Here is a 51,457-nt window from a genome sequence, read left to right as displayed (position 1 = left end):
GTTCAGGGAAATACGGGCAAATCTCGTCGTCCAGCGCATTCTGGGCGCCGCCGAGGACGACCATGGCGTGGTGCGCATTGCTGTCGTGCGGCAGCGTCTCGCCACAATAGGGCCGGCGCAGGTCGATATCGGCGCCCGCCTCCACAAGCGCTGCGCCGATCTGGCCAAGGCCCTCACTGTCGAAATTCTGGACCACCAGCACCCGCATTGAAAACCTGCTGACATGAAATGATTCGTCGAGCGATATCATGCCGCCGTCATTCCGGCCAAGATGCGTATTCGGGGAGAAAGCTATGCCACTGCAGAACCGCGTAGACCCGTTCGGTGTTCTCCGTGCCGTGCCGGAGCGCGGCCTGTTGATGGGCAATCGCGGTATCATCCATGACCCCGAAACGAAGACGCTGCTGAAGAAGCGCTGGGCACTGCAAGCCTGGATCATCTGCGTCTGTGAATTCCGCGATGTACGGCGCGAGCCGATGGGCCGAAACAGGGACGGTGGCAAGACCGGCTGGACCGAGCTGTTTTTCCTGGACGAGGTCACCGCGCTCTCGGCCGGACATCGGCCTTGCTTCTTCTGCCGGCGCGAGCGGGCGAGCGACTTCGTCCAGCGATTCGGCGTGGCCTACGGCATTGCCGAGCCGCGCGCCCCGCAGGTCGATAAGCGGCTGCATAAGGAGCGGCTGGCGGCAGGTGGGCGGGCACCGGTCGTATCCGCGGAAGAGCTTGCCGGGTTGCCGGACGGCGCCATGATTGCGGAAGGGGGCAACGCCTATGCGATGCGCGGCGGCAAGGCGCTGCGCTGGTCGTTCGCAGGCTATGGCGATCCGGTGAGGTTCGGCGGTTTTGCCGACCGTCCAATCCGCCTGCTCACGCCGGCAACCGCCGTCTCCGTGCTGCGGCAAGGCTACGAACCGGTGTGGCACGCGAGCGCTGAGGCTTGACGCCAAGGTTTGGCTCGCCCATTCCTCGGCGATGCGCGCCAATTACAAGATGCAGCGGCTGTTCGTGCCGAACGACCTCGGACCGGGTATCGAGTTCGAGGCGAGCCCGCAGCAGGGCCATTACCTGATGCATGTGCTGCGGCTCGGCGAAGGCGCCGAAATCCTGTTGTTCAACGGCCGCGACGGCGAATGGTCTGCGGCAATCGCCGCCAAATCGAAGAAGGCGGTACGCCTGAAGGTGCTGGCCTTGCAGCGGCCGCAGCCGCCGCTGCCCGATCTCGTCTACTGCTTTGCGCCATTGAAGCTGGGTCGGCTCGATTATCTGGTGCAGAAGGCGGTCGAGATGGGCGCCGGTGTCCTGCAGCCGGTGATCACCCAGCACACGCAAGTGGCGAAGCCCGGCATCGAACGCCTGCGCGCCAATGTCGTGGAGGCCGCCGAACAATGCGGCATCCTGGCGGTGCCGGACCTGCGCGAAGCGGAAAAATTCGAACGCCTGCTGGCCGACTGGGACAAGGAGCGGCGGTTGATCTTCTGCGACGAGGATGCCTCCACCAACAATCCCCTGCCCGCGCTGCAAGCGGTACCGGAGAAGAAGTTCGGGCTGCTGGTCGGGCCCGAGGGTGGATTTTCCGACGAGGAACGAAGGATGCTGAGGGAGCTGCCTTTCGTAACCGCCATTCCGCTCGGTCCGCGCATCCTGCGCGCCGACACGGCTGCGGTGGCGGCACTGGCGGTGATACAGGCGACAATCGGGGATTGGTGATCAATCCGGTTGACCTGTGGCTCAGGATTTTTCGCTTGATCGCCTACTGACATTTCGTCCATCTAGCGCCGGCGGTCGTCCGACCGCTACAGAGGACTTGTGATGGCGCGCGACACAACCGATTTCCGGCCGATCGAAGGCGTCGACGAGCTTGTCGCGCATCTGGCTGAAGGCAACAAGCCGCGCGACAAATGGCGCATCGGCACCGAACACGAGAAATTCCCGTTCTATGTCGACGGCAACGCGCCGGTGCCCTATGGCGGCGAGCACGGTATCCGCGCCATTCTCGAAGGCATGCAGGAAAAACTCGGCTGGGATCCGATCATGGATGCCGGCCGCATCATCGGCCTGGTCGAGCCGACCGGCCAGGGCGCGATCTCGCTGGAGCCCGGCGGCCAGTTCGAACTGTCCGGCGCGCCGCTGGAGACGATCCACCAGACCTGCCGCGAAGGCAATGCGCATCTGGCGCAGGTGCGCGAGATCGCCGAGCCGATGGGCATCCGCTTCCTCGGCCTCGGCGGCAGTCCGAAATGGTCGCTGGCCGAGACGCCGAAAATGCCGAAATCGCGCTACGAGATCATGACGCGCTACATGCCCAAGGTCGGCACCAAGGGCCTCGACATGATGTACCGCACCTGCACCATCCAGGTGAATCTCGACTTCGAGAGCGAGGCCGACATGCGCCGCAAGATGCAGGTGTCGCTGAAGCTGCAGCCGCTGTCGACGGCGCTGTTCGCCAACTCGCCCTTCACCGAAGGCCGGCCCAACGGATTTCAGAGCTGGCGCGGCGATATCTGGCGCGACACCGACAACCAGCGCTCGGGCCTGCTCGAATTCTGCTTCTCGCCCGATTTCGGCTTCGCCGACTATGTCGAGTGGGCGCTCGACGTGCCGATGTATTTCGTCATCCGCGACGGCCAGTACCACGACATGACACACGTCACCTTCCGCCAGTTCATGGCAGGCGCGGCCCGCAACGAGATACCCGACGGGCTGCCGACGATGGGCGATTGGGCGAACCATCTATCGACGCTGTTCCCCGACGTGCGATTGAAGCGTTTCCTTGAAATGCGCGGCGCCGATGGCGGACCGTGGCGGCGCATCTGCGCGCTGCCGGCCTTCTGGGTCGGGCTGCTCTATGACGCGGCGGCGCTCGACGCGGCCGAGGCGCTGACCTCGAGCTGGAGCTATGAAGAGGTGCTGGCGATGCGCAACGCCGTGCCGGAACAGGGCATTTCGGCGCCGTTCCGCAACACGACACTGCGCGAGATCGCGCGCGACGTGCTCGTCATCTCGCGCATGGGGCTGAAGAACCGCGGCCGCAAGAACCGCGACGGCTACGACGAAACGTCGTTCCTCAGCACGCTGGACGAAGTCGTCGCGCGCGGCACGACAAGCGCCGAAGAGCTGCTGTCCGCCTATCATACGCGCTGGGGCGGCTCGATCGAGCCGGTGTTCATGGAGTATGCGTATTAACCGTTTGCTATCCGCTTGGCCGACGAATTGAAGGCCGCGCCCTATTGGACGCGCAAAGCACGCTCTAACTCACTTTAAGCTACGCATCGGTGCTTTCCGAAATCGATTCCGATTTTCGGGCCGATGCGGTAGGCTCTCCTGCGAGGATCTTCCCGGAGGAGAAAAACAATGCCTTCCTTGTTCGACATTCTGGCGCAGGCTCAGAACGGCAACGGCATGCAGGTCCTGGCCCAACAGTTCGGGCTTTCGCAGCAGCAAACGCTATCGGCGGTCGAGGCCCTGCTGCCGGCCTTTTCACAGGGGCTCAAGCGCAACACGTCCGATCCTTACGGGCTCGGCGCATTCATGACGGCAATGGCCAGTGGCCAGCACGCCAAATATTTCGAGGACGCAAGCCGGGCTTTCTCGCCGCAGGGCGTCGATGAAGGCAACGGCATTCTTGGCCATCTGTTCGGCTCGAAAGAGCTGTCCCGCGCCGTAGCCAGCCAGGCTGCGCAGGCGAGCGGTATCAGCCAGCAGGTTTTGCAGCAGATGCTGCCGGCCGTGGCTTCGATGATGATGGGCGGACTGTTCAAGCAGACCACAAATCAGATGCAGGCAGCAGGCGGATTCGGCGGTGGCAGCAATCCGCTCGGCGAGATTATCGAGCAGATGATGCGGCAGGCCGGCGGCGGCGCGCAAGCGCCACAGCAGCGCCAGGGGCCCGGCCCGATGGACAACCCTCTCGGCAAGGTGCTGCAGGACATGTTCGGCGGCGGCGCGCAGCAGCCGCAAAGCCAGCCGCAGCAGGCGCCCAGTCCCTACGGCGACAATCCGCTCGGCAAGGTGCTGCAGGATATGTTCGGCGGCGGTGCGCAGCAGCCGCAAAGCCAGCCGCAGCAGGCGCCCAGTCCCTATGGTGACAATCCGCTCGGCAAGGTGCTGCAGGATATGTTCGGCGGTGGGGCGCAACAGCCGCAGCAGTCTCAGCCGCAGCCACGTCAGGCGCCGCAGCAGCGCCCGGCGCCACAGCCGCAGGCCAATCCGAGCGGCAGGCCAAGGAATCCGTTCGACGATTTGTTCGGCAAGATGTTCGAGACGGGCGCGCAGCAGCGCGACGATTACCAGAAGAGCGTTGAATCGATCTTCGACCAGTTCAAGCGAGGAATGGATCGGCGGTAACCCGACGAGGCTGCCGAGATCTGATCTTCAGCGTTGACCAAAGAAAATGCCCGGTCCTTGTGAGAACCGGGCAGTGTGCAGGCGGGCCGGCGGGGGGAACCGGCAGGGAGTGGGAGCCTGCAAAATCCTAGCGCCGTGCGCCCTTTAGACGCGCAAAGCACGCGAAAGGGCACGCAACAACGCGATCAGGCCACCTTGCGGGCAATATCTTCTATCGTGTCTGTGCGATCGGCCGCGATGATGCGAAGCCTCTCGGTTGGATCGCGGCCGAACGGCACCTCGATTGCGACGTGGAGATCGGCGCGCGTCAAGCCGATGTCGGCAAGTTCGGCGTCCGACATCTCACCAAGACGATAGAAGGCGCGGCGGTTTTTCCAGGCGCGATAGACGTTGGAGATGGTGTTGACCACGCGCGTCGCAATAGCCGGACGCGACGTCATGCGCGAAGTCTCGGTGGCGAAGTCAAACGTAGCCATGTCAGTCTCCTTCATTAACGGACGAAGACAGGTGATCGGCGCTGGCAACAGCGGCCGTTCCGGTCCCGATTCACTTACAAGATGCATGTCGTCGTCCTAAACCCGGTCACCACTTTTAGGCGACATGCATTGCCTTGATGTGGACAATCGTAAATTTGCCATCGTTCGATTGATTAATCCAACGAATGTTTCTAATCTTTAGCATCAACAGCAGTGATGGATTGGACCGATGAAAGCGCCACTCGATCTCGATCAGTTGCAGACCTTCGTCACGATTGTCGACACCGGCAGCTTTACCCGCGCGGCAGAAGAGGTGCATCGGACTCAGTCGGCGGTGTCCATGCAGATGCGCCGGCTGGAGGAGCGGATCGGCAAGCCGCTGTTCGAAAAGGACGGGCGTACCAACAGGCTGACCGAGGACGGCGACAGGCTGCTCTCCTATGCAAGACGGCTGCTGTTCCTCAATCGGGAAACGCTGGCCGCCTTCGACGACCGGCGGCTCGAAGGCACGATCCGCATCGGCACGCCGGACGACTATGCCGATCGCTTCCTGCCCGAGATCATGGCCCGCTTCGCCCGTTCCAATCCACGTGTCGAGCTGACCGTCATCTGCGAGCCGACGCCGGGGCTGGTCGAGCATATCAAGCGCGGCAATCTCGATCTGGCGCTGGTGACGCATAATGACGCGCACGGCCAGTCGGAAGTGGTGCGGCGCGAACCGCTGCTGTGGGTCACTTCGGCCAACCACGCGACACATGAGCAGGACACATTGCCGATGGCTTTCGGCCGGCCGAACTGCATCTGGCGGCGGGCTGCCGTCGACGTGCTCGACCGGCAGAACCGCGACTACCGCATCCTGTTCACCAGCTTCTCGGCAACCGTCATCACCGCCGCGGTGCTTTCCGGCCTGGCCATCTCGGTGCTGCCGGAATGTGCGCTGCGGCCCGGAATGCGGGTTCTGGGCGACGCCGACGGGTTCGGCGCGCTGCCCGATTGCCGCATCGGCATCATGCGCGGCCAGACGTCGCGGCCGGAGATCGTCGACGCGCTGGCCCGCCACATTTCGGAAAGCCTCGATAATATTTCCGTGCCGCTCGGCGAAGAGACGGGGAGCTTCGACTTCGCAGCACTCGCTTTTTCGAAGATAAAGCGGACCAAGCCGAACCAGATCTTGCCGGGCTGGTGAAAGACCCCGCAATTTGGGTCGGCACCGAGCACGTCTTGACGCGGACGCACAACCGCCCCCCAATCGGCCAATGAGCGACGCAGCATCCGAATCACGCACCAACGCCACCGAATACACGGTGAGCGAGATTTCCGGCGCGCTGAAGCGCACGGTCGAGGACGTCTTCGGCAATGTGCGGGTGCGTGGCGAAATATCAGGCTATCGCGGGCCGCACTCCTCCGGCCATGCCTATTTCTGCCTGAAGGACGACCGCGCACGGCTCGACGCCGTGGTCTGGAAGACCACAATGAGCCGGCTGAAGTTCCGCCCCGAAGAGGGCATGGAGGTGATCGCCACCGGCCGGCTCACCACCTATCCTGGAAAGTCCAACTACCAGATCGTCATCGACAATCTGGAGCCGGCCGGCGCCGGAGCGCTGATGGCGCTGCTGGACGAGCGCAAGCGCCGGCTGCAGGCCGAAGGCCTGTTCGATGCCAGCCGCAAGCGCTTGCTGCCATTCATGCCGCGCGTCATCGGCGTCGTCACCTCGCCGACAGGCTCCGTCATTCGCGACATCATCCACCGGATCAAGGACCGGTTTCCACTGCACGTGCTTGTCTGGCCGGTGCGGGTGCAGGGCGAGACGGCAGGCGCCGAAGTGACAGCCGCCGTCAAGGGCTTCAACGCACTGGCGCAGGATGGCATTATTCCGCACCCCGACCTGTTGATCGTGGCGCGCGGCGGCGGCAGCCTGGAGGACCTTTGGGGGTTCAATGACGAGGGGCTGGCCCGCGCCGTCGCCGCCTCGCGCATTCCGGTGATCTCCGCTGTCGGCCATGAAACAGACTGGACGCTGATCGACCTGGCGGCGGATGTGCGGGCGCCGACACCGACGGGTGCCGCTGAGATCGCCGTGCCGGTCAAAGTCGACCTCGAAGCGACGCTTGCCGGTCTTGGTGCGCGGCTCAAGACCGTGGCATCGCGCAATTTCGAGCGCAAGCGCCAGGCGGTCCGTGCCGCCGCCAGGGCGCTGCCCTCGCCCGACCAGTTGCTGGCGCTGCCGCGCCGGCGTTTCGACGAGGCGACGAGCCGGCTTGGCCGGGCGCTGTCCGTCAGCGTCCAACGCAAGCGAGCACGGCTTCAGGCACAGCGGCTTACGCCGGCTACCCTGTCGCGACGCATGAACGAGGCCCGCACGCTGGCCGGCCGCGACCTCGCCCGCGCGCAAGCGGCGTTCTTCGCCATCGTGCGCGAGCGGCGAACGCAGTTTTCGCGAACCGCGGCGCGGCTGTCGCCGGCGCCGATCGCAAGACGGCAGAAATTGCAGGCAGATGCGCTGGCGGCGCTGTCGCGGCGACAGGACCGGGTGATTTCCGTACGGCTCGACCGCCTGCGCGGGAAACTGACCCAGGCCGACCGGCTGCTGGCGACGCTATCGCACAAGGCGGTGCTGGCGCGGGGCTTCGCCTTGGTGAAAGACGCCGACGGCGCGGTGATCAAGCAAGCTGCGGAAGTGGTGCCGGGTATGGCACTTTCGCTGGAGTTTGCCGACGGGACTGCCGATGCGGTTGCGACCAGCGGTGCCGCACGGCCGAAAACAACTGCTAAGCCGGTCGCCAAAGCCAAGGAGCCTGGCAATCAAGGCTCCCTGTTCTGAGTGCAATGGTTTCTGAGTACCTATGATTTCTGAGCCCGCATGACCGACAATCATCACCAGACGACGCCTTCCGGCAGGCTGCGGGCGCGAGCCTTCGGCATAAGTTTTGACGGGACGCCCGGGCCGTTCAACGCCATCACCGATGTGGCTGGCGTTGCGGTCGGTTATTCGACGCTGATTTCGGGCGAAGGTGCGCTGGTGGTCGGCAAGGGACCGGTGCGCACCGGCGTGACCGCTATCCTGCCGAGACCGCGCGCCGATCTCGCCACGCCGGTCTTTGCCGGCATCTTCAGCCAGAACGGCAATGGCGAATTGACCGGCTCGCACATCATCGAGGAGACAGGTGCGTTCAATTTCCCGATCACCATCACCAACACGCATTCCTGCGGCGTTTCACGCGACGCAACGCTGCGCTGGATGCAGCGCGTGCTGCCGGCCGCGCTCGACAGCGGCTGGGGCCTGCCGGTGGCGGCCGAAACCTATGACGGTTTCCTGAACGACATCAACGGCCACCATCTCAGGTTCGAACATGTTGCCGCGGCGCTCGATGGCGCGACCAGCGGATCGATCGAGGAAGGCAGCGTCGGCGGCGGCACCGGCATGATCGCCTTCGGTTTCAAGGCGGGCTCCGGCACGGCATCGCGCCTCGTCGAATGGCACGGCGGGCGCTACACGGTCGGCGCGTTGGTGCAGGCGAATTTCGGCAAGCGGAGCAATTTCACCATTCGCGGCCTGCGTGCCGGGCCCGATCTCGTAGAACCGGCGATCCGCGAAAGCACGCCGCGGGCCGAGAAAGGTTCGATCATCGGGGTCGTCGCCACCGATGCGCCGCTGCTGCCGCATCAGATGAAGCGGCTGGCGCGCCGGGTGCCGCTCGGCGTCGCCATAACCGGCGGGTTCGGCTATCACAGCTCGGGCGACATTTTCCTGGCCTTCTCGACCGCCAACCGCGAGGCGGCGCTGGCGCCGTCAGGCCGCATCGCCAGCGCCGATTTTATCCCGGATACCGACATCGATCCGTTCTTCGACGCCGTGATCGAAAGTGTGGAGGAAGCGATCCTCAATGCGCTGGTCGCGAATGACGACATGACCGGGCGCGACGGCAATTTCGTGCCGGCGCTGCCGAAGGCATGGCTCAAGGGCAAATTCGGGGCGAGTCAGGGGAAGTAGGACTGTGGCGTGTCATGCGTCGCACAGGACGTGGAAATGGTTGAGCCTGGTAAATAGATGCCTTTCGCCGGGTCGGCATGTCACTCGGCAGGCTTGTCCGAATCGGCAGGCTTGTCCGAATTCTTTTCGTCCTGGTCGGCCTCAGCCGCCTCTTCCAGCTTCGACGCTATAAGCTCCTGAATGTCGCCGACCTCTTCCTGGATATCCTCCAGCGGTATGCCGGCTTCAGCCGCTTTGGCGGCGCATTCCCTGGCGAGGGTCTCGGCCTGCTCCTCGATCCTGTCCAGCGAGGGCTGGCAGTGGACCTTTTCGCCGATCCACCCTTGCAAGAACTCGATCGCGTGTTCGCTCATGCTGCTGTTCCCTGGCGGCTGCGCCGGTTGGTAATCATAAACGCCGGTATCCCCGAAAAGATGCACGATCCCATTCCAACCGAGTCGTCGTCGTCCGGCAAGCCGATCTTGCCCAAGCTCCACAGAGCTGACGTGAATCGAAGGTTCAAGGAGCACATTCTAATTCTTGAGGAGATTCTATTTTCTTGAGGAGACTGGCACCGTTGGCTGGGATCATGTCCCGGATCGCACCATTGTTTCTACTTGCTTTTTTCCGGAATTCCAGTCAATTTGTATGACAATTGGTGTCACAATACGTGGCACGTTTGCGGTGCCATTCGCTGCGCACCCCTAGGGCACGCAGCCAAAGCCGCCGCTATATAGTGACATCCTCAGGCAATGTCGACTCTGCTCGCCATCCTGCTTGTTTCCGCTCCGCCGAGCGCATCTGTATGGCGTATCATCATCATCGGGGCGAGCATACTTCACCGGGAATCGACCGAGCGCATCGAGGTGCTGAGCAGCTAGGCGCGATAGCCTATGCCGGCGATCTTGCCGCGGGTCGCTTCTCGCCAAAGAGTTGCCTGCTGGCGGCCCAGGAAGCTGAGTCCCTCGGCAAGTGAGCTGTTTCAATAATCGAAAAGTTCGGCTTATCCGCCAACCATGAGCTTGACGACTTCGTCATGATTGGTTTCCGAGATCTTGCGCTCGCCAGTCTGAACGCCGCGGCGCAGCACGACGATGCGGTCGGAAACGGCGAAAATATCCTGCAGATTGTGCGAGATGAAGATCACGCCCCGCCCTTGCGCCTTGAGTTGGTGGATGAGCGAAATGACCTTGCGCTGCTCCGGGACGCCAAGAGCTGCGGTCGGTTCGTCCATGATCAGGATCTGCGCGTCCCAATAGACGGCCCGGCCGATGGCGACGGCCTGGCGTTGACCGCCGGAGAAATTGCTGACCGGGGCGTCGAGCCGGCTGACATGGAAATCCAGCCGTCCCATGGTCTGCTTGGCGGCGACGGCCATGGCCTTGCGGTCGAGCACCGGCAAGAAACCGAAGGCCTTGCGCATGGGTTCCCGGCCGAGGAAGATATTGGCGCCGATGGACAAATTGTCGGCGAGAGCGAGATCCTGGTAAATGGTCTCGATGCCTTTTTCGCGCGCCTCCTGCGGCGTCGCGAACGTCACCGGCTGCCCTCTCAGCAGAATTTCACCGCCGGTCGGCTGAAAGACGCCCGATATCGCCTTGATCAGCGTCGTCTTGCCGGCGCCGTTGTCGCCCGCCAGTGCCACCACTTCGCCCGGCCGCACGGCCATGGAGAAATCGTTCAGCGCCTGCACCGCACCGAAATGCTTGGAAAGGTGTCGGACTTCGAGAAGGGGGGTGGTTTGTTCGGAACTATTCATCCTGGCGAGCTCCACTGAACCGGCGCTGCGCCTGGTCGATAAGGACGGAGATAATGATGACGAGGCCGACGGCGATGAACTGCCAGAACGGCTCGACATTGACGAAAACCAGCCCGTATTGAATGACCGCGATCACCAAGGCGCCGGCGACCGTCCCGAAGATGGTGCCGGAGCCACCGAACAGGCTGGCGCCGCCGATCACCACGGCTGCGACGCTGTCGAGCAGCAAGGGTTCGCCGGCCTGGGCGGCGCCCGCGGTGAAGCGCGCTGCATAGAGCGCGCCCCCGAGGCCGGCGCACATCGCCGAAAGCACGTAGAGGCGTAGGATGTGGCCCCTGATGTCGATGCCGGCGCGACGCGCCGCCTGCACATTGGCGCCGATAGCGTAGTTGTGCTGGCCGAACCGGGTCTGGCTCAGGATGTAGTGCATCACGACGACGAAGACGGCGGCGATGATGACGAGATAGGGGACACCGTAGAGCCTGCCGTTGCCAAGCAGCGCGAACCAGGAATTCTGGACCGGCACTGTCGTGCCGCCGGCCAGCAGGAACGCAGCGCCGCGCGCAACGCCGAACATGCCAAGCGTGCCGATGAAGGGTGGAATTCTGAGGCGCGAGATCAGCAAGCCGTTGATTAGGCCAGGCACGCCGGCGACAAGCACGGCCGCCAGAATGCCCAACATCATGGCCAGAGGCACCGGCATGGCGACGCCAGCCATATTCGTGGCGTGGGCCGCGACGACCGCCGCGAGACCCATGATGAAGCCCAAGGAGAGGTCGATGCCTCCCGAAATGATGACGAAGGTCTGCCCGGTCGCCAGCAGCAACGGCGCCACGGCAAATATCGCAATGGACTGCACGTTGAACGGATTGAGCACGAAGGTCGCGCCAAAGGAGAGCCTCGACCAAACCTCGAAACAGATGATCAGGCCGGCGAGGAACAGCCAGGCGCGTCCCTCGGCGATGCGTGCGAGCCAGCTCCTGGCCGGGTCACCGTGATCCGCCTGAGGAGCGACATGCGTTTCGGTTGGTGATGTTGAAGTCATGAATGGTTCCGATCCGCAGCGCGGCCTCTGTCAAACAGGGTCAAATGGACCCGGCGCAGGTCTCCTTCCGGCAGGCCGGAAGGAGACTGGCTGGACTTATTCGGAATAGAGGTACTTCGAGATGTTGGGGTCGGCGATGTTGGCCTTGTCCATGATCGTAAAGCCGGTGCCGATCGCAACCGGGATCGACTGGCCGGTCAGATGGGCATAGGCCGACACGACGCCGAAATAGCCGATCTCCGCGGGATGCTGAGCAATCGCTACGTCGACAAGGCCAGTATTGATATTGTCGACAATGCTGGTCGGCGCGTCGAACGCCACGACCTTGACGGTGCCGGTCTGCCCGGCCTGCTGGACGCCATTGGCCGCGCCGAGCGCCGAGAACAGATTTGCACCGAACACGCCAACGAGATCGGGATTGCGCGCGAACACAGCCTGCAGCTGCGAGGCGGCCTTGTTGGCGTCGTTGTCGTTGAACTGGGTCTCGAGCACGGTGATGCCGGGATGGTTGGCCGCCATCTCCTTCTTGAAACCCTCTTCACGCTGGTCGGTGGTCGAAATGCCAGGTTTGACGTTCGAAACGTAAACCTTGCCCTTGTCGCCTATGGCCTTGGCCAATGCCCGCGCGGCGATCTCGCCGCCCAGAATGTTGTCCGAGGCAATATAGGACAGTGGGAAATCCGCCTCGCCGGCGCCGGTCTGGTAGACGCCGCTGCCAATGAAAGTGTCCACAGTGATCACCGGAATGCCGGCATCATTGGCCTTGCGCAGCGGCTCGACCAATTGCACCTTGTCGGTCGGCGCGATCAGGATCGCGTCGGGCTTCTTGGCGATGACCGCGTCAAGCACGGGGACTTGCGTTACCGGATTGAAATCCGGGGCGCCCTGGAAAACCAGGGTCACACCAAGGGCATCGGCTGCCGCCTGGGCTCCCTTGCGCATGGTGATGTAGAAGCCGTCGGTGGTGAGACCCGGAACGAGCGCAACGGTGAACTTCTTGTCCTGCGCCAAAGCGGGCGTGATCAGCGCCGTTGCGCAGATGGCGAGAGCCGCCAGGGCGGCAACAATCTTCTTCATTAACATCCTCCTCATGTGTGAGCAGATTTGCCGTTGCGATCGACATTGGAATGGCTGTCAATTCGTTCCGGCTATGTGAAGTGCTGGCGGCGAGAGACAGGTTCGCCTGCTTGCTGTTATGGGCAGCTTTCCTCCCGAGCGCCCCCCAGTCGTTAGATCAGCCAGTCGAAACCGACAGGCCCGATGCGCAGTCCCGTTCTTGGCCTCCGCAAGATGCAGGGAACAGCGCCGCTCGACGCGCATGCGTGCCTAGCCGCAAGGTTGTAACACTTTGCTGAAAGAAATTGCAAGTGGGTTTTCCGGGATCGAAACGCTTTCAAACCGGTCACCATCTGTCTGCCCGGCCGGGCCCTCACGCAGACTATTGCCCCAACTCTTTGGCGACACAACTGGTGATTTCGCGGCGGGCTCGCGAGCCGCGTTTGGTGTCACTCAGTTTGGATCGATCAGGTGTGCCGAGGTCACGCATCGGTGTGACCGCAACTATCGGGGCAAGAGGGCCTCGAGGATGGCTTGGGCCGTCTTCGTGTCCGTTACCAGAGCGTTGATCAGCCTGGCGCGGACGGCACCGATGATGGCCGTCGCCTTCTCCGGCGAGGCGGCAACGCCGATCACCAGGGGGACGGCTCGAAGCTGGGCCGGCGACATCGCGATCATCCGGCTCTCCCCTTCCCACGGGATAAGCTTACCTTCGGCGTCGAAATAATGGCGAATGACGTCTCCAGCCGCATGAAACAGGGCCTGTTCGCTCAGCGTGGCCGCGCTCGCCTCAGGCGGATTGATGGCATGGGGGAGGCCGATACCGACGATCGCAACATCGGTCCGGTCCCAAAGCGCGACGCTGTCGCGGATGGTCGCATCGCCGAGGAAGACCTCACGCAATTCGGAGGACGGCAGATAGGGCGCATGGATAAAATGCGGCGTCCCGCCAAATTCTTCGGCGGCGAGCCGGACAAACTCGTTGATCTGAAAATGCGGCGCCTGCTGCTGCATGCCGCCCGTGGCAGCGACGGTCAGAACGCCGGGAATGCGCGGCAGGCCTGCCTGGATCACCTCGCGAATGGCTCGCCCCCAGCCAATGGCGACCACCGAGCCGGCCGTCAGTTCCGCTTGCTTGAGCAAGGCGCCGAGCGGCGCAGCGAGGGCCGTCAGCGCACCGGCTGCCGGCGTTTCGATGACCGCCGCGTCGCGAAGTCCGAGTCCTTCGATCAGTTGCGTGGTGATGCCTTCGGGGGTTGCAAGGTCGAGAACCTCGATCCTCACGATGCCCTCTGCTCTCGCCCGCTGCAGGAGGCGCGATATGGTCGCGGTTGAGACACCAAGCCGCCGCGCGATATCGACCTGCGACATCTCAGCCTCATAGTGCAGTTTGGCGACCGTATGCAGCATCGTCCGCGATGCGGCTGCATCTTGTGCGGGAGGGACAGGCAGTTGCAATTCCTTTCAGCAATGTGTTACAGACCCAGCAACCGATGGGAGTTATCGCGCAAATTCGGCTGACTCGCAACGTGGGCTCGTTTCCACGACGAATTGCGGGCTAAGGCCAAATTTCTCGGTTCGATAGCGCATCAAAGCGGCAAACCTCCTGCCGACGGGCAGGTAAAAACTGAACCTTTCTTGTTCCCCGGATCTGCGCCTGGTGAATGGCGCCAACATCGGACAGAAGACCATGACAAAGATGACGACCGCAGAGTTGCGCGGCTACCAGCAGATATGCGGCCAAGACGGGGCCATCATGGCCATCGCCTGTGACCAGCGCGGCGGCATGCGGACCTTGCTTGCGGCGGACCCTGCAGAACAGGCCAAGATCACCAACGACATGCTCGGCGACACCAAGTCGGACATCACGCGATACCTCGCCAGCCGGGCGTCCTGCGTGCTGCTCGACCCGCTCTGCGCAGTGCCGCGGGTTGTCGATGAAGGGGTGCTGAACCGCGATACGGCTTTGCTCATCGGCCTCGATGCCTCGGGCTTCGACGTCTCGCCCGCCGGCTACCGCCTCTCGCGCCTCGTTCCAGGCATCGGCGCGCGCCGCGTCCGCGAGCTCGGCGGCACCGGCGGTAAGATCATGATCTATCTCAGGGCCGACAGGCCTGAGGCGAATGAGCACAATGTCGCCATTTTGCGCCAATGCATCGCCGACTTCGCGCAAGAGGACCTCCTGCTCGTCGTCGAGTTCCTGACCTATCAGGTCGAAGGGGAAAGCCCTGAAGACTATACAGCCAAGATCCCCTGGCTTGTCGAAGAGGGGACCCGGATTTCGCTGGAATGCGGGGCAAAGGTGCTCAAGCTTCCTTATCCCGGAACGCCGGAAGCCTGCGCCAGGATCAGCAGCATGGCTGGCGAGGTGCCATGGGCGGTCCTCTCCGCCGGCGTCAACCATGCAACCTTCCTGGGCCAGGTCGAGATCGCGATGAGGAACGGCGCGTCAGGCGTCATCGCCGGCCGGTCGCTGTGGAAGGACTGCATCTCGCTTGACCGTGACATTCAGCGGGAAAGGCTTAAGACCATCGCAGTGTCGAGATTGCGCGAGCTTCAGGCGGTGATCGGAAACTACAGGCAGAAAGCCGCTTAGCGCACCACCCCGAACCGAAGGTCAGCGAAAACAAAAATCGTAATCGATTTTCGGAATGGATCATGCGCAAATCAAAATACTACAGCGTCCTTTGCGCACCAGGATGCGCGGCGCTGTAGCTATCCGGCGTTCACACCAGGCACGCACGGGACGTCATGCCTCTAGCCATGATCTCGAAGAGTGGGGACCGGTTTTCGGAGAAGATCATGGTCAAACAGCAAGATAGAGCCCCATTTCGGTTTAGTCGAAATGGAACAGGCTCTAGTTCGATGGCCATAGGAATCGATATCGGCGGCACCAATCTGCGCGCCGCCCGTATTTCCGGCACGGGCGAAATCCTCGACCGAATTTCCGAGAAAAGCGCGCCGGACCCGGAGCTTGTGCTGTCCCGGATTGGCGAAATGGTGCGCCGGCTCGACTTCCCCGAAGTTGCGGCCGTCGGCATCGGCGTCCCCGGACGCGTCGATGCGCAGCTTGGCGCGGTCTTGTCCGGAGGCTATGTCAACCTCGCCTCGATCTCCCTGGCGCAACGACTGGAAAGCCTGGCGGGCAAGCCCGTCGCGATCGACAATGATTGCAACATGGCACTGATTGCGGAAATGGCTCTCGGTGCCGCTAGAGGCCATGAAAGCATCGTCATGTTCACGATCGGGACCGGCATTGGCGGTGCCGTGGTCCAAGACCGGCGGATCGTCCGCGGCAAGGGGACGGCGGGGCAGCTCGGCCACATCGCCGTCGACATGTCAGGCGAAGCGTGCGTCTGCGGCCGGCGCGGCTGCGTTGAAACCACCAGCTCAGGCACGGCGCTTGGCCGTCACATCGCACGGGCAGGCCTCGGTCCGGATGTTTCGGTCGATCAGCTTTTCGCCCGCGATGCGGGCGGCGACGCGCTGGCGCGCGGCATACTGGAAGCCTGGGCCGGGCCGCTGCGTGCGGCAATCGATACGACCGTCGCCATGTTCGCCCCCGACCTGGTGCTGCTCGGCGGCGGACTTGGCCTGGCGGCCCACCGGGCGCTTGCCAGGGCTCCCGCCTTGGCCCCGTGGTACCAATGCCCGGTGGAACCGGCGCAACTGGGCGACGACGCAGGCGTCATCGGCGCCGGTCTGCAAGCGCTCGCGACGAAGGCGGCAGTCGCGCCCGTGTCCTCGCCATCTGCCCGGCTCAACCCCGGCCGGCGTGCCGTGCCCGCCAAGCGCGCCGTGCCCAGCCGGCGCGCCGTGCTCGTCAACGGCATCCCCGCCAGCGGCAAAAGCACGGTCTCGTGCGGTATCGCCGAGCGCATGGGTTGGCCGTTGCTCGCGCTCGATACCATCAAGAACCCGTTCCTCGAAGTGCTCGGCGGCGGTGATCGCGAATTCAACCGGACGCTCGGCCGCGCCAGTTACCAAGCCATCTGGTCGGTCGTCGGCGAGGCTCCGGCGGGCACCATATTTGTCGTCGACGCCTGGTTCGGCTTCCAGCCGCGCCAGGTGCTCGAGGATCACCTGCGAAGGGCCGGCGTCGAGCAGACCGCCGAAATCTGGTGTCATGCTCCCGGCGAGGTTCTTGCCGAGCGCTATCGCGCACGGCTCGACCAGCGTCCCGCCGGCCATCCGGGAGCGGCCTACATCCCCGAACTGATAGAACTGGCCAAGCGCGCCGAGCCGCTGCGGCGCGGACCGCTGTTTGACGTCGACACGACCAAACCGATCGCTTTCGATGCCATCACACAATGGTTGCAGGCGACGATAGCGGCTGACACATAGGCAGCGCGGCCGCCTACCTCCGGATCCACAATCCGAGTGCAGCCGTTGATTGGCTTTTTTTGCTATTATGTTACCCCGGTGCCTGCCCGCCCTGTCTCGACAATCGTTCCCGAAATACCTGTCAGGATGGCTTGCCGCCTTGAGCGGGCGCGCGTTTGTGTAAGCGGATTCGCGCACTGCCAGTGGAACAAGAATTGCTTCACACCGTTCAAGCTAAGCAATCCGTCGCGGCAGCAATGAAGCGCCATAGCGGAGTTTGCTTGGAGGTAATATGAGAAAGCAACTTTCCTCGGCCGCGGCGGGCATCGTTCTTCTCGTTGGGGTCAGCGCCGCCGCCGCTCAGGACGTCATCATTCAACCCGAGCAGGATACTGTGATTCGGGAATACGTGAAAAAGAAACCGATGGCATCCATCAGCCTTCTCGGCGTGGAGCTCAACATCGGCACAGCTCTGCCCGATACAGTCGAGCTTTACGAGGTGCCGGACGTTCAATACCGCTACGTCGTCATCGATGGCCGAACCGTCCTGGTCGACCCATCCACCCGCAAGATTGTGAAGGTCTACGACTGACACGAACTCTTCGGACTGACGCCCGCCGTGCCGAAGTGCGCGGCGGGGAACGAAGGCCAGCGCCGGACGCGCTAACCGCGCGTTTTCGGGTTCGGGTCTAGCGCGCTTTTCGACGGATTAGCGGCCAATTTGGCGGATCGCCGATCCCTTACCAACAGCGATTTCTTTGTTCTTGCCGGCAACTCATCGCCATTAGCGGTCGCTCCGCCATGCTTCGCGGCAATCGCATAGTCGGCTCTGTTCGTTCTATAGTCTTTTTTGTGCACAGTTATCTTCCGATTCAGAAGATTAACGCGGCATAGCGCCCGGCAGTTCCGAAGGTTGCTAATGTGCGAGACAACGCGCTTCGCTCCGGCGGGACGGCCCAGCGGCTTGGTTGCGTGGGGGGACTGGCAGCTAGAGGCCGCTGGGCCTGACCAGCGAGCACTGGGGAGTCGTCGCCTGGCTGGCGAATCCATGCGCTCAAGCTAATGGAATCGAAACATGCAAACGAAGTACGTGGCGGTAATTCCGCTGTGTAGAATGCCCTGCAATGGGTCAGCGCCATTTTCCGACGATGGCTCCGTCGAGGCGTGGCGGCCCCTGCCCCATCCGCCAGCAGGTTGAATTTATTGAGGAAGGTAGTGGTACCGTTGGCTGGGATCGAACCAGCGACCTCCGGATCCACAATCCGGCGCTCTAACCATCTGAGCTACAACGGCACGTTTGCCTGAGCGGGAGCGGGTGGAACGTTCATTCTCCGGGACCCGCTCTGTCGTTCGGCGATGCGTCAATACGGGCTATCGGAGTTTAATTCAAGGCTTTTGGCCGCGCATGGCCCCAAAATCAGAATCGATTTTCGGAAAGGATCTTGCGCGAAATCCAAAGTTCTACAGCGTCCTTTGCGCGTCCAAGAGGACGCGCAGCGCTGTCGGCAAAGAGTGCTCCGGCATCGACATCATATTTCGCCGGGCAAGAAAAAGGCCGGCGGGAGGAGGTGCCGGCCTTTTCCTGTTACGAGCCAGCGGGAGGAGGTGCTGGCTGGTCACCCCGGAGAGCAGAGGGAGGAGGTTCCACCCGCCGGGTATTCGCAGGACCACTATATCTCACATAATCCTGTTCGAAGAAATGCGACCTTTTGTTGCATCTTCGAAATATGCGCAAATATTAGGCGGCCTTGATTTCGCTCATCGCCTTCTCGAAGGCGGTCTTGATCGGCTTGGAGACGTCCTCGGCCGCCTTGGAGGCGACGGACTGGAATTCCTTTGCCTGCTCGACGGTCATCTCGACGCGCTTACGCAGGAACGCGGTCTGCAGTTCAACGACCTCCGACAGCGACTTGGCGCCGATCAGCGCTTCGAAATGCGAAAAGCCGGCTTCGGTATTGGCGCGCAGAGCGGCGATGGTCTTGAGCGACAGGTCGTTGGAAACGGTCTTGGCGGTCTCAAAGGTCGACTCCAGAGCCTTCTGGGTCTCTTCGGCGCCGGTCTTCAGCTTGGCATAGGCCTCTTTCGACTGCTCGACGCCCTTTTCGGCGAAAGCGCGGATCTGGTCGGTGGCTTTGGAAGCGTCGAAGCTAGGGAATTCGACATTTTCAGCGGTCTTGGTCCTGGACATATTCCATCCTTTGCAGCGGCAGCGGCTTCGACAGAAAGCCGTCTCGTTCATGTATGATGGCAATATAAAGGCAAATTTTGTGCATTGCAATATCTTTGTTGCAGCGCACCATACAATTTCACTCCCAACGTTAACCACGAGCCCAGAGATTCCGGCGGTTGCACGCTATGGCTTGTGGACCTTCGCGCCGTCGGCTTTTATTAACAAAGCGTTAACCGCAAACTGCCGCTCTGTGAGGATCCCAAAGCGCATGCCGTCCGAAAACTACTCCTTCCTCGACGTCGCCGTGCTCGAAGCGGTCCGCCAGCGCTTTGCCGCCGGCGACGCGATCGCCCTTCTGTCGGCAGACCTCGAACAGGTGATCTGGGCCAACGGACCAGGGGCAGCGGTGTTCGGCTACCCCGACATCGAGGCCACCATCGGCGCCTCGACAGGCTTGCCGCTGATCGCCAGGCGCCAGATCATGGCGACAAGCGGTTTTCCACAGATCGGCCGCGACCGCGCCATCACGGTGCGGCTGGCAACCGGCCTGACCAGCCGCGCGGTTGGCTTTCTGGCCAGCGCGGTGACAATGCCTGACGGCGAAAAAGCGATCATGCTGGCGGTGCCGGCGGCACAGACCGGCTCGCGCAGCGCCGAGATCGCTGCTCAGGCCATCAGCGGCTTTACCGAAGACGGTCATTTCATCGCCTTCGTCGATGCCAAGGGCAACATCGAGGCCGCTTCCGACGGTTTTTCGGCGCTCGGCATCTTGCCCGAAACGCTGGCAGCGCTTGTGACCGATGTGGCGAACGAGAACGACCGCATCGTCAAACGCCTCGTTCCAGGCGGCACCACTTCTTATCCGGCCGGCCTCGCCCGGCTGACGGACGAGCGGCACCTGCTGGTGGTGATCGACGAGAACCGGCTTGACTCCGAAGCAGGCTCTGCTGGCGAGCGCAGCGCGGGAGGAGAAATCGGTGCGGCGGCGGCCGATGCCGCAGTCCCGCCAAAAGCAGAACAGGACAAACCGCCCGCAACAGTCGCGAAGTTGGATGCGGCAGCACAGACAGTCCCGTCAGCCGGCGAAGACACTTCGGTGTCGGCGGAGCACGACGTTTCCGTTTCGACCGGGCCCGATTCGACGCGACCCGATTCGACCGAGCGGGGTCCGGAAGCGGCCGGCGGAATGCCTCCACAGCATGACCATTGGTATTTCAGCGCCAGCGAGGATGAGGGGCAAAAGCCGGGACCGGATACGTCCGGACATGTCGAGGCGGATGCTTCGGCGGAAAGTTCCGCACAGGATGCCATCGGGGCCGCCTCCCCGACTGAGCGTGCCGTCCCCTCGATCGACCGCGCGGCGCCGCCCCTGCGTTTCGTCTGGCGCACCGACGCCGAAGGCAGGTTCAGTGCGCTGTCGCCGGAATTCGCAGAACTCGTCGGCAAGCCTGCCGCCGATGTGATCGGCCGGTGTTTCAGGGACGTCGCGGCCACCTTCGACCTCGATGCGTCCGGCGAGATCGCCGACCTGCTCGACCGACGCGACACCTGGTCCGGCCGCTCGGTGCTGTGGCCGGTTGCCGGCACCGATTTCAAGATTCCCGTCGACCTGGCGGCGCTGCCTGTCTACGGCCGAAGCCGTGCCTTCGAAGGTTTTCGCGGCTTCGGCGTTGCCCGCACCGGCGATGCAGTGGTCGATCCGGAAGCGATCGGTATGGCGCTTGTCCCTAATGCCGAGGCTCCCGCAGCCGTCGAGCCGGAAGTAGCCGAAACGCCTGACGAAACCGACCCGTTCCAGGGCGAGGTGCCGGCGCTGACCATCGTGCCGAAGCCGGAGCGGCGCTTTGCCGACAAGGTGATCCGGTTGGCTGAGCACAGGCAGCCGGCCAACGACAAAGGCCTGTCGACGCTGGAACGCAGTGCATTCCGTGAGATCGGCGAGCGGCTCAAGAAGGACAATCCCCCGACCGAACAGCCCGATGCTGCAATGTCTGCGGAACCGGCTGCGGCGGAACCGTCCGAAACCGATGTCGAAGACGAGAAGGATGTCGCGAGGCTCGACGGCGAGCAGCCGGAAGCAACCGTGTCCGGCATCTCAGGCTCGCTGCTCGACTACGCCGACCGGGACTATGTCGCCGACAATAGCGACGGTGCGCCGGTTTCGGAGCCGGACAAGGCGGCGCAAGAGTTAGTCGAACCCACAGACACGGGCAGTCGATCGACCGCCGCCGAAGACGACGACAGCATGACGGCTGCCGATTTCCGTGACGCAGAAGACAGCGAGGATTGGGCGCCGTCCGATGACGACGAAACCCGTTCGTCAACCGATCCCATCGGCGATGTCGGCGACGTAGAGCCGGCGCCGATCGAGCGGCCGCGCCTGCAGGTGCCGCCGCTCAAGCTCGAAGGGTTCGTGCCATCGGCTTTTTCGACCGCAGATGGCAGCAAGGCTCCGGACACCTCGATCCTCGGCAAGCTGCCGGTGCCCCTGCTCATCCATTCCGGCGACGATCTCCACTATGCGAATGAGGAATTCCTCAGCCTGACCGGCTATGACACGCTCGACGATCTGGAGGATGCCGGTGGCCTCGGCGCGCTGTTTGCCGATCCTTACGACGACAGCGCCTCCGACGGAACCGATCACGCGCTCCGGTTGAAGACGCATGATGGTCAGGAGTTCCCGATCGAGGCCATTCTGCGTTCGGTTCCGTGGCGTGGCGGCAAGGCGCTGATGCTGGTCGTCCGCCGTTCCGGCGACGACGAGGCAGCAGCCATTCTGCATGGTACCGCCGACGACCAGACGCAGCCGGACACTTCCGAGCTCAAGGCACGCATCGCCGAGATGCGCACCATCATCGACACCGCGACCGACGGCGTCGTGCTGATCAGCCGAGACGGAACGATCCGCTCGATCAGCCGCCCGGCCGAAGCGCTGTTCGGTTTCGACAGCGACGAGGTGACCGGCAAGCCCTTCGTCTCGCTGTTCGCGATCGAAAGCCAGCGCGCCGCGCGAGACTATCTCGACGGATTGTCCGAGCCCGGCGTGGCGAGCGTGCTCAACGACGGCCGCGAGGTGATTGGACGCGAGGCGCAGGGGCGCTTCATTCCGCTGTTCATGACCATCGGCAGCCTGCCCAACGATAGCGGCTTCTGCGCGGTGGTGCGCGACATCACCCAATGGAAGCGGGCCGAAGAGGATCTGACCCAGGCGCGCGCCGTGGCCGAGCGCGCCTCCTCGCAAAAGACCGACTTCCTCGCCCGCATCAGCCACGAGATCCGCACGCCGCTCAATGCCATCATCGGGTTTTCCGAGCTGATGGTCGACGAGAAATTCGGGCCGGTCGCCAATGACCGTTACCGCGACTATCTGCGCGACATCAACCGGTCGGGTAATCATGTGCTCGACCTGGTCAACGATCTGCTCGACATTTCGAAAATCGAGGCCGGCCAGCAGGAGATGGCCTATGAGGCGGTGTCGCTTAACGACACGCTGTCCGAGACGGTGGCGATGATGCAGCCGCAAGCCAACCGCGAACGTGTCATCATCCGCTCCAGCTTCGCCTCTCGGCTGCCGGAAGTGGTGGCCGATCTTCGCAGCGTGCGCCAGATCGCACTGAACATCCTGTCGAATGCCATTCGCTACACGCAGGCCGGCGGCCAGGTGATCGTATCGACAGCTTACGAGATCTCCGGCGACGTCGTCATGCGCGTGCGCGACACCGGTATCGGCATGAGCCAGTCCGAGATCGAGCAGGCGCTCAAGCCGTTCAAGCAGATCAACGCGCTGAAGCGCGGGCGCGGCGACGGCACCGGTCTCGGGCTGCCGCTGACCAAGGCCATGGTCGAGGCGAACCGGGCCCGGTTCACCATCAACTCGACGCCCGGCGAGGGCACCCTGGTCGAAGTCGCTTTCCCGTCAACCCGCGTGCTCGCGGATTAGAACGGCGGACTTTCAGTCGTCCGTGTCGATGCTCTATCTTTTTTGTTTGAGCATCGGATTTCCCAAAACCGGTGCCCACTTTTGGGTCGATGCTCCAAAAGAAAAAAGGCGTCCACAGGACGCCTTGAATGATTGGATTGCTGTCACAACGGGGGCTTGAGCGAATTCAGATCCTCTGGGGATTTAGAGGAACGGGATTTCTCCCTCAAGTTACGCACGATTTTCGATGCCGGCCCTTAACAAAACCTTACCGGCGCCGCGAAAAATTTACCGATGTGTACCACTCATGAATTCTAGGTAAATTCGAGCGAGATATTTCGTTAACCATGCTCGGCCGGGCCTATTAAGTCGCATTGCACCGCCGGCCTGTTTGCTCAGTCGGCTAGTTCCGGCAGGTCGCGGAACAGCTCGAGCGCTTCGGGATTGGCCAGCGCCTCCTTGTTCTTGACAGCGCGGCCATGCACCATGTCGCGCACCGCAAGCTCGGTGATCTTGCCCGATTTGGTGCGTGGAATGTCGGCGACGGCGACGATTTTAGCCGGCACGTGGCGGGGGCTCGCGCCGCTGCGGATTTTCGCGCGGATGCGTTTTTCCAGCTCCGCGTCGAGTTGCGTCCCCTCAGCCAGCCGCACGAACAGCACAACCCGCACGTCGTTGTCGAAATCCTGGCCGATGCACAGTGCTTCCAAGATTTCCGGCATCTGCTCGACCTGGTTGTAGATCTCCGCCGTGCCGATCCGCACCCCGCCCGGGTTGAGCGTCGCGTCGGAGCGGCCATGGATGATCAGGCCGCCATGAGCGGTCCATTCGGCGAAGTCCCCGTGGCACCAGACATTGTCAAAGCGCTCGAAATAGGCCGCGTGGTATTTCTTGCCTTCGGGATCGTTCCAGAAGCCGATCGGCATCGCGGGAAACGCCTTGGTGCAGACGAGCTCACCCTTTTCCTGCCTGAGCGGGTGGCCGTCGTCGTCCCAGACATCGACGGCGAGGCCGAGGCCAGGCCCCTGTATCTCTCCGGTCCATACCGGTTCGGTCGGCACGCCGAGCACGAAGCAGGAGACGATGTCGGTGCCGCCGGAAATCGAGGCGAGATGCACGTCCTTCTTGATGCCGTCATAGACGAAGCGGAAGTCCTCGGGCGACAGAGGCGAACCGGTTGAGGAGATCGTGCGCACGCTCGAAAGATCATGCGTTTTGATCGGTCTGAGGCCGGCCTTGCGGACGGAATCGATGAACTTGGCCGAGGTGCCGAAATAGGTCATCTTCTCGGCGTCGGCGAAGTCGAACAGTACGTTGCCGTCGGGATAGAAGGGCGACCCGTCATAAAGCAGAAGGGTTGCGCCCGACGCCAGGCCGGACACCAGCCAGTTCCACATCATCCAGCCGCAAGTGGTGAAATAAAAGAAGCGGTCGCCGTCGAGCAGGCCGGCGTGGAGCCGTTCTTCCTTGACATGCTGGATCAGCGTTCCGCCGGCCGAATGGACGATGCATTTGGGAATGCCGGTCGTTCCGGAAGAAAACAGGATGTAGAGCGGATGCGCGAACGGCAACCGTTCGAAGGTGACCGGCTTGGCGGCAAAGGATGAGAGCGCCTCGTCCAGCGCAGTCGCCTTCTCGATGGTCGCCGCCAGATCGGTCGACGTGCCGAGATAGTCGACGATCAGGATCTTGTGGACGGTGACGAGCTTTGCCGCAACGGCCGCGATCTTGTCGGCGACCTCGATCGCCTTGCCATTGTACCAGTAGCCGTCGGGCACGATGAAGACGACAGGCTCGATCTGGCCGAACCGGTCCAGCACGCCCTGTTCGCCGAAATCGGGAGAGCAGGACGACCAGACGGCGCCGATCGAGGCTGTCGCCAGCATTGCCGCAACGGTTTCCGGCATGTTGGGCATCATGGCGGCGATACGGTCGCCCTTTTTCACCCCAAGCGACAGGAAGAGCTGCTGCAGCCGCGAGGTCAGCGCATGCAGCTCGTTCCAGGAAAGCCGGCGCTCGACCTTGTCCTCGCCGCGAAAGACGATGGCATCACCGAGCCCGGTTTTCTTCAACAGGTTCTCGGCGAAGTTCAGCTTCGCGTCGGGAAAAAACGCGGCGCCCGGCATTTTTTCGCCATCGACAAGCACGCGCTCGCCGCTACTGGCGCCCTTGTCGCCCACGATCCCGCAAAAGTCCCAGACCAGGCTCCAAAATGCCTCGCGATCGTCGATCGACCAACGATGTAGATCCGCGTAGGAGGAGAAATCCTTGCCGGTTCCGGCCGCGGCGGCCTGCATGAAGGCAGTCATCGGCGCGGCGTCGACCTGGTCTTTCGCAGGTGCCCAGAGCGGTGCGTCGCCAGCCATGATCGTTCCTCCTAAAAGCACGTCACGTTTGAAGAGTTCATGCGACGCGCTTTAGACTTTGTTTTTATGTATGTCGTTATCCCAAGAGGTTGCGCATTTTGGCGACATGCATTCGGATCGCTTATGCATATCGCGGCGCAACAGAGCAAGATTTTGTTCGGCCGAGCGACGCGGATGTGCGCAAATGCCATCGCCGGGCCATAAAGACTTGAAATGCGTCAGCCCTAAGTCGTAGTGACGACTGGGGTTACACCCGTCGGGCGATTTGGTCGGAACGGAAGCATACGGGCGACATGTCATCACCTTTGATCCGGCGCGGAATATGGGCGATCGGCGTTGCCGTGCTCGTCATCGCGCTGGCCGTTGCCGCCCTGCCGCTCGTCGCCTCGACCCGCATCGTGCGCGACCGCATCGCCTGGGAAATGAGTGCGTGGAGCGGTTTCAGGGTCACCATCGACGGCGCCCCGCGGATCGAGGTGTGGCCGAATTTCCGGGCCATCCTGACCGACGTGACGCTTTCGCAATGGACAGAGGGCGACGCGCCGCCTGTGATCGAGGCCGAACGGGTCGAGGTCAATCTCTCGGCCATGGCGGCGTTGCGCGGCGATGTGGTGTTCTCGACGGCGCGGCTGGTCCGGCCGACGATCAGGGTTCAACGCGCAGCACATGGGCTTTTCCTGCCCGCCCTGCCTTCAGGCGGGCGCATCACCCGTTCCATCGACATCGCCCGCGCCGTGGTCAGCGCCAATCCAGCCAAGCCGGACCTGGGCAAGCTGCCGGCTGATCCGTTCGGCACAGTAGAGTTCAGGAACGGCCGCGTGGTGACATCTGTCGATGGTAAGGACGCTGAGATACTGAGCAGCCTGAGCGGACAGGCGAACTGGGCCGCCATGAACAGCAATGCGACGCTGTCGGCGACCGGGATCTGGCGTGGCGAAAGCGTCGCCGTGGATGCCGCATCGTCGAACCCGCTGGTGCTGTTTGGGGGCGGTGCGGCGCCGATGACGCTTTCCTTCAAGGCGGCGCCCGCCAGTTTTTCCTTCGACGGCGTGGCCAGCATGTCCGAGAATGCCTATTTCGACGGCAAGGCGAAATTTGCCGCACCCTCGCTCAGGCGCGTGCTCGAATGGTCGCGGGCCGGCATCGCGCCGGGCGCGGCAATCGGCTCGGTTTCCGTTTCCAGCAAGGTCACGGCGACCTCCGGCCGCATTAAATTCGAAAACACCGAGATCGCTCTGGACGACAATCCGGGAATGGGTGCGCTGGACTTCTCCTTTGGCGAGGCGCGGCCGGTGATCGCCGGTACGCTCGCCTTCGAGACGCTCGACTTGCGGTCGTTTCTCTCCGCCTTCACACCCCTGGCGCCTACGGACGGCGCCGGCCCAGGCGAAGTCGACATAAGCGTCGCCGACCGGATCGATCTCGATCTCAGACTGTCGGCAGCGCAGGCCACCGCAGGCGCCATCCAGCTTGCCGACGTCGCCGCCGCCGCCCAGGTCAAGAACGGTCTTGCCGTCTTCGATATTTCCGATGCATCGGCCTTTGGCGGCAACATCCAGAGCAGTCTTCGGTTCGACCGCAAGCCGGGAGGCACGCAGGTCGAGATCAGGCTGCTCGCCTCCGACATCGATGGTGGGGCTTTTGGCACCGCAGCCGGAATGTCGCGACTGGTGCCGATCGGCACGGGAACCGTATCGGTCATCCTGAAGGGGCCAGGCAGAACCTGGGATTCCATTTTCGAGAACGCCGACGGCTCGGTTTCGGCGAAATTCGGCCAGGGCGCGTTGAGCCGGTTCAATTTGCCGGCGTTTCTCAAACACAACGAACAGGGCGGGTTCTTCGCGCTCGCCGATGTCTCCGACGGAACGCTGCCGATCGACGGGGCCGAACTCAAGGCAAGCATTTCGAACGGTGTGGCGAAAATCGACAAGGCCGAAGCGAATTCGGCGAAGTACAAGATCTGGCTTTCCGGCATCGCCTCCTATGCCGGGCGCGGGCTGGCGCTGTCCGGCGGCATCATTCAGGCGGACCAGCCAGCCACGCAGACAAATAACCAGGGTCCCAACCAGTCTTCGTTCTTCGTCGGCGGAACGTGGAGCACGCCGTTCATTTCGCCGATAAGCCGCGGGGTTTCCGGAGAGTAGCAACGAGGGTATTACCGCCCCCTTTCGTCACCCACGCTGCGCGGCCTGCTCATCCCGCTGGCGCTGCACCTCGCGCCGCTTGTTGGCGAGCGAAGCGATGATGACGCCGACCGCCACGACCGCGATCAGGATGGTGCAGGCGGCGTTGATCTCCGGCGTCACACCGAGGCGAACCTGGCTGTAGATCTTCATCGGCAGCGTGGTGGCGCCGGGCCCTGAGGTGAAGCTGGCGATGACCAGATCGTCGAGCGACAATGTGAACGCCAGCATCCAGCCAGACACGATCGCCGGCATGATGACCGGCAGCGTGATCTGGAAGAATGTCTTCACCGGCGGCGCGCCAAGATCCATCGCGGCCTCTTCCAGCGAGCGGTCGAACGTGATCAGGCGCGACTGCACGACGACCGCGACGAAGCACATGGTCAGGGTGATGTGGGCAAGCGTGACGGTGAGAAAGCCGCGGTCGAGACCGACGGCGACGAAGAGCAGCAGCAGCGACAGGCCGGTGATGACTTCCGGCATGACCAACGGCGCAAAGACCATGCCGGAAAACAGCATCCGGCCCTTGAAGCGCGTGTAGCGCGTCAAGGCGAGGGCCGCCAGCGTGCCGAGCACGGTCGCCACGGTCGCCGAGATGACGGCGACGCGGGCCGTTACCCAGGTGGCGTCCATGAGGCCCTGGTTGTGGAACAGCGAGACGTACCATTTGGTCGAGAAGCCGCCCCAGACGGTGACCAATTTCGACTCGTTGAAGGAGAAGACGACGAGCAGGACGATCGGCAGGTAAAGAAAGGCAAAACCGAGCACGATCGAGGTGATGTTGAAGCGGCTCCAGGTCGGGTTCATTTGTCCTGCTCCTGGGCGCGGGCCTGAGCCCGCTGGAAGAGCATGATCGGCACGATCAGCAGCAACAGCAGGATGACGGCGACGGCCGACGACACCGGCCAGTCGCGATTGGCGAAGAACTCGTTCCACAGCGTCTTGCCGATCATCAGCGTCTGCGAGCCGCCGAGCAGGTCGGGAATGACGAACTCGCCGACCGCCGGAATGAACACCAGAAGGCAACCGGCGATGACGCCGGGCAGCGACAGCGGAAAGGTGATCTTCCAGAAGGCGCTGGTCGGCGGGCAACCGAGATCCTTGGCCGCCTCGATCAGCGAATAATCCATTTTCTCGAGAGCGGAGTAAAGCGGCAGCACCATGAACGGCAGATAGGAATAGACGATGCCGATGAAGATTGCCGTATAGGTGTTGAGGATGATCAGCGGCTGGCCGATGACGCCGGTGGCGAGCAGCAGCTGGTTGAGCAGCCCCTCGGGCTTGAGGATGCCGATCCAGGCGTAGACGCGGATCAGGAACGAGGTCCAGAACGGCAGGATCACCAGCATCAGCAAAGTCGGGCGCAGCATCGCCGGCGCGCGCGCCATGCCATAGGCGATCGGGTAGCCGACAAGCAATGTCAGCACCGTCGAAATGGCGGCGACGATGACGCTCGTCACGTAGGCGTTGACGTAGAGCGCATCTTGCGTCAGCCACACGTAGTTGTCGATGCTGAGCTGTTTCAGCTGAGCGAAAAAACCGGAAAGCCCATCGCCCAAGCCGAGCACCGGCGTGTAGGGCGGCATCGCGATTGCCGTCTGCGACAGCGAAATCTTGAAGACGATGATGAACGGTATCAGGAAGAAGAAGACCAGCCACAGATAGGGGATGATGACAACAAGGCGGCCAACGACGGCCTCTCCCAGTCTGGCCAGGGCGGATTTGCCCGCATCGGCGGCCCGAGAGCTTGCTGCGGCGGTGACAGCGGCGTTCGACATGGCCGCCCCCTATCGCGTCAGCACGACGCCGGCGTCCGGCCGGAACGACACCCAGGCACGGTCGTTCCAGTTCAGCGGATCCTCGGTGACGCGAGCGGCGTTCATCGTGCTCGCCCGCACCACGTGGCCGTCATCCAGTCTGACGTGATAGACGGTCATGTCGCCGAGGTAGGCGATATCGTAGACCTCGCCCTCGATGGCGTTGACGGCACCGGCCGGTCTCGTCGACGATATCTTGATCTTCTCCGGCCTGATGGCGAAGGCGACGGCCGCGCCGGTGGCCGCATCGCCGGCATTCTCCGTCCGAATGGTGATGCCGTTGCCCGCATCGATGCTTGCCGCGCCGGCCTCGCCATGCGCAATCTTGCCTTCGAACATGTTGACGTTGCCAACGAAGCCGGCGACGAAACGGGAGCCCGGCGCCTCGTAGACTTCCGCCGGCGTCGCCACTTGCATTACCTCGCCCTTGTCGATGATGGCGATACGGTCGGCCATGGTCATCGCCTCTTCCTGGTCGTGGGTGACGACGACGAAGGTGAGGCCGAGTGACTGCTGCAGGTCCATCAGCTCGAATTGTGTTTCCTCGCGCAGCTTCTTGTCCAGCGCACCCAACGGCTCGTCGAGCAGCAGGACCTTCGGCCGCTTGGCGACCGAGCGGGCAAGCGCGACGCGCTGGCGCTGGCCGCCGGACAATTGGTGCGGCTTTCGCTTGGCGAACTGCTCGAGCTTGACCAGCTTCAGCATCTCTCCAACGCGCGCCGCGATCTCGGGCTTCGGCATGCCGTCCTGCTTGAGGCCGAAGGCGATGTTGTTCTCGACCGTCATATGCGGGAACAGCGCGTAGGACTGGAACATCATGTTGACCGGCCGCCGGTATGGCGGGATGCCGCGCAGATCCTGGCCGTCGAGCAGGATGCGGCCGGCGGTCGGCTCCTCGAAGCCGGCGAGCATCCGCAAAAGCGTCGATTTTCCACAGCCCGACGCGCCGAGCAGGGCAAAAAACTCGCGCTCGAATATGGTCAGCGACAGATTGTTGACGGCGGTGAAGTCACCGAACTTCTTGGTGACCTTGTCGAACTGGATGTATGGCTTGGCGTTCGGATCGTTCCACGGCGCGAAATCCCTACGGATGCTGCCAAGCGATTTCATATCCCACTCCGTCCTGCGTCCTATCCCCGGAAGACTTGACCCCGGCAGCACCTGCCGGGGTCGTTGATTGTCGCCTACTGCCCGGTGACGATCCTGGTCCAGGTGCGGGTGACGACGCGCTGGGTCTTGGAATCGTACGGGGCGATGGTGAACAGCTTCGCCAGCGTCGCCTCGTCCGGGTAGATCGCCGGATCCTCTAGTATCTCCTTGTCGATGAATTGCTGCGATGCCTTGTTGCCGTTGGCATAGAAGACGTAGTTGCTCGACTTGGCGATCACTTCCGGCTTCATCATGTAATTCAGGAATTCATGCGCCTCGGCGACATGCGGCGCGTCGGCCGGGATCGCCATCTGGTCGAACCACATTTCGGCACCTTCCTTCGGCACGGAATAGCTGATCTCGACGCCACGGTTGGCCTCCGTCGCACGGTCACGCGCCTGGAACACGTCGCCCGACCAGCCGACAGCCAGGCAGATGTCGCCATTGGCCAGCGCGTTGATATATTCCGACGAGTGGAACTTGCGGATGTAAGGCCTGATCTTCAGCATCAGTTCTTCCGCCTTGGCGAAATCCTCCGGCGACGTGGTCTCGGGATCGATGCCCAGAAATTTGAAGGCGTTCGGGAGGATGTCGCTCGGGGAATCGAGGACATAGACGCCGCAATCCTTCAGCTTGGCCAGCTTTTCCGGGTTGAAGAACACGTCCCAGCTATCGATCTTGTCGGTGCCGAGCGCTTCCTGCACTTTCTTGACGTTATAGCCGAGGCCGACCGTGCCCCACATGTAGTTGATCGAATATTCGTTGCCGGGATCGTACTTGGCTGTGCGCTCCGAAACGATGTCCCACATGTTGGAAATGTTGGGCAGCTTCGACTTGTCGAGCTTCTGGAACACACCTGCCTGGATCTGGCGTGCGAGGAAATTGGCGGTCGGCACGACGACATCGTAGCCGCTGCCGCCGGCAAGCAGTTTAGTCTCCAGGAGCTCGTTGGAATCGAAGGTGTCGTAGGTGACCTTGATGCCGGTTTCCTTGGTGAAATCCTCGATGATCGAGCTGTCGATGTAATCCGACCAGTTATAGACATTGACGACGCGGTCCTGGGCTTGAGCGCCGAGGGTGAAAAGCGTCAGAAATGCCGAGGTCGCCGAAAGCCAGAATGCTTTGCGGGTCATGCGTCTCTCCTTTGATGAGTGTTCCATCGCCAGCTCGTCGCGGGGCTGCGCGGCTGGGCGTTTGCTTCAGATTATTGGGCTTTCCGACAAGCGACAAGCGCGAACCGCCGACACCTTGGTGCTTCGATGTGCAGCGGCCGAGCCCCCCGTTCCGATGTCGTGATCCAGGTGGCATTCCGGCGCCGTCAAAGGCTCTCGCCACGGCGCGGGCAGGGATACGACGATGTTGTCCGGTCTCGGTCGGCCCGGAGGGGAGACTTGGCAAGATGAGCCTGTCTTGTTGTTGCCGTATTGGCAGCCTGCCCGCGCGGCTGCGCCATTGTCAATGGCTCATCTCGCTTTGGCGCGTGCGCTGCATCAATTAGGCGACGGCATGCCGGTGACACCCGGCCGCACGGGCCGCGCCTGACGCTTGAATTCGAGCCCGATATGGACGAGCAGCGCCGTGACCACGACCGCGCCGCCAAGGATGGTGCGTCCCGACGGCACTTCGGAATGGATGAGCCAGACCCAGATCGGGCCGAGGATCGGCTCGAAAGTGCCGAGCAGTGCTGCGACCGCCGCCGGAACAAGCCGGGCGCCGGTGGCGAAAAAGGCAAGGCCGAGACCCAGGTTGACCACGCCGAATGCAAAGAGGAAGCCCATGTCGCTGCTGGAGACGCCGAATTGCGATGCCTGCGACGCCGCGAATGCGGCGGCAAGCATCGTGCCGAGGCAGGTCGCCGGCGTCATGCGCACATGGGCAAAGCGCCGCGTGATGACGGTGGCGATCGAGAACATCACGGCGATGAGCAACGCCAAGCCGTCGCCGATGGGCGAAACGGCGCCATCGAGCGATTCCGATACCATGATGCCAACGCCGGCAATGACGGCTGCAATCGCCACCCAAGTCGCCACCGCGACCCGTTCGCGAAACAGCACCCAGGCAAACAGCGCCGCCAGGAGCGGCACGCCGGCCTGCATCAGAAGGATGTTGGCGACGGTGGTGTAGGCCAGCGCCACGACGAAAGAGGTCGATGCGGTGGCGAAGCAGAACGCCACGGCAAGGCCGGGCAGGCCCATGCCGCGGAACAACCTCACCGTGCCGTGCCAGCCGTCGCGCCAGACCATGAAGCAGATCAGGAAGGCGGCGGCCCAGACCGAGCGCCAGAACACCACCGTCCAGCTGTCGCCGGCGTCGATGAAGCGGGCGATGGCGCCGCCGAAACTCCACATCAGCGCCGACAGGAATATCAACAGGAAGCCGATACGCTCCTCACGTGGCGAGACGGCAGGCGAAACGGCGATCGGTGATGATGCGGTGTCGGTCATGGGCACGGCTGTCGACGATTTCGGGGCGGCACGATGCGCAACGGACGACAAGAACGTGCCTCATTGGCGTAACGCAAAGACGATTGCCAGGCGTGATCCAGCGGACGGCGACGGTTGTGGCAAGGACGGCAGGTCGCCTGCCACGGCCTCACTGGAAATCGAAGGCGCTTAGTCCGGTCACCATTTCGTCGAGGCCAAGCGGGCGCGTCACCGGCGGCTCGGCGCGGGCCAGGCAGCCGATCCGTTCGCACAGCCGGCAGGCGGGGCCTATCGGCGTGGCCGGATTGGTGCCCTGTCCGGCTTTTCCGGTCGCTGCGGCAGCCGGCCCCGGCAGTGCCGCGCCATAGACGATCTCGTCACGAAAGCCGATGTCGCAGCCCAGCAGAAGTGCGGTACGGCGCGGGCGCTCCGAAAACGAGCCTTGCGGTCCTTCGAGCGTGCGGGCGACGCAGAGGAATTCGGCGCCGTCGGGCATTTCCACCGCCTCGACGAAGATCTGGCCGGGCTGGGTAAAGGCGGCATGCACGGGAAGCTTCGGACAACCGCCGCCGAAGCGGCCTTGCGGGAAGCCCTGGCTGCCCGCTTTGCGGAAGCGGTTGCCGGCATTATCGACCTCGAGCATGAAGAACGGCACGCCCGGCGTGCCCGGCCGCTGCAGCATGGTCAGGCGGTTCGCCGCCTGCTCGAAGGAGACGCCGAAGCGCGAGCGCAGCACGTCGATGTCGTAACGCGCGCGGTGTGCTGCCGCGTGAAAAGATTGATAGGGCATCATCAGCGCGTGGGCGGCGTAGCGGCCAAGCTCGAAGCGGGCGAGCCGGCGGGCTTCATCCGAGCTCAGCTTCAGCGCCTGGATCTCGCCTGCCACCGCGACCGTCATGCGGATCAGACAGGCCTCCATCGCCACCTCGCGCAATTGGTCGAATGGCGACAGGCGCTCGGACAGAAACAGACGCTGCGAGTGGCGGTCGTAGCGACGGCGCCAGTTCGGCATGGTGGCGACCGGCAGCACCTTGACGACGATGCCGTATTCGCGCTTCAGCCAGGCCTTCAGCGCACTGAAAAGATCGTCGCCGGGATCGAGCACCGACGTGAATGCCTCGGCTTCCGCTTCGAGCGCGGCAAAATGGTTCGGCCGGCGCTCGAAAATCTCGTGCACCTCGTCGATCGGCAAGCGGGCGCCGGAGAGTGCCGTCGCTTTGCCCTCACGCGCGAGGAGTTCGTTGAGGTCGGAAAGGCGCTCGGCCTGCTCGCGATAGGCGCGGAACAGTTTTATCACCGCGGCGGAAGCGTTGGGCGCCGCCTCGGCAAGCTCGATCAGCTCCTGGTCACCAGGCAATTCGCCGACCAGCAGCGGATCCGAAAACACCTCCTTCAAGGCGGCGACCGACCCTCTCGCCTCGCCCTGCAATTCATGCGGGTCGACCTTGTAGACAGACGCCAGCCTCAGGATCAGCTGGACCGTCAGCGGCCTCTGGTTGCGCTCGATGAGATTGAGATAAGACGGCGAGATGCCGAGCCCTTCGGCCATCGCCGTCTGGGTCAGGCCCTTGGCGCTGCGGATGCGGCGGATACGCGGCCCGGCGAAGATCTTCTGATCGGCCACTCGACTGTCCTTGACAGAAATTTTACATGACTTCTGCACGGCAATGGCATGCCGGCGTTTTACAATCGTGACAAATTTACAGCTCCTAGCTGTCAAACACAACACAGGTTTTCTCTTATTTTCCCGCCAATCTTCTGGTTTTCCTCGCCTGTTTCGCGCTGAAATGTAAATGCTGTCACACCTAAGCGGCGCGAAATTCTCCATGAGGCGGCGTCTCCATCCCAGCAGCGATTTACCCGGAGTGACCAATGACTGATTTTTACAACCTCGTCCCCTCGGCGCCGGAAGGCCGCTTCGACGGCATCGAGCGGCCGTACTCGCCGGAGGACGTGAAGCGGCTGCGCGGTTCGGTCCAGATCCGGCAGAGCCTCGCCGAAATGGGCGCCAACCGGTTGTGGAAGCTCATCCACGAGGAGGATTTCGTCAACGCGCTCGGCGCCATGTCGGGCAACCAGGCAATGCAGCAGGTCCGGGCCGGCCTGAAGGCAATCTATCTGTCCGGGTGGCAGGTCGCAGCCGACGCAAATACCGCGTCCGCCATGTATCCGGACCAGTCGCTTTATCCCGCCAATGCGGCGCCCGAACTGGTCAAGCGCATCAACCGCACCCTGCAGCGCGCCGACCAGATCGAGACCTCCGAAGGCAAGGGGCTTTCCGTCGACACCTGGTTCGCGCCGATCGTCGCCGATGCGGAAGCCGGATTCGGCGGACCGCTCAATGCCTTCGAGATCATGAAGGCCTTCATCGAGGCGGGTGCCGCCGGCGTCCACTACGAGGACCAACTGGCGTCGGAGAAGAAATGCGGCCATCTCGGCGGCAAGGTGCTGATCCCGACCGCCGCACACATCCGCAACCTCAGCGCCGCGCGACTTGCTGCCGACGTCATGGGCACGCCGACGCTGGTCGTCGCGCGCACCGACGCGGAAGCGGCAAAGCTGCTCACCTCCGACATCGACGAGCGCGACCAGCCGTTCGTCGACTATGGCGCCGGCCGCACGGTGGAAGGCTTCTACCACGTCAGGAACGGCATCGAGCCGTGCATCGCGCGGGCTGTCGCCTACGCGCCCCACGCCGACCTGATCTGGTGCGAAACCTCCAAGCCCGATCTGGCGCAGGCCAAAAAGTTCGCCGAGGGCGTGCACAGGCACCATCCCGGCAAGCTTCTCGCCTATAATTGCTCGCCGTCGTTCAACTGGAAGAAGAACCTCGACGATGCCACGATCGCCAGGTTCCAGAAGGAACTCGGCGCCATGGGCTACAAGTTCCAGTTCATCACGCTAGCCGGTTTTCACCAGCTCAATTTCGGCATGTTCGAACTCGCCCGCGGCTACAAGGCGCGGCAGATGGCGGCCTATTCCGAGTTGCAGGAAGCGGAGTTCGCGGCGGAAGCCCACGGCTACACCGCGACCAAGCACCAGCGCGAAGTCGGCACCGGCTATTTCGACGCCGTGTCGATGGCGATCACCGGTGGCCGGTCTTCGACTACGGCCATGCATGAATCGACCGAGCACGCCCAGTTCAAACCGGCGGCGGAATAGCAGCAAGGCAACAGAATAGAGGAACGCCCCAAGGGGGTATAAAATACGCTGAAGGAGAAGACCAATGGCATCGATAAGCCGCGTCAAGGAACGGGCCGAAGAACAGGCCACCACCATGAACGTCGACCAGCAAGCGACCATCCGCATGCTGGCGAATGATCTGCACAGGCTCAACCAGTCGGTGATGAAGGCGGTCGAGGCCGGTGTGTCGGTGGAGCTCGTGCGCTCGGCACGGCACCATGGCGGCGACGGCAACTGGGGCGATCTGCTGATCCCGGTTATCGTCACGCAGCGGAGCCTCGGCTGACCGAAAATCCGACCGAAGCCTGTCGGTGGATCCGGCATCACCTGCGCAGTCTGCGCAGGTGATCTGCGTTTGCATGACCAGTTGCATACGGGCCCAAAAACAGACCTTGCTTTAAATTTTAACGTTTCTTGCGATATTCTGGATGTCCGCATTTCAGCTTGACATAGGCAGCGAGCTCACGGCAATTGTTTCTAAAGTTTCAACCCTGCATTGAAACCCGACGAGTGCCCGCCCGCTCATGCCTCCCGTGAATCGCGATATTAAGGCTGTAAACCATCTGAGTTTGGTGAGCCGGAATGTGGACCCCGAGATGCTCACGGATATCACCCGCGTGCTCGTCGTCGGGAAATCGCCGGTCAACAGGGTGGTGGTTTCAAAAATCGTCGAACGATCCGGGCTCAAACCGATTTCGGAATCGCCCGAGGCGGCAGCAACGACATTGCGATCGCTCATTCCCGGAGCTGTCGTCCTCGATGGCGGAGCGGACAACAAGGACTGCGACGCGCTGATGTCCGGTATCGACGCGCTGCGACGCACCTCGGGCAGGTCGCTTCCCTCGGTGATCCTGCTTTCGACCAAGAACGGCACACCGGAGAGCCTCGGCCTGTCGAGCGTCGTCGATGCGGTTGTCGTCAAACCGATCACGACCGAACGGCTGCAGCCAGTGATCGACCATTTGATCGGGCTCGCACGCAGCTAGCCGACGTCCGATCCGGCTTACACGCCTTTCCTCGCTTCTTGCGATCGAATCTGGGTATTTATGTCAGTACGCGAGCGCTCGGTACCGCCTGACAATGAGCCCCGCTACGTCTCCTTTTGCAATTGCGACGCATCTGGGATAGCACCTTCGAACAAATCCGCAGGCATGTTCCGACTTCGCGACATGGCTGTCGATATCGGCGGATAATGACATGTCCTCAGAACAGACCATCGCCGCGCTTTGCAGGAAACTCGGACTGCGCATCACCGGTCCGCGCCGCGTCATCATGCGCGTTCTATCCGAATCCAGCGACCATCCGGATGTGGTGGAACTCCATCGCCGTGTTGTCGCCATCGAGCCGACGATCGCGCTAGCCACTGTCTATCGCACCGTCAGCCTTCTGCGCGAAAAGGGCATTCTGGAGCGGCACACCTTTGGCGATCGGCGCGCCAGATACGAAACCGTCCCCCGTGAGCATCACGATCATCTCATCAATATCGAGACGGGAGACGTCGTCGAATTCCAGTCGTCGGAGATCGAGCGGCTCCAAGAGGAAATCGCTCGACAGCACGGATTCACGATCATCAGCCACAGACTGGAGATCTACGTGAAGCCGATCCAGAAAACGCGACGCTCTCGTCAATCCGGAGAATGACCGCCCGTTTCTAGCGTTCCTCGCCAATCTCCATTCGGCCCACTTTGAGTGTGGTAACGGCGAAGGCCGCGATGAAGGCGGCGGACAGCATGAGAACGATGGTCGGCGCCGGTGCGCTGTCGATGAAGAAGGACAGATAGACGCCGAGAAACGACGCGGCGACCGCGATCGCCACCGACAGGATCAGCATGGCGCTGAACTTCCTTGTCAGCAGGAAGGCGATGGCGCCAGGCGCGATCAGCATGGCGATGGCCATGATGATGCCGACCGCCTTCAGCGCGCCGACGATGGTGAGCGAGATCAGGCAAAGCAGGCCGTAGTGGAGCAGATTGACCCGAAGACCAACCGCGCGAGCCTGAGCCGGGTCGAAGGCGTGCAGCAGGAAGTCGCGCCACTTGATCCCGATGATGCCGGCCGTGATCGCAGCAATGAGCCCCGTTTCGACGATGTCGCGCAGGCCGATGCCCAGCACGTCGCCGAACAATATGTGGTCGAGATGCACGTCGGACTGGATCTTTACGTAGAGCACCAGGCCGAGGCCGAACATGCCGGAGAAGACGATGCCCATTACCGTGTCCTGCTTGATGCGGCTGTTGTCCTTGAGGAAGCCGGTGGCGAGAGCGCAGACCATTCCGGCGGCGAAGGCGCCGATCGAATAGGGGAATCCGACAATGTAGGCGATGACCACGCCGGGAAAGACGGCGTGGCTGATAGCGTCGCCCATCAGTGACCAGCCCTTGAGAACGAGGAAGCAGGAGAGCAGCGCAGTCGGCACAGCGACCAGAACCGAAACAATTAGGGCATTGACCATGAAGCCGAACTGGAGGGGCGCAAGCAGCGTATCGAGGATGCTCATAGGCTGGCCTCCAAGGCCCGCGCAGCGCGGCGGCGGGCTGCCAGCATTCCATGCTTGGGAGCGAAGAAGAAGGCGGCGAGAAAGATCAGCGTCTGCAGGACGACGATAATGCCGCCGGTGGCGCCGTCAAGGAAATAGCTGGCATAGGCGCCGCTGAAACTCGTGGCCGCGCCAATGACAACCGCGATGACGAGCAGGCGCGGAAAGCGGTCCGTCAGGAGATAGGCGGTCGCGCCGGGAGTCACCACCATGCAGATGACGAGGAAGGCGCCGACGGTCTGAAGCGCGGCGACCGTGGAGGCCGATAACAGCATGAAGAACATGATCTTGAGCGCGCTCGGGTTGAGGCCGATCGAGCGGGCATGGCTCTCGTCGAAGAAAACCACCATCAGATCCTTCCATTTCACCAGCAGGATGGCGAGCGAGACGAAGCCTATGATGGCGAGCTGAAGCGTGTCTTCCGGGGTGATGGCCAAGATGTTGCCGAGCACGATCGTCTGAATATTCACGGAGGTCGGTGACAGCGACACCATGAACAAGCCGAGGCCGAAGAAGGAGGAGAAGATCAGGCCGATGATGGCGTCTTCCTTCAGCTTGGTACGCTGGTTGAGGAAGAGCATCGCCGCAGCGGCTAGCCCGCCGGAGAAGAAGGCGCCGATCGAGAAAGGAAGGCCCAGCATATAGGCGCCGGCGACGCCCGGCACGATCGAATGCGAGAGCGCGTCACCGATCAGCGACCAGCCTTTTAGCATCAGATAGCAGGACAGGAAGGCGCAGACACCGCCGACCAAGGCGGACACCCACATGGCATTGAGCATATATTCGTAGCCGAACGGCTCGAGCAGGACACTCATTCGTCCGGTTCCCGCATCTTGTGCTGCATGGCTCCGTTCTCTCCGTAGAAGACCAGTGGCCGTTCGTCGTCGGTGATGACGGCAAGGCGGCGCCTGTCGTCGTCCTCATGCAGCCCGGCGCCGCCCAGCACGAAATGACGCAAGACGCCGCCGAAAGCCTTTTCCAGGTTTGCCTGCGTGAAGGTCTGGCCTGTCGGCCCGTAGGCAAGGACCGTATTCCGGAGCAGCACGGCACGGTCGCAGAACTCCGGCACGCTACCCAGATTATGCGTCGAGACCAGCATCACTCGGCCTTCGCGCCGGAGAGCGCGCAGCAGTTCGATGATAGCGTCCTCGGTCCTGACGTCGACGCCGGTGAAGGGCTCGTCGAGCAGGATGACGCGCCCGTCCTGCGCCAGCGCCCGAGCGAGAAAGACGCGCTTTTTCTGCCCGCCCGAAAGCTCGCCGATCTGGCGCTTGCGGAAATCGCTCATGCCGACACGCGCAAGCGCGGCTGTAACCGCCTCGTGATCAGCCGCCTTCGGAAGGCGCATCATGCCCATATGGCCGTAGCGACCCATCATGACGACGTCCTCGACTAGTACTGGAAAGTTCCAGTCGACCTCCTCGGCCTGCGGCACATAGGCGACGACGTTCTTCCTCAGCGCGGCCGCGGCCGGCTGTCCGAGAACAAGAATCTCTCCCTTTGCCAGCCGCAAGAAGCCCATGATGGCTTTGAACAGCGTCGACTTGCCCGAGCCGTTGACACCGACAAGTGCCGTGATCGTGCCTGTCGGAATTTCAAAGCTCGCATCCCGCAGCGCCGTGTGGCCGTTGCGGTAGGTGACGGTCGCGCCGCGGACGGCGAGACCGCCTCCCGCATCCTCAAACGCGGGGGCAAGAGGCGGAACGGCTTCGTTCATTGCGACAGCCCTGCGGCGAGGCCTTTCTGAACCGTATCCGATGTCACACGCAGCAGGTCGATATAGGTCGGCACCGGGCCGTCCGCCTCGCTGAGAGAATCGACGTAGAGCACGCCGCCGTAATGCACTCCTGTCTCGCGCGCGACCTGCCGGGCCGGCTTGTCCGACACGGTGCTTTCGCTGAAGACGGCGACGATCTTGTTTTCCCTGACGGCGTCGATCACCTTGCGAACCTGCCGCGGGGTGCCTTGCTGGTCAGCGTTGATCGGCCACAAATAAAGCTCCTTCAGCTCGAAATCGCGTGCGAGGTAGGAGAAAGCGCCTTCGCTCGACACCAGCCAGCGCCTGTCCTGCGGGATCGAGGCAAGCTTATCGCGGATCGGCGCGACGGCCGCCTCTATCTTTGCCTTGTAGGCTTCTGCATTGGCCTTGTAGGTCTCGGCATTCGCCGGATCGTGCTCAACGAAGGCGTCGCGGATGTTGTCGACGTAGATCAGCGCGTTTGTCGGCGACATCCAGGCATGCGGGTTCGGTTTGCCCGTATAGGGTCCCTCGGCGATGCTCATCGGCTGGACGCCCTCGGAGACAATAGCGCCGGGCACGTCGCTGAGGTTCTGGAAGAACTTTTCGAACCAGAGTTCGAGGTTGAGCCCGTTCCACAGAATGAGCTGTGCACCTTGCGCCCGCTGAATATCGCCCGGCGTCGGCGCGTAATTGTGGATCTCCGCTCCAGGCTTGGTGATCGATTCCACGATTGCTGCATCGCCCGCCACGTTCTTCGCCATGTCGGCGATGACGGTGAAGGTCGTCACGGCCTTGAATTTTTCTTGGGCTTTCGCTGGGCTTGAAGCCACCGCCGCAGCGAAAACCGCAGCCATCAAGCCAACGACAGCCCGTCGTCCGTATCTCTCGAACATCAATTTCTCCTGTCGCGATTCTTAATGTCTCGCCGCGGGCCGCTATTGTGCGACTGCGGCGCGCGCTTTTCGCATATTCTGCAATTGCGACTGATTTGCAAGTAGAAAACGGCTTAACGTCGTGGATTGTGTGCGGCCGCGCGATTTGGCGTCGGCGACAGCGCGGCCCTGTGACGGAGCGGACGACAAGGACTGCGACACGCCGATGTCCGGCGTCGATGCGCCTGCAGCGCACGTTCGGTCCGACACCGAAACACGCGATCAGCCGGCTTTCCCGATGCTTTCTATCAGCCGGGGCAATTCCGAGAGATCGGCTATCTGGCGGAAACGAGGCGCGGTGATCGGCGGCTCGACATGTTCCAGCGCCCAGGTCAGCTCATGCGGCACGTGGATACCCCAACTGCCGGCCTCGATGGCCGGCACCACGTCCGACTTGAGCGAATTGCCGACCATCATGCTTCTTTCGGCGCCATCACCGTGGCGGCTGAAGATATTGATATAAGTGGCGGGGCTCTTGTCGCTGACGATCTCGACGGCATCGAAAAGATCACCCAGGCCCGATTGCGCCAGCTTGCGTTCCTGATCGAAGAGGTCGCCCTTGGTGATCAACACCAGGCGATACGCATCTGCCAGCTTTTCCACGGTTTCGCGCGCATGAGGCAGCGCCTCGATCGGATGGCCAAGCATCTCGCGGCCCGCGGCAAGAATCTCGGCGATGACCGAGGCCGGCGCGCGGCCCTCGGTAATCTCGATTGCCGTTTCGATCATCGACAGGGTAAACCCCTTGATGCCGAAGCCGTAGACGGCGAGGTTGCGCTTCTCGGCCTCCAGCAATCTTGCCGAGATGTGCTCCTGCTGGGCATGATCGGCGAGCAGGGCGGCAAAACGCTTTTCGGTCATGCGGAAGAACTGCTCGTTCTGCCAGAGCGTGTCATCGGCATCGAAGCCGATCGTGGTCAATTCATGATTGGTCTGCATTCGACGTCTTCAACCGAGATCATTGAACTTGCGTCGAACCTAAGCCGCCCAGAACAGTTTTCAACTGCGCAGGCGAACGCAACCGCGGTCCCCTTCCCTTCCATCGCCGGCCCCGGCTATACTCCCAAATCCGCAACCTAATCTGGTGAATGATGCCGCCTGCAAAAAAGGAAGTCCGTCCGTCGAGCCGCGGAGGACGTATCCGCACGCCTGCCTTCGTGAAAAATCAACGTGGTGTGAAAAACTGGAAGGAAGTGGGCGCCTGGCTGGAGTGGCGCGGCATCGAGGATATCGAATGCATCACGCCCGACCAGGCCGGTGTTGCGCGCGGCAAGATGATGCCGTCGAAGAAATTCACCTCCAACACCTCGCTGGCGCTGCCTTCGGCGGTGTTCATGACGACGATCTCTGGCGGCTACCCGGAAGACGGCAACGGCTTTCACTATCCGGAGGACGACGGCGACCTCAAGCTGATGCCGGACCTTTCCACACTGACCGTGGTGCCGTGGGAGGAGGACCCGACGGCGGCGGTCATCTGCGACCTCGTCCACCAGGACGGCCGCTCGGTAGAGTTCACGCCGCGCAACGTGCTGAAGCGTGTGCTTGCCGCTTACGACAAGCGCGGGCTGAAGCCGGTGGTGGCGCCCGAGATCGAGTTCTACCTCGTGCGCAAGAATCCCGATCCGGACTACCCGCTGACGCCGCCGGTCGGGCGTTCGGGACGGGCGATCGGCGGTGGCGCCGGCTATTCGATTGCCGGCGTCAACGAGTTCGACGAGCTGATCGACGACATCTACCATTTCTCCGAAAGCCAGGGCCTGGAGATCGATACGCTGATCCATGAGGAAGGCGCCGGCCAGCTCGAGATCAATCTGCGCCATGGCGATCCGATCGAACTCGCCGATCAGGTGTTCATGTTCAAGCGCACCATCCGCGAGGCGGCGCTGAAGCACGAGATCTATGCCACCTTCATGGCCAAGCCGATCCAGGGGCAGCCCGGGTCGGCCATGCATATCCACCAGTCGATCATCGACAAGAAGACCGGCAAGAACGTCTTTTCTGCCGAGGACGGCTCGGAAACCGAAGCCTTCTTCCATTTCCTCGGCGGCATGCAGAAACATGTGCCGAACGCGCTGGTGATGTTTGCGCCCTATGTCAATTCCTACCGCCGGCTGACGCAGTCGGCTTCGGCGCCGGTCAACAACAAATGGGGCTACGACAACCGCACCACCGCCTTCCGCGTCCCGCGATCCGACCCGGCAGCCAGGCGCGTCGAGAACCGCATCCCTTCCTCCGACGCCAATCCCTATCTGGCGCTGGCCGCATCGCTCGCCTGCGGGCTGATCGGCATGACCAACAAGATCAAGGCCGAACCGCCGGTTCTCACCACCGCCAACGAGGCAGAGATCGACCTGCCGCGGAGCCTGCTCGAGGCTGTCGACCTGTTCGAAGCCGACGAGGAACTCTGCGCGCTGCTCGGCCAGTCATTTGCCGCGACCTATGCGGCGATCAAGCGGGCGGAATTCGAGACCTTCATGGAAGTGATCAGCCCGTGGGAGCGGGAGTATCTGTTGTTGAATGTCTAGGGGAGTAGGGCAGTAGGGAGCGGCACGTAATGGCGAAAATCGAGTCCTACAGGGATCTGATCGTCTGGCAGCAGGCAATGGACCTGGCAGTATCAATCTATGAAGTGACGAGCTTGGCCGAAAGACGAGATCTATGGAATGACAGGTCAGGTGCGTCGGGCAGCTACCTCAGTGCCTGCCAACATCGCTGAGGGTTACGGCAGAGAGAGCCGAGCTTCCTATCAGCAATTCCTCAGGATCGCCCAAGGATCACTCAAGGAACTGGAGACGCATCTTATGATTGCGCACCGTGTCGGAATCGCCTCGCAGGAGGCGGTCGAACCTTTGATGAACCGCAGCGAAAGCGTGGGGCCGCTATTGCGCCTTCTGATCCGCAAATTGTCACCTGAATAGCCCCTACTGCCCTACTGCCCTACTGCCCTACTGCCCTACTGCCTACTCCCCTACTCCCCTGTCCCTGTCGATCATCATGCCCTACCAATCCCCAATCTCCCCCGGCCGCTCCTGGTATGAAGACACGGCCGGCCCACGGCCCGAATACAAGGCGCTCGACGGCGACCGGACATGCGACGTCGCCATCGTCGGCGGCGGCTTCACCGGCCTGTCGGCGGCGGCGCACCTTGCCAAGGCCGGCAGCAATGTCGTGCTGATCGAAGCGCATCGTTTCGGCGACGGCGCATCGGGCCGCAATGGCGGCCAGCTCGGCACCGGTCAGCGCGCCTGGGCCGAGGAGCTCGAAGCGGAATACGGCTTTTCCCGCGCCAAGGCGCTGTTCGACCTCGCCGAAGAGGCCAAGTCGCATCTCCTCGAATTCGCCGCCGTCAACAAGATCGAGATCGACTACATGCCAGGCCAGATCTCGGTGGCGCACAAGCAGCGCTATGTCGACGATTACAAGGCGCATGCCGAGGTCATGGCGAACCGTTTCGGCTATCCGCACATCGCCTTCATGGACGCCAAGGAGACGGCTGAGCGGTTGGGCTCGACGCGTTATTTCGGCGGCACCCGCGACACCGGCACGGGGCACATCCATCCGCTGAAGCTGGTGATCGGCACGGCAAAGGTGGCGGCGCAGGCTGGCGCGCAGCTGTTCGAGCAGACGCCGGCGACCGGCATCGCGTCGCTCGGCGGCAAGGTCAGGGTTACGACGCCGAAAGGCACGATATCAGCCGAGAAATGTCTGATCGGCGTCAACGCCCATGGCGGCACGCTCGAGCCGATCAGTGCCGCGCACATCATGCCGATCGGCTCCTTCATCGGCGCGACGGTGCCGCTGGGGGCTGACACAAACGTGCTGCCGGGCGGTGAGGCGGTCGATGATTCCCGCTTCGTCGTGCGCTACTTCCGCAAATCGACGGATGGGCGGCTGCTGTTCGGCGGGCGCGAGATCTATGCCGTCAACGATCCGAAAGACATCCATGTCCACATCCGCCGGCAGATCGCCGAGCTTTACCCAGCGCTGAAGGCCGTCGAGATCACTCACGGCTGGGGCGGCTATGTCGGCATCACGATGCCGAGAAAACCTTTCGTGCGCGAGGTGATGGCCAATGTGATCTCTGTCGGCGGCTATTCCGGTCACGGCGTCATGCTGTCGAACTTTTTCGGCAAGCTCTATGCCGAAACCGTTGCCGGCAACAGGGATCGGCTGAGGCTGATCGAGGACCTGAAAATCCCGGCATTTCCCGGTGGTCGACGCTTCCGCGCGCCTCTGCTCTTTCTTGCGCTCAACTGGTATGCCTTGAGGGACAGGATATAACCATAGATTGCAAAATCCCTTCCAAGTTGCAGAATCGAGCGCAAAGGTGCAGAATCCGCCCGGCAAGGGCGCAGTGATGCCACAATCGCCGGCAAAGGATGCCCGCTCAGGGCAGTTGAACGGGGACTTTGCGGGCCTGCCCGCGTTGGTTTGGGACCGATGCCGACCGAATGCCGGTTTTCCCGGTACAGGTCGTAAGAACGTCGGCCCGCAAAAGGAGGTTGCAAGAGTGAGAGAGCCCTTCAGTTTCGGCACGCCGGAACGACGGCGCTTTGCGATGCAGTTTGGCTACGACGTGCGGCCCAGGTTCTGGCAGCAAATCCGGTCGAACTTGCATCTGGTAATCGCCGCGTTTGGCACAGCAGCGCTGCTTGGCGTGGCCGCGCTGGCGCTATGGCTGGCATTGCCGGCCAACGAGAGACAAGCGGTCGCGAGTCCCGAGCAGATCGTTTCAAGCATTCCAGTAAAAACAACAAGGATCGTGCCGGCCGCGGCCTCGAAGGTCGCCGCGGTGCAGCAGGCTGCGAGCAAGGCCGATGCGGTTTCGCCGGCGGTGGTTGCGGCGAAGGCCGAGATACCCGCGCTGGCGCCCAATGATCCTCGCTGGACAGGATCGGTATCCACATCCCGCCAGATGGCAGGCAAGGCTGAACAAACGGCAGACAAGCCGTCCACTGCGGCGGCATTCGCCGATCCGGCAGCGAAAACCAAAGTGGCAGCATTGCTTGCCAAAGTTGCTGCTCCCAACAAGACGGCGACGGACGGCGCGCCAACCGCCGCCATTCCCAACCCGAAGCCGGGAGAGCCGGCGGCGACACAGAACGATGGCACCCAGGCCAAAGTCGAGGCCAAGAAAGCGAGCGCGGCAGACACCGGACGCATCCTCAGGGCCGTCACTATGCGCACCGGGCCGAAGAACAATGCGGCCGCTATAGTCACCGTTCCCGCCAAGACCTCGGTTCAGGTGATGGGCTGCAAGAAATGGTGCCAGATCGTCTACAACGGCAAACGCGGCTGGATCTACAAGAGCTTCGTCAAGACCGGCGCCTAGGGCTGGTCAGGCGATCCCTCGACGTCGCACCACGGCTCGGATGGCTGCTGTAATACAGTCGGCCGCCGCGTCCAGCGAGGGCGATGAACCGTCAAGTCAAACTTGAAACCGACAGGGCCGGACGGCTCAGATGCAACGTCCACCGTCGACTTCCAGCGCCACGCCAGTGATGAAAGCCGCCTCGTCCGAAGCGAGCCAGAGCGCCGCGTTGGCTATGTCGAGCGGCGTCGAAAGCCGGCCAAGCGGGATCGACGCGCGGAATTTCTCGCGGATTTCGGGTGTGTCGGCGCCCATGAATTTTTCCAGCATGCCGGTCTCGCCGGCGACCGGGCAGAGGCAGTTGACGCGGATGTTCTTCGGCGCGAGTTCCACCGCCATGGACTTGGTCGCGGTGATCGCCCAGCCCTTCGATGCATTGTACCAGGTGAGGCCGGGCCGCGGCCTGATGCCGGCCGTCGAGGCCGTGGTCAGGATGACGCCGCCGCCTTGCCGGTCCATGACCGGCACAACCGCCAGAGCCGCGTGGTAGATCGCCTTCATATTGACGGCCGTGATCAGGTCGAAGGTCGTCTCGTCGACCTCGAGCATATCGCCGTTGCGATGGGTGTAGCCGGCATTGTTGACCATGATGTCGATGCGGCCGAAGGCGCTCTTTGCGGCATCGACCATCTCGTCGAACTCGGAACGCAACGAGACGTCCGTCTGGGTCCAGATCGCCGCCGGGCCGATCTCGTTGGCGACGCGTTCGGCGCCCTTGGCGTTGAGGTCGGCGACGACGACCTTGGCGCCCTCCTCGGCAAAGCGCTTGGCGATACCCTCGCCGAAACCTGACGCGGCACCGGTAATGATGGCAACTTTGTTTTCCAGGCGCATGACTTTCTCACTCATGATTGAAGACGATCGCTCGGGCAGCCGCCGGCGATGGCCGCCGAAAGATCAGTATACACGCTCGATTTCTCCTTTGGCTTCGCTTCGATCCCGCTCTATGCTGCAACTGCGAAGGCCACCCGGAACACCTCGCCGACAAGCCGCCGGGTTGCGCCATTGTCAAGGGCATACCTCAAGGCCAATCGGCAAAAACCCATTGACCTTGGGATGTGACGTCGTGGCACTGGAAAATCTAAATCGATTAGATTATATCGACCGCGTCACAGCGACCGGCCTTAAAACGGACAGACAATGACCAGCCAGATCATTCCCGTCGAGCCTTTCGACTTCATCATTTTCGGCGGCACCGGCGATCTGTCGGAACGCAAGCTTTTGCCGTCGCTCTATCATCGCCAGCGCGGCCATCAATTTTCCGAACCGACGCGCATCATCGGCACGTCGCGCTCGAAAATGACCGATGAGGAATTCCAGGCTTTCGCCAGGCAGGCGATTTCCGACCATGTGAAACCGGCCGATATCGATGCCACGGAGCTGAAGACGTTTCTTGCCCGGCTTTCCTATGTCTCGGCCGACGCGACCAATGGCGCGGGCTTCGACAAATTGAAGACGGCGATCGGCGACAGCGAATGCATCCGCGCTTTCTATCTGGCGGTGGCGCCGGCACTGTTCGGCGACATCTCGCACAAGCTGAAAGAGAACGGTTTGATCACGCCGAACTCGCGCATTGTGCTGGAGAAGCCGATCGGGCGCGATCTCGCCTCGGCGCGCGAGCTCAACGATCTGGTCGGCGATGATTTCCATGAAAGCCAGATTTTCCGCATCGACCACTATCTCGGCAAGGAGACGGTGCAGAACCTGATGGCGTTGCGCTTTGCCAACGCGCTCTACGAGCCGCTGTGGAATTCCGCCAATGTCGATCATGTGCAGATCACCGTGGCCGAAACCGTCGGCCTCGAAGACCGCGTCACGTATTACGACAAGGCCGGCGCTCTGCGCGACATGGTGCAGAACCACATGCTGCAGCTCCTCTGCCTCGTCGCCATGGAGGCGCCGTCGTCGATGGACGCCGATGCGGTGCGCGACGAAAAGCTGAAGGTTCTGCGGGCGCTGAAACGCATCAACGGCAACGAAGCCCCCAAGCACACGGTGCGCGGCCAGTACCGTGCCGGGGCCTCGGCCGGCGGGCCGGTGAAAGGCTATGTCGAGGAGCTCGGCAAGAACAGCAACACCGAAACCTTCGTTGCGCTGAAGGCCGAAATCGGCAATTGGCGCTGGGCAGGCGTGCCGTTCTACCTCAGGACGGGCAAGCGGCTGGCGACGCGCGTCTCGGAAATCGTCATCGAATTCAGGCCGATTCCGCATTCGATCTTCGGCGACAGCGCCGGGCCGATCTCCGCCAACCAGCTGGTCATCCGGCTGCAGCCCGACGAAGGCGTCAAGCAGTTCATCATGATCAAGGATCCGGGGCCAGGCGGCATGCGGCTGCGCCAGATTCCGCTCGATATGAGCTTTGCGCAATCCTTCGACGGCCGCGCCCCCGATGCCTATGAGCGGCTGATCATGGACGTCATCCGTGGCAACCAGACGCTGTTCATGCGCCGCGACGAGGTCGAGGCGGCGTGGAAATGGATCGACCCGATCCAGGACGCATGGGAAAGCGCAAGGCAAGAGGCGCAGGGCTATACGGCCGGCACATGGGGTCCCTCGGCCTCGATTGCGCTGATCGAACGCGACGGGCGGACATGGCACGAGAGCAATTGAACGGCACCGCCTACAGCTGGCACGCGTTTGCCGAACGCCAGGACCTGGCGGCAGCACTCGCCGGCCACGTCGCAGGCCGCCTGACCGATGCAATCGCAGAGCGCGGCACGGCACTGCTCGCCGTTTCCGGCGGCACGACGCCGGCGAAATTTTTCGCATCGCTTTCGAAAATCCCGATCGCGTGGAACAAGGTCACTGTGACGCTGGTCGACGAGCGTTGTGTGCCGGCCTCGTCTCCGCGCTCCAACGCCGGGCTGGTCGCCGCCAATCTTTTGCAAAACGCGGCCGCAGCCGCACGTTTCGTGCCGCTCTACCACGAGGCAGCAAGCATCGAGGATACGTGGGAGGCTGATAGCAGGATGTTGCGGTCGCTGCCTTGGCCGCTCGATGTGGTCGTGCTTGGCATGGGAACCGATGGCCATACCGCATCGTTCTTTCCGGACGCCGACAACCTGGAAAAACTGCTCGACCCGTACTCGGAAAGGGTCGTGTTCCCGGTCCACGCGGCAAGCGCCGGCGAACCGCGCCTGACGCTGTCGCTGGCGCGGATCGTCAGCGCCGGCTTCGTCGCACTGCACATCGAAGGCGAAGACAAGCGCAACGCATTCGAGAGCGCGATGGAATCGGAAACGCGAAAACCCATTCGTGCCGTGCTCGACGCAGCCGAGAGGCCGGTAGAGGTTTTCTGGGCACCCTGATTTCAACTTGGCCGCAGGTCCCGGCAGATAGCCGGACGGTGTCTGCGGGACCTCGCCTGAAAGGACCGACACCATGACCGCGAGACGCGACATCGAAGCCATCACCGAGCGCATCCGCCAACGCTCCAGACCAGGGCGCGAGGCCTATCTCGGCCGCATCGCCGAGGCCTCGAGCCGCACCGCCAACCGGGCCGTGCTGTCCTGCGGCAATCTCGCCCATGGGTTTGCCGTCTGCAGCCCTTCGGAGAAGGTGGCACTTGGCGGCGACCGAGTGCCCAACCTCGGCATCATCACCTCCTATAACGACATGCTGTCGGCGCATCAGCCTTTCGAGACGTTTCCAGCGCTGATCAAGGACGCGGCACGCGAGGCCGGCGGCATTGCCCAGGTCGCCGGCGGCGTGCCGGCGATGTGCGACGGCGTCACGCAGGGCCAGCCCGGTATGGAGCTGTCGTTGTTCTCGCGCGACGTGATCGCCATGGCCGCGGCGATCGGCCTGTCGCACAACATGTTCGACGCGGCCGTCTATCTCGGCGTCTGCGACAAGATCGTGCCGGGGCTGGTGATCGCGGCCCTGACTTTCGGCCATCTGCCGGCGGTGTTCATCCCAGCCGGGCCGATGACGACGGGTCTGCCCAACGACGAGAAGGCCAAGGTTCGCCAGCTCTACGCCGAAGGCAAGGCGGGAAGGGCCGAACTGCTCGAGGCCGAGTCCAAATCCTATCACGGGCCGGGAACCTGCACCTTCTACGGCACGGCGAACTCCAACCAGATGCTGATGGAGATCATGGGCCTGCACACGCCCGGCGCCTCCTTCGTCAACCCCGGTACGCCGTTGCGCGACGCGCTGACCCGGGAGGCGACGAAGCGGGCGCTGGCAATCACCGCGCTCGGCAACGCCTACACGCCGGTCGGCCGGATGATCGATGAACGCTCGATCGTCAACGGCATCGTCGGCCTGCATGCCACCGGCGGATCGACCAATCACACCATCCACCTGATCGCCATGGCGGCCGCGGCCGGCATCGCCATTACCTGGCAGGATATTTCGGACCTTTCGGAAGCCGTGCCGCTGCTGGCGCGGGTCTATCCGAACGGCCTTGCCGACGTGAACCATTTCCATGCGGCCGGCGGCCTCGGCTTCCTGATCCGCGAACTGCTCGACGAGGGGATACTGCACGAGGACGTCCAGACGGTTTGGGGCGAAGGGCTGCGGCCCTATGCGGTCGAGGCCAAGCTCGGCGCCGACGGCGGCGTGGTGCGCGAGGCCTCGCCGCGCGAAAGCGGCGACGCGAAGGTGCTGGCGCCGTTCAAGAAGGCGTTTCAGCCGACCGGCGGGCTAAAAATGCTCTCAGGCAATCTCGGCCATGCCGTCATCAAGACTT

The 51,457-nt window shown here is 62.7% G+C and carries 43 protein-coding genes, 1 tRNA gene and 2 pseudogenes; 24 read left to right on the top strand and 22 right to left on the bottom strand.

Going from position 1 to position 51,457, the window contains the following annotated elements; all coding sequences use genetic code 11:
- A pseudogene (locus EOA78_RS18660) lies at nucleotides 1–208 on the bottom strand (GMP synthase); the annotation flags it as partial.
- 85 nt (nucleotides 209–293) lie between these two features.
- On the opposite strand from EOA78_RS18660, the gene EOA78_RS18655 reads away from it, so the two are divergent.
- The 4 genes from EOA78_RS18655 to EOA78_RS18640 all read left to right on the top strand — a co-directional run bounded on the left by EOA78_RS18655 (nucleotide 294) and on the right by EOA78_RS18640 (nucleotide 4,344).
- The gene (locus tag EOA78_RS18655; RefSeq protein WP_127316401.1) at nucleotides 294–941 is read left to right on the top strand and encodes a hypothetical protein; all 648 of its coding nucleotides are present in this window, start codon (nucleotides 294–296) and stop codon (nucleotides 939–941) included.
- Nucleotides 942–972: 31 nt separating this feature from the next.
- Nucleotides 973–1,707 carry a 16S rRNA (uracil(1498)-N(3))-methyltransferase gene (locus EOA78_RS18650; RefSeq protein WP_127316400.1) on the top strand — a complete coding sequence of 245 codons (735 nt, stop codon included), beginning with the start codon at nucleotides 973–975 and terminating at the stop codon, nucleotides 1,705–1,707.
- A 102-nt stretch (nucleotides 1,708–1,809) separates the two neighbouring features.
- Nucleotides 1,810–3,183, top strand: a complete 1,374-nt coding sequence (locus EOA78_RS18645; RefSeq protein ID WP_127316399.1) for a glutamate--cysteine ligase — start codon at nucleotides 1,810–1,812, stop codon at nucleotides 3,181–3,183.
- Nucleotides 3,184–3,351: 168 nt separating this feature from the next.
- Nucleotides 3,352–4,344 (top strand): DUF937 domain-containing protein, encoded by a 993-nt coding sequence (locus tag EOA78_RS18640; RefSeq protein ID WP_127316398.1) that lies wholly within the window; start codon nucleotides 3,352–3,354, stop codon nucleotides 4,342–4,344.
- 185 nt (nucleotides 4,345–4,529) lie between these two features.
- Here the strand turns inward: EOA78_RS18640 and EOA78_RS18635 are convergent, their stop codons facing one another.
- A complete protein-coding gene (locus EOA78_RS18635) occupies nucleotides 4,530–4,820 on the bottom strand; it encodes a DUF1127 domain-containing protein (RefSeq protein WP_127316397.1) in 291 nt (96 codons plus the stop codon).
- Between the two features lie 229 nt (nucleotides 4,821–5,049).
- Between EOA78_RS18635 and EOA78_RS18630 the strand changes: the two genes are divergently transcribed.
- The 3 genes from EOA78_RS18630 (at nucleotide 5,050) to EOA78_RS18620 (ending at nucleotide 8,812) form a co-directional block, all read left to right on the top strand.
- Complete coding sequence (locus EOA78_RS18630; RefSeq protein WP_127316396.1) at nucleotides 5,050–6,006, top strand: LysR substrate-binding domain-containing protein; 957 nt, start codon at nucleotides 5,050–5,052, stop codon at nucleotides 6,004–6,006.
- A 70-nt stretch (nucleotides 6,007–6,076) separates the two neighbouring features.
- A complete protein-coding gene (gene xseA, locus EOA78_RS18625) occupies nucleotides 6,077–7,642 on the top strand; it encodes an exodeoxyribonuclease VII large subunit (protein ID WP_127316395.1) in 1,566 nt (521 codons plus the stop codon).
- Between the two features lie 39 nt (nucleotides 7,643–7,681).
- Nucleotides 7,682–8,812 (top strand): P1 family peptidase, encoded by a 1,131-nt coding sequence (locus EOA78_RS18620; protein ID WP_127316394.1) that lies wholly within the window; start codon nucleotides 7,682–7,684, stop codon nucleotides 8,810–8,812.
- An 80-nt stretch (nucleotides 8,813–8,892) separates the two neighbouring features.
- Here the strand turns inward: EOA78_RS18620 and EOA78_RS18615 are convergent, their stop codons facing one another.
- On the bottom strand, nucleotides 8,893–9,165 hold the full coding sequence (locus tag EOA78_RS18615) for a DUF768 domain-containing protein (protein ID WP_127316393.1): 273 nt from the start codon (nucleotides 9,163–9,165) through the stop codon (nucleotides 8,893–8,895).
- A gap of 378 nt (nucleotides 9,166–9,543) precedes the next feature.
- On the opposite strand from EOA78_RS18615, the gene EOA78_RS37730 reads away from it, so the two are divergent.
- Nucleotides 9,544–9,672 carry a hypothetical protein gene (locus tag EOA78_RS37730; RefSeq protein ID WP_281034052.1) on the top strand — a complete coding sequence of 43 codons (129 nt, stop codon included), beginning with the start codon at nucleotides 9,544–9,546 and terminating at the stop codon, nucleotides 9,670–9,672.
- A 122-nt stretch (nucleotides 9,673–9,794) separates the two neighbouring features.
- Here EOA78_RS37730 and EOA78_RS18610 read toward each other — a convergent pair whose 3' ends face one another.
- From EOA78_RS18610 to EOA78_RS18595, 4 genes are all read right to left on the bottom strand, one after another.
- Entirely contained in the window at nucleotides 9,795–10,550 is a 756-nt protein-coding gene (locus EOA78_RS18610) for an ATP-binding cassette domain-containing protein (RefSeq protein WP_127316392.1), read from the bottom strand.
- Nucleotides 10,543–11,595 carry a ribose ABC transporter gene (locus EOA78_RS18605; RefSeq protein ID WP_095519016.1) on the bottom strand — a complete coding sequence of 351 codons (1,053 nt, stop codon included), beginning with the start codon at nucleotides 11,593–11,595 and terminating at the stop codon, nucleotides 10,543–10,545. The genes EOA78_RS18610 and EOA78_RS18605 overlap by 8 nt, the downstream gene beginning before the upstream one ends.
- Nucleotides 11,596–11,691: 96 nt before the next feature.
- Nucleotides 11,692–12,672, bottom strand: a complete 981-nt coding sequence (locus EOA78_RS18600) for an ABC transporter substrate-binding protein (RefSeq protein ID WP_127316391.1) — start codon at nucleotides 12,670–12,672, stop codon at nucleotides 11,692–11,694.
- Nucleotides 12,673–13,155: 483 nt separating this feature from the next.
- Nucleotides 13,156–14,061, bottom strand: a complete 906-nt coding sequence (locus EOA78_RS18595) for a sugar-binding domain-containing protein (RefSeq protein ID WP_127316390.1) — start codon at nucleotides 14,059–14,061, stop codon at nucleotides 13,156–13,158.
- Nucleotides 14,062–14,341: 280 nt separating this feature from the next.
- Between EOA78_RS18595 and EOA78_RS18590 the strand changes: the two genes are divergently transcribed.
- The 3 genes from EOA78_RS18590 to EOA78_RS18580 all read left to right on the top strand — a co-directional run bounded on the left by EOA78_RS18590 (nucleotide 14,342) and on the right by EOA78_RS18580 (nucleotide 17,566).
- Nucleotides 14,342–15,247, top strand: a complete 906-nt coding sequence (locus tag EOA78_RS18590; RefSeq protein WP_127316389.1) for a tagatose-bisphosphate aldolase — start codon at nucleotides 14,342–14,344, stop codon at nucleotides 15,245–15,247.
- A gap of 269 nt (nucleotides 15,248–15,516) precedes the next feature.
- Complete coding sequence (locus EOA78_RS18585) at nucleotides 15,517–16,995, top strand: ROK family protein (protein ID WP_127316388.1); 1,479 nt, start codon at nucleotides 15,517–15,519, stop codon at nucleotides 16,993–16,995.
- Between the two features lie 271 nt (nucleotides 16,996–17,266).
- Nucleotides 17,267–17,566 carry a DUF1236 domain-containing protein gene (locus EOA78_RS18580; protein WP_127316387.1) on the top strand — a complete coding sequence of 100 codons (300 nt, stop codon included), beginning with the start codon at nucleotides 17,267–17,269 and terminating at the stop codon, nucleotides 17,564–17,566.
- 624 nt (nucleotides 17,567–18,190) lie between these two features.
- Here EOA78_RS18580 and EOA78_RS18570 read toward each other — a convergent pair.
- Both EOA78_RS18570 and EOA78_RS18565 read right to left on the bottom strand, forming a co-directional pair.
- Nucleotides 18,191–18,267, bottom strand: a tRNA-His gene (locus EOA78_RS18570).
- 445 nt (nucleotides 18,268–18,712) lie between these two features.
- The gene (locus EOA78_RS18565) at nucleotides 18,713–19,162 is read right to left on the bottom strand and encodes a phasin (protein WP_127316386.1); all 450 of its coding nucleotides are present in this window, start codon (nucleotides 19,160–19,162) and stop codon (nucleotides 18,713–18,715) included.
- 250 nt (nucleotides 19,163–19,412) lie between these two features.
- Between EOA78_RS18565 and EOA78_RS18560 the strand changes: the two genes are divergently transcribed.
- Nucleotides 19,413–23,084, top strand: a complete 3,672-nt coding sequence (locus EOA78_RS18560; protein WP_127316385.1) for a PAS domain S-box protein — start codon at nucleotides 19,413–19,415, stop codon at nucleotides 23,082–23,084.
- A gap of 374 nt (nucleotides 23,085–23,458) precedes the next feature.
- Here EOA78_RS18560 and EOA78_RS18555 read toward each other — a convergent pair whose 3' ends face one another.
- Complete coding sequence (locus tag EOA78_RS18555; protein WP_127316384.1) at nucleotides 23,459–25,429, bottom strand: acetoacetate--CoA ligase; 1,971 nt, start codon at nucleotides 25,427–25,429, stop codon at nucleotides 23,459–23,461.
- A gap of 293 nt (nucleotides 25,430–25,722) precedes the next feature.
- On the opposite strand from EOA78_RS18555, the gene EOA78_RS18550 reads away from it, so the two are divergent.
- Nucleotides 25,723–27,573 carry an AsmA family protein gene (locus EOA78_RS18550; protein ID WP_127316383.1) on the top strand — a complete coding sequence of 617 codons (1,851 nt, stop codon included), beginning with the start codon at nucleotides 25,723–25,725 and terminating at the stop codon, nucleotides 27,571–27,573.
- 27 nt (nucleotides 27,574–27,600) lie between these two features.
- On the opposite strand, the gene EOA78_RS18545 is transcribed toward EOA78_RS18550, so the two are convergent.
- The 6 genes from EOA78_RS18545 to EOA78_RS18520 all read right to left on the bottom strand — a co-directional run bounded on the left by EOA78_RS18545 (nucleotide 27,601) and on the right by EOA78_RS18520 (nucleotide 34,625).
- Nucleotides 27,601–28,419, bottom strand: a complete 819-nt coding sequence (locus tag EOA78_RS18545; protein ID WP_127316382.1) for an ABC transporter permease subunit — start codon at nucleotides 28,417–28,419, stop codon at nucleotides 27,601–27,603.
- Complete coding sequence (locus tag EOA78_RS18540) at nucleotides 28,416–29,390, bottom strand: ABC transporter permease subunit (protein WP_127316381.1); 975 nt, start codon at nucleotides 29,388–29,390, stop codon at nucleotides 28,416–28,418. The genes EOA78_RS18545 and EOA78_RS18540 overlap by 4 nt, the downstream gene beginning before the upstream one ends.
- A 9-nt stretch (nucleotides 29,391–29,399) precedes the next feature.
- Nucleotides 29,400–30,539, bottom strand: a complete 1,140-nt coding sequence (locus EOA78_RS18535; protein ID WP_127316380.1) for an ABC transporter ATP-binding protein — start codon at nucleotides 30,537–30,539, stop codon at nucleotides 29,400–29,402.
- Between the two features lie 74 nt (nucleotides 30,540–30,613).
- The gene (locus EOA78_RS18530; protein ID WP_127316379.1) at nucleotides 30,614–31,711 is read right to left on the bottom strand and encodes a polyamine ABC transporter substrate-binding protein; all 1,098 of its coding nucleotides are present in this window, start codon (nucleotides 31,709–31,711) and stop codon (nucleotides 30,614–30,616) included.
- Nucleotides 31,712–32,068: 357 nt separating this feature from the next.
- Complete coding sequence (locus EOA78_RS18525) at nucleotides 32,069–33,022, bottom strand: DMT family transporter (protein WP_127316378.1); 954 nt, start codon at nucleotides 33,020–33,022, stop codon at nucleotides 32,069–32,071.
- 148 nt (nucleotides 33,023–33,170) lie between these two features.
- A complete protein-coding gene (locus tag EOA78_RS18520) occupies nucleotides 33,171–34,625 on the bottom strand; it encodes a helix-turn-helix domain-containing protein (RefSeq protein ID WP_127316377.1) in 1,455 nt (484 codons plus the stop codon).
- Nucleotides 34,626–34,873: 248 nt separating this feature from the next.
- On the opposite strand from EOA78_RS18520, the gene aceA reads away from it, so the two are divergent.
- The 4 genes from aceA (at nucleotide 34,874) to EOA78_RS18500 (ending at nucleotide 37,825) form a co-directional block, all read left to right on the top strand.
- On the top strand, nucleotides 34,874–36,163 hold the full coding sequence (gene aceA, locus EOA78_RS18515) for an isocitrate lyase (RefSeq protein ID WP_127316376.1): 1,290 nt from the start codon (nucleotides 34,874–34,876) through the stop codon (nucleotides 36,161–36,163).
- 64 nt (nucleotides 36,164–36,227) lie between these two features.
- Entirely contained in the window at nucleotides 36,228–36,470 is a 243-nt protein-coding gene (locus EOA78_RS18510; protein ID WP_126043653.1) for a hypothetical protein, read from the top strand.
- A gap of 310 nt (nucleotides 36,471–36,780) precedes the next feature.
- Nucleotides 36,781–37,170, top strand: coding sequence for a response regulator (locus EOA78_RS18505; protein ID WP_245477581.1), 390 nt, complete (start codon nucleotides 36,781–36,783; stop codon nucleotides 37,168–37,170).
- 211 nt (nucleotides 37,171–37,381) lie between these two features.
- Nucleotides 37,382–37,825 (top strand): Fur family transcriptional regulator, encoded by a 444-nt coding sequence (locus tag EOA78_RS18500; protein WP_029348428.1) that lies wholly within the window; start codon nucleotides 37,382–37,384, stop codon nucleotides 37,823–37,825.
- A gap of 10 nt (nucleotides 37,826–37,835) precedes the next feature.
- Here the strand turns inward: EOA78_RS18500 and EOA78_RS18495 are convergent, their stop codons facing one another.
- From EOA78_RS18495 to EOA78_RS18475, 5 genes are all read right to left on the bottom strand, one after another.
- Nucleotides 37,836–38,681: a metal ABC transporter permease gene (locus EOA78_RS18495; RefSeq protein WP_127316374.1), complete on the bottom strand. Its 846-nt coding sequence runs from the start codon at nucleotides 38,679–38,681 to the stop codon at nucleotides 37,836–37,838.
- A complete protein-coding gene (sitC, locus tag EOA78_RS18490; RefSeq protein WP_127316373.1) occupies nucleotides 38,678–39,535 on the bottom strand; it encodes an iron/manganese ABC transporter permease subunit SitC in 858 nt (285 codons plus the stop codon). Before sitC ends, EOA78_RS18495 begins: the two co-directional genes overlap by 4 nt.
- A complete protein-coding gene (locus EOA78_RS18485; protein WP_127316372.1) occupies nucleotides 39,532–40,437 on the bottom strand; it encodes a manganese/iron ABC transporter ATP-binding protein in 906 nt (301 codons plus the stop codon). The genes sitC and EOA78_RS18485 overlap by 4 nt, the downstream gene beginning before the upstream one ends.
- Nucleotides 40,434–41,354 carry a metal ABC transporter substrate-binding protein gene (locus tag EOA78_RS18480; protein ID WP_127316371.1) on the bottom strand — a complete coding sequence of 307 codons (921 nt, stop codon included), beginning with the start codon at nucleotides 41,352–41,354 and terminating at the stop codon, nucleotides 40,434–40,436. Before EOA78_RS18480 ends, EOA78_RS18485 begins: the two co-directional genes overlap by 4 nt.
- Before the next feature lie 261 nt (nucleotides 41,355–41,615).
- A complete protein-coding gene (locus EOA78_RS18475) occupies nucleotides 41,616–42,332 on the bottom strand; it encodes an HAD family hydrolase (protein ID WP_127316370.1) in 717 nt (238 codons plus the stop codon).
- Between the two features lie 149 nt (nucleotides 42,333–42,481).
- Here EOA78_RS18475 and EOA78_RS18470 point away from each other — a divergent pair, with 149 nt between their 5' ends.
- The 4 genes and pseudogenes from EOA78_RS18470 to EOA78_RS18455 all read left to right on the top strand — a co-directional run bounded on the left by EOA78_RS18470 (nucleotide 42,482) and on the right by EOA78_RS18455 (nucleotide 46,725).
- Nucleotides 42,482–43,918, top strand: a complete 1,437-nt coding sequence (locus EOA78_RS18470) for a glutamine synthetase family protein (protein WP_164783812.1) — start codon at nucleotides 42,482–42,484, stop codon at nucleotides 43,916–43,918.
- 29 nt (nucleotides 43,919–43,947) lie between these two features.
- Nucleotides 43,948–44,311, top strand: a pseudogene (locus tag EOA78_RS18465) (four helix bundle protein).
- Nucleotides 44,312–44,387: 76 nt separating this feature from the next.
- On the top strand, nucleotides 44,388–45,674 hold the full coding sequence (locus EOA78_RS18460; protein WP_127316368.1) for an FAD-binding oxidoreductase: 1,287 nt from the start codon (nucleotides 44,388–44,390) through the stop codon (nucleotides 45,672–45,674).
- A 229-nt stretch (nucleotides 45,675–45,903) separates the two neighbouring features.
- Nucleotides 45,904–46,725 (top strand): SH3 domain-containing protein, encoded by an 822-nt coding sequence (locus EOA78_RS18455; RefSeq protein WP_164783811.1) that lies wholly within the window; start codon nucleotides 45,904–45,906, stop codon nucleotides 46,723–46,725.
- Between the two features lie 126 nt (nucleotides 46,726–46,851).
- Here the strand turns inward: EOA78_RS18455 and EOA78_RS18450 are convergent, their stop codons facing one another.
- On the bottom strand, nucleotides 46,852–47,598 hold the full coding sequence (locus tag EOA78_RS18450; protein WP_127316402.1) for an SDR family oxidoreductase: 747 nt from the start codon (nucleotides 47,596–47,598) through the stop codon (nucleotides 46,852–46,854).
- Between the two features lie 306 nt (nucleotides 47,599–47,904).
- Here EOA78_RS18450 and zwf point away from each other — a divergent pair, with 306 nt between their 5' ends.
- From zwf to edd, 3 genes are all read left to right on the top strand, one after another.
- The gene (gene zwf, locus EOA78_RS18445; RefSeq protein ID WP_127316367.1) at nucleotides 47,905–49,374 is read left to right on the top strand and encodes a glucose-6-phosphate dehydrogenase; all 1,470 of its coding nucleotides are present in this window, start codon (nucleotides 47,905–47,907) and stop codon (nucleotides 49,372–49,374) included.
- Nucleotides 49,356–50,072 (top strand): 6-phosphogluconolactonase, encoded by a 717-nt coding sequence (gene pgl / locus EOA78_RS18440; protein WP_127316366.1) that lies wholly within the window; start codon nucleotides 49,356–49,358, stop codon nucleotides 50,070–50,072. Before zwf ends, pgl begins: the two co-directional genes overlap by 19 nt.
- A gap of 73 nt (nucleotides 50,073–50,145) precedes the next feature.
- On the top strand, nucleotides 50,146–51,457 hold a 1,312-nt coding region (edd, locus tag EOA78_RS18435; RefSeq protein ID WP_127316365.1), incomplete at its 3' end, for a phosphogluconate dehydratase.

Origin of the sequence: Mesorhizobium sp. M5C.F.Cr.IN.023.01.1.1, assembly GCF_003997585.1 — a bacterium.
In the GTDB taxonomy this organism is placed as follows: domain Bacteria; phylum Pseudomonadota; class Alphaproteobacteria; order Rhizobiales; family Rhizobiaceae; genus Mesorhizobium; species Mesorhizobium wenxiniae.
This window is presented reverse-complemented; position numbering and strand designations above follow the sequence as displayed.

Coding starts and splice junctions, on each gene's coding strand:
- EOA78_RS18655 (WP_127316401.1), top strand. CDS start 294: ATGCCACTGCAGAACCGCGTAGACCCGTTCGGTGTTCTCCGTGCCGTG.
- EOA78_RS18650 (WP_127316400.1), top strand. CDS start 973: ATGCGCGCCAATTACAAGATGCAGCGGCTGTTCGTGCCGAACGACCTC.
- EOA78_RS18645 (WP_127316399.1), top strand. CDS start 1,810: ATGGCGCGCGACACAACCGATTTCCGGCCGATCGAAGGCGTCGACGAG.
- EOA78_RS18640 (WP_127316398.1), top strand. CDS start 3,352: ATGCCTTCCTTGTTCGACATTCTGGCGCAGGCTCAGAACGGCAACGGC.
- EOA78_RS18635 (WP_127316397.1), bottom strand. CDS start 4,820: ATGGCTACGTTTGACTTCGCCACCGAGACTTCGCGCATGACGTCGCGT.
- EOA78_RS18630 (WP_127316396.1), top strand. CDS start 5,050: ATGAAAGCGCCACTCGATCTCGATCAGTTGCAGACCTTCGTCACGATT.
- xseA (WP_127316395.1), top strand. CDS start 6,077: ATGAGCGACGCAGCATCCGAATCACGCACCAACGCCACCGAATACACG.
- EOA78_RS18620 (WP_127316394.1), top strand. CDS start 7,682: ATGACCGACAATCATCACCAGACGACGCCTTCCGGCAGGCTGCGGGCG.
- EOA78_RS18615 (WP_127316393.1), bottom strand. CDS start 9,165: ATGAGCGAACACGCGATCGAGTTCTTGCAAGGGTGGATCGGCGAAAAG.
- EOA78_RS37730 (WP_281034052.1), top strand. CDS start 9,544: ATGTCGACTCTGCTCGCCATCCTGCTTGTTTCCGCTCCGCCGAGCGCA.
- EOA78_RS18610 (WP_127316392.1), bottom strand. CDS start 10,550: ATGAATAGTTCCGAACAAACCACCCCCCTTCTCGAAGTCCGACACCTT.
- EOA78_RS18605 (WP_095519016.1), bottom strand. CDS start 11,595: ATGACTTCAACATCACCAACCGAAACGCATGTCGCTCCTCAGGCGGAT.
- EOA78_RS18600 (WP_127316391.1), bottom strand. CDS start 12,672: ATGAAGAAGATTGTTGCCGCCCTGGCGGCTCTCGCCATCTGCGCAACG.
- EOA78_RS18595 (WP_127316390.1), bottom strand. CDS start 14,061: ATGCTGCATACGGTCGCCAAACTGCACTATGAGGCTGAGATGTCGCAG.
- EOA78_RS18590 (WP_127316389.1), top strand. CDS start 14,342: ATGACAAAGATGACGACCGCAGAGTTGCGCGGCTACCAGCAGATATGC.
- EOA78_RS18585 (WP_127316388.1), top strand. CDS start 15,517: ATGGCCATAGGAATCGATATCGGCGGCACCAATCTGCGCGCCGCCCGT.
- EOA78_RS18580 (WP_127316387.1), top strand. CDS start 17,267: ATGAGAAAGCAACTTTCCTCGGCCGCGGCGGGCATCGTTCTTCTCGTT.
- EOA78_RS18565 (WP_127316386.1), bottom strand. CDS start 19,162: ATGTCCAGGACCAAGACCGCTGAAAATGTCGAATTCCCTAGCTTCGAC.
- EOA78_RS18560 (WP_127316385.1), top strand. CDS start 19,413: ATGCCGTCCGAAAACTACTCCTTCCTCGACGTCGCCGTGCTCGAAGCG.
- EOA78_RS18555 (WP_127316384.1), bottom strand. CDS start 25,429: ATGGCTGGCGACGCACCGCTCTGGGCACCTGCGAAAGACCAGGTCGAC.
- EOA78_RS18550 (WP_127316383.1), top strand. CDS start 25,723: ATGTCATCACCTTTGATCCGGCGCGGAATATGGGCGATCGGCGTTGCC.
- EOA78_RS18545 (WP_127316382.1), bottom strand. CDS start 28,419: ATGAACCCGACCTGGAGCCGCTTCAACATCACCTCGATCGTGCTCGGT.
- EOA78_RS18540 (WP_127316381.1), bottom strand. CDS start 29,390: ATGTCGAACGCCGCTGTCACCGCCGCAGCAAGCTCTCGGGCCGCCGAT.
- EOA78_RS18535 (WP_127316380.1), bottom strand. CDS start 30,539: ATGAAATCGCTTGGCAGCATCCGTAGGGATTTCGCGCCGTGGAACGAT.
- EOA78_RS18530 (WP_127316379.1), bottom strand. CDS start 31,711: ATGACCCGCAAAGCATTCTGGCTTTCGGCGACCTCGGCATTTCTGACG.
- EOA78_RS18525 (WP_127316378.1), bottom strand. CDS start 33,022: ATGACCGACACCGCATCATCACCGATCGCCGTTTCGCCTGCCGTCTCG.
- aceA (WP_127316376.1), top strand. CDS start 34,874: ATGACTGATTTTTACAACCTCGTCCCCTCGGCGCCGGAAGGCCGCTTC.
- EOA78_RS18510 (WP_126043653.1), top strand. CDS start 36,228: ATGGCATCGATAAGCCGCGTCAAGGAACGGGCCGAAGAACAGGCCACC.
- EOA78_RS18505 (WP_245477581.1), top strand. CDS start 36,781: ATGCTCACGGATATCACCCGCGTGCTCGTCGTCGGGAAATCGCCGGTC.
- EOA78_RS18500 (WP_029348428.1), top strand. CDS start 37,382: ATGTCCTCAGAACAGACCATCGCCGCGCTTTGCAGGAAACTCGGACTG.
- EOA78_RS18495 (WP_127316374.1), bottom strand. CDS start 38,681: ATGAGCATCCTCGATACGCTGCTTGCGCCCCTCCAGTTCGGCTTCATG.
- sitC (WP_127316373.1), bottom strand. CDS start 39,535: ATGAGTGTCCTGCTCGAGCCGTTCGGCTACGAATATATGCTCAATGCC.
- EOA78_RS18485 (WP_127316372.1), bottom strand. CDS start 40,437: ATGAACGAAGCCGTTCCGCCTCTTGCCCCCGCGTTTGAGGATGCGGGA.
- EOA78_RS18480 (WP_127316371.1), bottom strand. CDS start 41,354: ATGTTCGAGAGATACGGACGACGGGCTGTCGTTGGCTTGATGGCTGCG.
- EOA78_RS18475 (WP_127316370.1), bottom strand. CDS start 42,332: ATGCAGACCAATCATGAATTGACCACGATCGGCTTCGATGCCGATGAC.
- EOA78_RS18470 (WP_164783812.1), top strand. CDS start 42,482: ATGATGCCGCCTGCAAAAAAGGAAGTCCGTCCGTCGAGCCGCGGAGGA.
- EOA78_RS18460 (WP_127316368.1), top strand. CDS start 44,388: ATGCCCTACCAATCCCCAATCTCCCCCGGCCGCTCCTGGTATGAAGAC.
- EOA78_RS18450 (WP_127316402.1), bottom strand. CDS start 47,598: ATGCGCCTGGAAAACAAAGTTGCCATCATTACCGGTGCCGCGTCAGGT.
- zwf (WP_127316367.1), top strand. CDS start 47,905: ATGACCAGCCAGATCATTCCCGTCGAGCCTTTCGACTTCATCATTTTC.
- pgl (WP_127316366.1), top strand. CDS start 49,356: ATGGCACGAGAGCAATTGAACGGCACCGCCTACAGCTGGCACGCGTTT.